The sequence below is a fragment of the Micromonospora humi genome (genome assembly GCF_900090105.1).
Classification (GTDB): Bacteria; Actinomycetota; Actinomycetes; order Mycobacteriales; family Micromonosporaceae; genus Micromonospora; species Micromonospora humi.
The window spans coordinates 56,532-112,798 of record NZ_FMDM01000009.1 but is presented as its reverse complement, the minus strand read 5'-3'; the positions used below and the strand labels follow the sequence as shown (position 1 = coordinate 112,798).

The following is a 56,267-nucleotide window of genomic DNA, read 5'->3' as shown; positions in this document are numbered from 1 at the left end:
CCACGGTGAGCCAGAACCCGGCGTCGGCGGTCAGGTAGAACCGGGCCTCGGGATCGCCGGGCGTGGCCCACTCCGGCGCGAGACCGGCCAGCGACCGGTGCTCGTCCCAGCCGCCGTCGGCGAGTTGACCGCTGGCCAGCCAGTCGAGCGCGTGCCGGGCGGCGGGGCGGCCCAGCGCGCCGAGGTCGTCCAGCTCGGACAGGCGGAAGCAGGTCGCGTCGACCGAGGCGACCTCGCCGCCGAGCACGGCGGGCCAGCCGCCGCCGAGGGTCTGGCCGGACTCCGCCGCGTCGAGCAGTTCCGGCGACGCCGGCGCGCCGGAGCGCAGCCGGGACAGGCGGGCGCGGTCCACCGCGTCCCCGTGTGCCACGACGAACCCGATCGCCGCTTCCAGATCGACCACGGCGGTGACGCTACCTGCGCCGACGTGGTTACGCCTCGGTAGCTCGGCCAGGGTTTGGCGCGGACCGCCGAGGACCGGGGACACAAGGCGCGAAAGCCCCATCACTCACGGGCATGAATGTCCACGCGAGTGACGGGGCCGCCGAGCGAGGGGTGGCTCAGTAGGAAGGCAGTGACGGGTCGACCTGCTTGACCCAGGAGAGCACCCCGCCCTGCACGTGCACCGAGTCCTTGAACCCGGCCGCCTTCAGCGCGGCGAGCGCCTCGGCGGACCGCACGCCGGACTTGCAGTGCAGCACGATCTGCCGGTCCTGCGGGAACTTGGCCAGCGCCTCGCCGGAGAGGATCTCGCCCTTGGGGATCAGCGTCGCGCCGGGGATCCGGACGATCTCGTACTCGGCGGGCTCGCGGACGTCGACCAGGAAGATGTCCTTGCCGGCGTCCTGCCACTCCTTGAGCTCCAGCGCGGTGATGGTGGAGTCGACCACCGCCTCCTGCGCCTCCTCGGAGACCGCGCCGCAGAAGTCCTCGTAGTCTTCCAGCAGGTCGGTCACCGTGGGGTTCTCGCCGCAGAGCGCGCAGTTCGGGTCCTTGCGCACCTTGATCTTGCGGTAGCTCATCTCGAGGGCGTCGTAGACCATCAGCCGGCCGACCAGCGGCTCGCCGATGCCGGTGAGCAGCTTGATCGCCTCGTTGACCTGGATCGACCCGATGGACGCGCAGAGCACGCCGAGCACGCCGCCCTCGGCGCAGGACGGCACCATGCCGGGCGGCGGCGGCTCCGGGTAGAGGCAGCGGTAGCAGGGGCCGTGCTCGGCCCAGAAGACCGAGGCCTGGCCGTCGAAGCGGTAGATCGAACCCCAGACGTACGGCTTGCCGAGCAGCACGGCAGCGTCGTTCACCATGTAGCGGGTGGCGAAGTTGTCGGTGCCGTCGACGATCAGGTCGTAGCGGGAGAAGATGTCCTTGACGTTCTCCCGGTCCAGCGCGGTGTTGTGGATCTCCACCTGCACCAGCGGGTTGATCTCGCGGATCGTGGCGGCGGCGGACTCGGCCTTGGACCGGCCGACGTCGGAGACGCCGTGGATGATCTGGCGCTGGAGGTTGGACTCGTCGACGGTGTCGAAGTCGATGATGCCGAGCGTGCCGACACCGGCGGCGGCGAGGTACATCAGGGCGGGCGAGCCGAGACCGCCGGCGCCGACGCAGAGCACCCGGGCGTTCTTCAGCCGCTTCTGCCCCTCCACCCCGACGTCCGGGATGATCAGGTGGCGCGAGTAGCGGCGGATCTCGTCAACGGTCAGCTCGGCGGCGGGCTCGACGAGCGGGGGCAACGACACGGTGGACTCCCCGGGATCGGCGGTGGGACCGCGCCATTGTCGCTCGCCGCACCGACGATCGGCCATGACGAGGGACACCCGGCCCGAACTGCGGGACCGGGAATAACTCAGACGCCGTCGGTCGGCTCCCCTTCGTACCGCACCCCGTCGAGGTACGGCCAGGCGTTCGGCACGCAGCCGTCCAGCCCGTACGTCTGCTGCTGCATCACCGGGGCGGGTGCGCCGGGGCGGGGGCAGGCCTGGTGCAGCTCGCCGAACTCGTGCCCGACCTCGTGGTTGATCACATAGGTCCGGTAGACGTCGAGCGGGGCACCGTAGTCGGGCACCGCCGTCATCCAGCGCGCCAGGTTGAGCACCACCCGGCCGGGCAGCCGGCAGGACGTGTACCGCTCGGTGTGCAGGCCTCCCTCGGCGCACATCCGTTCCGAGGTCACCGGCGTGGCCAGGTAGACGGTGAAGTCGGCGGCGGCCGCCTCGGGCACCCGCTGCACCCGGAGCCGGCCGGAGGCGATCCAGCTGCGCGGGTCCCCGAGCACCGTGTCGACGGTGGCGGCGAACGCGTTGACGTCCGGCCCGGCGCCCTGCTCGACCTCGACCCGGTAGCGGCGCAGCGGGCCGGCGTCACCGCGTACCGGTGACCGGCCCCCGGCCACCGCGAAGGTGCCGGGGCCGGCGGTGGGATAGGCGGTCGGGGGCGCCGCCGGTCCGGTGTCGGCGTCCGGCATCAGCGTCGGCTCGGCGGCGAGCGGCATCCGCGCGGGGCGCGGCGGCTCGCTCAGCCGGGTGATCCCCACCGCGCCACCGGCGGCCGCGACCAGCATGGCCAGCAGCAGGACGGCCCGTCGGCGGCGGCGGCGCATCCGGCGCAGCCCGGGACGTTCGGGCGGGTCGTAGGGGGACGACGACGTCATGCCACCAGCGTGACACGCAATTCGGGCATTTAGCTGCTTTTACCGCTTAAGCCGCGAACATCTTTCGCGATCGGTTCACCGCGACGGGCCGGTGTACCGCTTCCCGCCCAGGTACGGCCACGGGTTCGGCCGGCAACCGTCGAGGAACAGCGTCTGCTGCTGCATCACCGGTGCGGGCCGGCCCGCATTCGGGCACGCCTCGTGGTGGTGCCCGAGCTGGTGCCCGACCTCGTGGTTGACCACGTAGAGCCGGTAGGTGTCCAGCGGCATCCGCGCGGCCACCAGGTGCGGCGCCGAGGTGCGCCACCGATCCAGGTTGATCACGACCTTGCCGGGCACCCGACAGGACGTGTACGGCACGCCGCCCTTGCGGATGTCGATCCCGCCCGCCCCGCACAGCCGACCCGCGGTGTCCCGGGTGGCCAGGTAGATCGTGAAGTCGTACCGGGTGCCCGGCGCGACCCGCTGCAACCGCAGCCGACCGCCGTCCACCCAACTGCCCGGCCCGGCCAGGGCCCGCTGCACCGCGTCGCCGAAGGCACGTGCCTGCTCACCGGAGCCGTCCTCCACCGCCACCCGGAACCGGCGCAGCACCCCGGCCCGGCCCAGCACGCCGCCCGGCCGCTCGTCGTAGGAGAAACCGCCCCTGCCGTGCGCGGGCACCGGACCGGGCAGCGCCAACACCGGCGCCGCCGGCGAGCTGGGCGCGGCCGACGGCGGCGCGGCCGACGACGGCACGGTGGTCGGCGCCGGCGGCTGCGCGGCGAACCCGTCGGCGACCAGCTCCTTCGCGCCGGCCGGCGGCAGCCGCAACGCGACCCCGACGCCCACCCCGGCGGCGGCGAGGAACGCGCAGACCACCACGGCGGTGCGCCACCGGCGAGCCAGGGACGTGGACCGCGCGGCACGCGGACGGCGGGAGCTGGGCATCCGGCTCAGCCTGCCACGTCACGCCCGCTTTCGCTCTCCCCCGTTCCGGTGACCAGGGCCGTGGCCTGCGCTTTCCGCTCCGCCGGGCCCGGCGTGGCGGCGACGTCCGGCGACCCGGCCGGCACCGGGACCGGCACCGGCGCCGCCTCGTCGAGCAACCCCAGCACCGCCCGCGCCACGACCCGGGGCACCTCGAGCTGGGCCACGTGCCCGACGCCGTCGAGCATCAGCAGCCGGCTGTCCGGGATCACCCGGGCGGTCTGCGGGGCGACCCGCACGTCGACCAGGCGGTCCTGCCGCCCGCCCACCACCAGCGTGGGCACCCGCACCGAGGCGGCCTGCCGCCAGAGCGCGCCCTCCCCCGGCAGGTACGACCGCAGGAAGCTGCCCACCAGGCCCCGGAACGTGCGCACGTAGGCGGCGGCGTAGTGGGCCGCCTCGTACCGGATCCGGATCTCGTCGATCGCCTCCTGCCGGCGCTGCTCGCTGATCCGGGTCAGGTCCGCCACGCACGACTCCATCACCTGCTGCGCCATCACCTCCGGTGCGAGCTGCGCCAGCCGCCAGGCGGCCAGCCGCTCGCCCCGGGGGATCACCAGCACCGGCAGCATCCGCCCCTGCAACGAACGCCGGAAGTCCAGGAACGGCAGGGCCGGCGAGATCAACGTGAGCGTGCGGACCAGCTCCGGCCGCAACGCCGCCACCCGGACCGCGACCGCGCCGCCCAGCGAGTTGCCGAACAGGTGCACCGGCCCCCGGTCGCTGTGCTCGATCCAGCGGACCACCCGGTCGGCGAAGGCCGGGATCGTGTAGCGCCGCCCCGGCTCGCTGCGCCCGAAACCGGGCAGGTCGATCGCCTGGCCGTCGAGCCGGCCCGCGAGCAGGCCGGCCAGGTCGGTCCAGTTCTGCGCGGAGCCGCCGAGGCCGTGCACGTACAGCGCCGGCTCCGCGTCGGGCGTGGTGGCCGGGGTGTCCCGGACGTGGACGAGGGTGCCGTCGAGCGGCACGTGCCGGCCGGGCCAGGGCGGCGGGACGTGGTGCGCGGGGAGGAGATGATCCGGCCAGAGTGCGGCACGCTTCATGTCTCCAGTCTTCCCCGCGCCGGCCCCGACCGCACCATCGCTCAGGCGAGCAAGGCCTCCAGGCGGCGGTTCACCGCCGCCAGGGTGGCCCGGACCACGGCCTGCCGCGGATCGCCGGCCACCAGCGCCGAGCCGGCCAGCTGCTCCACCCATCCCTCGCAGACCAGCAGCACCACCACGGTCGCCACCTCGCAGTTGCCGAACGGCACCACCGCGGCGTGCTCGACGAAGCAGCGGCCCCGCTCACCGGCCGGCACGTCCCCACCGCCGAGCAGTTCGTCCACCGCGGCGGCCGCGGCCACCGCGCAGAGCCGCAGCACGTACCCGTCGACCGCCGGGCCGGTGGCGTGACCGTCGGCCGCGCGGTCCCCGGCCAACAGGCGAACCTCGGTGGTGGCGTCCAGCCCGAACGTGCTCACCAGGACGTGGTCGATCACCACCCGGGGCCCCGGCGCGCCGCCCGGGTCCAGCGGTCGCGACGGCGCGGTCTCCGTCGTGGTCATCTGCCCACCGGAGTACGAGGTGCCGAGCGTGACCGGACTGCCGGTGGACATGCCGGTCGGCGCGGCGGCCAACGACGTCTCGTCCACGGTGGCCCGGCCCCGGTGGGTGGACTGGCGACGTCGGCGCGGCGGCTCGACGCCCGGCTCGACGCCCTCGACGGGCGCGTCGGTGGATCGGCCGGTGCGCGACTCCACCCCGCCGAACCGGCCCTCACCGGAGCGGTTCTCGGCCGGCCGGTTCGCCGGACGCACCAGACCGGGCCGGGCGGGGGTGTCGTCACCGGCCGGGCCGGGCGGCACCGCGGTGCGCGCCGGGGCGTCCAGCTCGTCGTCGGCGCGCGACCGGGGCGTACCCGATCGGGGTTCGGTCGGAAGCTCGCCGATGCGGTCGCCGCGCGCCGCGGCGGACCGGCGGCGCACCGGTGGCGGCGGCACGGCCGGCGCGCCGGGCAGGTTCTGCGGCGCGGCGGCCAGGCCCATCCGCTCCTGGAGCAGGCGGGCCACCAGGCGGCTCACGTCGGCCGGATCGGCGCCGTCGGCCAGGTCCAGCCGGAGGCTGTGCGCGCCGGCCGGGGTGCGGCGGAGCGCGGCGTCGCGGACGCCGGCCACCTCCCGGACCGCGTCCAGGATGGCGTTCACGTCGAAGCCCTCCGGCCGTTCGCGCAGCGGCGCGGGTTCGTCGTCCCGGCGCAGGTGGGTGGCGATGCGGGCCAGCTCGGGAGTCTCGGCGGACGGTTCCACCGCCGGTGGCTCCGGCACGACCGGCACGTCCGGCTCGGCGGGGACGCGCTGCGGCAGCACCGGCGCCGGCTCCGCGGACCGGGAGTCGGCGGCCGGTTCGGCGGCGGCCGGCGGCGGCTCGGGGGCGGACCGGCGGGCCGCGTAGGGCGGGGCGCTCGTCGGCCGGGGCGCCCGGTAGCTGTCGAACGGCGCCGGGGCGGCGGAGACCGGCTCGGCGGACGGCTGGTCCGGCGCGCGCGAGGGCTCGTCGGCCGGCTCACCGGCGGCCCGGGCGGCCGGCGCGGGAGCGTACGCCGCCGGCGGCGGACCGGCCGGCGCCTCGCGCGGCGCCGGCGGGACGGCGGTCGGCTCGGGACGCGCGCCGAACGGGGTCACCGGCACCGGCGGGCCGGCCCAGGAGGGGCGCTGGGCGGCCGGCTCATGACCCGGACGCGGCTCGGGGTCCTCGCGGGGCAGCCGGAACGGCCGGGTGGGCTCCGGGTGCGGCGGCTCGTGCCCGGCACCCGACTCCGCCCGCACCGGCTCGTACGGCCGGACCGGCTCGGGCCGGGGTGGCTCGTACCCGGTGGGCGGCTCGACGCGGGCCGGCTCGTACGGCCGCACCGGCTCGGGCGCCCACTCGACGGCGCGGTTCTCCCGGGCGGCGCGGCGACCGGTCGGCTCGTCGTCGCGGGGCGCCCGGTCGACGGGCTCGTCGTCGCGGGCCGCCCGGCGGAGGGCGGGCCCGTCGTCGGGAACCGCCCGGCGCCCGGCCGGCTCGCCGTCGTGACCGGCCCGGCGGCCGGTCGGCTCGTCCGTGCGGGCCCACGGCGGGGCCCAGCCGTCGCCCCAGCTCGGACGGTTCCAGGACGGGCCGGACCAGTCCGGCTCGCCCGGGCCCGCGCCCGGGTCGTCCGCCCCGGCGCCTCGTGGGTCGGCGGCGCGGGCCTCGTCGGACGCGCGAGGGTCGACCGGGTGCGGCGCAGGCGGCTCGGGCGGGGGCTGTTCGGCGCGGGCGGCGGCGGGCTCGACCGGAACCCGGTCGGCCCAGCCACGCGAGAGCGACGGGGCGGAGGGGTCGACGGTCGGCGCGTGGAAACCCGGCGGCATCTCGAAGCCGGAGGCGGCGGCGCCGACCGGCGGCACCTGGAGCGCCGGGGGCGCGGAGGTCGGACCGGTCTCGGCCCAGCGGGGGAGCCGCCCGGCGGCGGTGTCGTCCGAGGCGTGGCGGGAGCCGGTCGCGTCGGGCTGCTGCTCGACCGCGGGCGCGGGTCGCGGGGCCGGCACGGCCAGCCGGTCGCCGTCGGTCTCCCGCGGCGGCTCGCCCACGGGCGGGGCACTCACCGGCGCCTGGCGGGTCACGGGCGACTCCTCCCCGGCGTGACGCACGCCGTTGACGTGGCGGCCGTTGGCGCGGGCCGGCGGCTCCTCGGCCGCGTGACCGGGCAGCGGGGCCGGCAGGTCGCCGTGCCGGGGCGAGGAGGCGGCCCAGCCACCGCCCAGGTCGCCGTAGGGCCAGCCACCGGGCGCCGGGGCGCCGCGGGACCAGCCGTTCGCCGGGGGCGCCCAACCGCCGCCGGTGCGGGCCGGGTCGTCCTGCTGACCCGTCCCGTCGCCGTGCTCTCCCGGGGTGGCGGCTCCGGGTTGCCCTGTTTCACTCACCGCGCGCTCCTTGGTCGCCCCCGCTGAGGCTACCGTGTGGTGACAGTGGCGATAAGTTACAGCGGCGGGCCAATTCCGCGACGGGTTCACGAACCCGGCCCGGTTCGGGCGATACGTGCCGGCTCGACGCAGATACTCGGAGGTTCCCATGACCGCAGTGGGGAACGGTGCTCAGACCGCCGGCCGGCCCACCCGCCTGCCCCGCTCGGCGCGCCGTAAGCAGCTGCTCGCCGCTGCCCAGGAGGTGTTCGTCGCGCACGGCTACCACGCCGCGGCGATGGACGACATCGCCGAGCGGGCCGGCGTCTCCAAGCCGGTTCTCTATCAGCACTTCCCCGGAAAGATGGAGCTCTACCTCGCGCTGCTCGACACGCACTGTGACGCCATCGTCGCGAAGGTGCACGACGCGATGCGCGGCACGCAGGACAACAAGGAACGGGTCGGCGCGGCGGTGCGGGCCTACTTCGACTTCGTCGACCACGAGAGCGAGGCGTTCCGGCTGGTCTTCGAGTCCGACCTGCGCAACGACCCGGCCGTGCGGCAGCGGGTGGAACGGGTCGAGCAGGGCTGCATCGCGGCGATCACCGACACCATCATCTCGGACACCGGGTCCAGCCGGGCGCACGCCGAACTGCTCGCGTCCGGGCTGGTCGGCGCCGCCGAGACGGCCGCCCAGTTCTGGCTGGCCGGCGGTCGGCAGGTGGCCAAGCCGGAGGCGGAGGCGCTGGTGGCGGCGCTGTCCTGGCGGGGCATCGCGAGCTTCCCGCTGCAAGGTGAGTCAGCCTGAACATCGCGCCGTCCGATCGGATAGCCTTCCCACGGTGGCTTTTTCGCCCCAGTTGAGGAGGCACAGTGGAGGTCAAGATCGGCGTGCAGTACGCGCCGCGGGAGCTGGTCCTGGAGAGCGCGCAGTCGCCGGCCGAGATCGAGCAGATCGTGACCGACGCCTTCGCCAGGAGCGAGGGCACGCTCTCCCTGACCGACGAGAAGGGCCGGCGGGTCATCGTGCCGGTCGGCAAGGTCGCCTACGTCGAGATCGCGGAGGCCTCGCCCCGCGCCGTCGGGTTCACCGTCCGCTGATCCGCGTCGCGCCGGTCGCCGTGGCGGGGGCACCCGCCGCGGCGACTCAGTCGTCCCGGCCGGCCCGGTCCTCCGGGCCGGCTCAGTCGTCCCGGCCGGCTCAGTCGTCCCGGCCGGCTCAGTCGTCCCGGCCGGCTCAGTCGTCCCGGCCGGCTCAGTCGTCCCGGCCGGCCCGGTCGTTCCGGCCGGCTCAGCTCAGTTGGTGAGGCCGGCGGCCGACATCCGCGCGGCGTGCGCCTCGGTCAGTTCGCGCAGCAGCGTCGGCACGTCCACGCCGGCCCGGCCGATCAACGCGACGAGCGCGCCCCGGTCGGCGGCGGCGACCCGGCCCGCCTGCGAGAGCGCCTCGCCGAGCAGCCGCCGCGCCCACATCGAGAGCCGGCCGGCCGCACCCGGGTCGGCCGCCAGCGCGGCCCGGATCTCGGCCGCGGCGAACTCGACGTACCGGGTGTCGTGCAGGACGTCGAGCAGCAGCGCGCGATCCGGCCCGGTCAGGCCGGCGGCGAGCCGGCGCAGGAAGTCGTCGGTGATCGCGTCGCCCAGGTACGCCTTGGTCACCGCTTCCGCCCAGTCCCGCGGCTCGGTCGAGTCGTGGTACGCCCGCAACGCGTCGACGTAGGGGGTCATCGCCTCCTCGGGGGCCACGCCCAGCGCGCCGAGACGGTCGGCGAGCCACCGGTAGTGGGCGATCTCGGCCGCGGCCATCTCGCTGAGCGCGGCCCGTCGGCGCAGGTCGGGAGCGAGCCGGGCGTCGGCGGCCAGCCGGTCGAAGGCGAGCAGCTCGCCGTACGCGACGAGGCCGAACAGGTCGACGGCGGCGGGGTCGGAGGCGGACACGAGCGCAGGCTACCGCCCCGGCGTCATGTGGCGCAGGTCACACGAGGCACCCCTGGATGCGCGGTCGCCACCCGGAATCGGGACGGCTGAGAGGCTGTTCAGGTAGGATGAGACAGTTGCCGTGGGCACCGACCAGGTCAGCTTCGCTGATCAGCACCGGTCCCCCGGAGCGCGTGCGGCCCGGTCCGGCTCGGCGAAACCGCCGCCGACCGCGTGGCCCGCGCCAAACCGTTCGCGCCCTGAGGACATGAGGGGCGCACCACGAGAGGGCACCCCCACATCCACATGAGTGAGCAGACTATCGGCCAGCCACTGGCCCCCACAGCTCCGGTCCCGCCGGAGGCACCCACGTTCGCCGCGCTCGGCGCCCGTCAGGAGACCGTCGAGGCGCTCGCCGCCGCAGGCATCACCCGCGCCTTCGCCATCCAGGAATACGCGCTGCCGATCGGCCTGCGCGGCGTCGACCTGATCGGCCAGGCCCCGACCGGCACCGGCAAGACGCTCGGCTTCGGCATCCCCCTGCTCGAGCGCGTCTTCGCCCCGTCCGAGGGGAGCGACGGCGTGCCCCAGGCGCTGGTCGTCGTCCCCACCCGTGAGCTCGGCATCCAGGTCGCCAAGGACCTCGACGCCGCGGGCCGCACCCGGGGCGTCCGGGTGCTGCCGATCTACGGCGGCGTGGCGTACGAGCCGCAGATCGAGGCGCTGCGCAAGGGCGTCGAGATCCTGGTCGGCACGCCCGGCCGCCTGCTCGACCTGCAGAAGCAGAAGCACCTGCGGCTCGACCGGGTGCGCGCGCTCGTCCTCGACGAGGCCGACCGGATGCTCGACCTGGGCTTCCTGGACGACGTCGAGAAGATCCTCGCGATGCTGCCGGAGGACCGGCAGACCATGCTCTTCTCGGCCACCATGCCGGACCCGATCGTCGCGCTGTCCCGACGCTTCCTGCGCCGGCCGGTGACGATCCACGCCGGGCACACGGCCGAGACGGGCCCGTCGCCGCAGACCCAGCAGCTCGCCTACCGCACCCACTCGATGAACAAGATCGAGATCGTGGCGCGGATCCTGCAGGCCGAGGGCCGCGGCTTGACGATGATCTTCACCCGCACCAAGCGGGCCGCCGACCGGGTTGCCGAGGATCTCGACTTCCGCGGCTTCGCGGTGGCGGCGGTGCACGGCGACCTGGGCCAGGGCGCCCGGGAGCGGGCCCTGCGGGCGTTCCGCGCCGGCAAGATCGACACCCTGGTGGCCACCGACGTGGCGGCCCGGGGCATCGACGTCACCGGCGTGACCCACGTGATCAACTACGACTGCCCCGAGGACCAGGACACCTACACCCACCGGATCGGCCGCACCGGCCGGGCCGGGGCGACCGGTGTCGCGGTGACGTTCGTCGACTGGGACGACGTGCCCCGCTGGCGGATCATCGACAAGACCCTCGGGCTAGACATGCCCGAGCCGCCGGAGACCTACCACACCTCCGCGCACCTCTACACCGACCTGGACATCTCCCCGGACATCAGCGGCACCCTGCCGACCGCCGAGCGCACCCGCGCCGGCCTGTCGGCCGAGGTCGAGGAGGACCTGGGCGGCGGCCGTTCGCGTCGTGGCGACAGCCGCGGTCGGGGCGGCGACAGCCGGGGCCGCGGTGGGGACCGCGGGCGCAGTCGCGGCGGCGCGGCCAGCGGCGCACCCGCCGTCGGGAGCGAGCCGACCGAGGCCGGGGCCGACGAGGGCACCCGTACCCCGCGTCGCCGGCGCCGCCGCCGGGCCGGCGAGACGGTGGCCGGCGAGCAGCCGACCAACGTGATCACCGCCGAGGGCGGCGCGGAGCCGACCGTGGCGGCCGCCGGCGAGGGCGAGACCGCCGCCAAGCCGCGCCGTCGCCGGCGTCGTCGTGGCGGCAGCTCCGGCGCGCCGGCCGAGGCCACCACCGACTGACCAGGACCAGACACACACCACGGCCCCCGGACCCACCAGTTCCGGGGGCCGCTCCCTGCCCCCACCCCGGGCACCGGCGACGATCATGACGTTGGCCGCGCCGGTCACCCTCATGGTCGGCCGCCCGGGTGCGGACGGGGACGGCAGGGAAGCGAGGAAAGGGGTACGGCATGGCGGAACCGTTGGACGCGGCACTACGGGAGGTACGGGAGCTGCTGCTCGGCCCGGGCCTGACCCGGGCCGTGGCCGCCGGTCGGCGGCGGGGTCAGCGGCCCTCGGTGGTCCGCGCGGAACTGCGCCCGGTCACCCTCAAGGCCGGCACCCGGCTGCAGATCGCCACCTCGGACGGTGCCCGGCCGCACACCCGCAACGTCGCCCCCGGCGCGGAGTCCGGCGCGGCCGTCGACGAGCTGCTCGCCGAGCCGTTCGGCAACTGGCACGTGGAGACCGCGGACACCACGCTCCAGCTCCGGGTGACCAAGTCCGGCGAGGCGCAGGTGCACCGCGCCACGGCCAGCCGCCCGACCGCCGAGCCGGCCGGGCACGACCGGGCCAAGGACTGGCTGCTCGACCCCGGCGACCCGCTGTTCGACGCGATCGGCGGGTCGGCCGCCAAACGTCGCCAGGTCGACGCGTTCCTCCGCGCGCTCGCCGCCACCCTGCCGGACGACCTCGCCGGTCCGCTGCGCGTGGTGGACCTGGGCTGCGGAAACGCGTACCTGACGTTTGCCGCCCACCGCTATCTGACGCAGCGCGGCCTGGACGTGACGCTGGTCGGCGTGGACGTCCGCGAGGACCAGCGGCGCCGCAACACCGAACTGGCCGAACGGCTGGGCTGGGCCGACCGGGTCAGCTTCGTGGCCGGCACCATCGCCGAGGCACCTGTCGAACCGGCCCCGGACCTGGTGCTGGCACTGCACGCCTGCGACACGGCGACCGACGAGGCGCTGGCCCGGGCGGTGCGCTGGGACGCCCGCTGGGTGCTCGCCGCCCCGTGCTGCCACCACGACCTGGCCGCGCAACTGCGGGCCCGCCCCGCGCCCGGGCCGGACGAGCTGCTCACCCGGCAGGGCATCCTGCGCGAGCGGTTCGCCGACGTGCTCACCGACGCGCTGCGCGCCGGGCTGCTCCGGCTGCACGGCTACCGCGCCGAGGTGGTGGAGTTCGTCGACTCCCGGCACACGCCGCGCAACCTGCTGATCCGTGCGCGGCGGACCGCGGGGCCGCCGACCGACGACAACCGATCCGACTATCGCGAGCTGGTGGACCGGTGGGGCGTCACGCCCCGGCTGGAGACGCTGCTCGCGGACGCGGGCCGGGCACCGCGCTAGCGGCGGCGCTCGCCCCGGTTGCGGTCCCCCCGGTCCAGCACCGAGATCCGCTCGCCCGGGCCACGGTTGGTGGACCGCTCGCTGTCCGGCGATGGGCTCGGGAACGGCACCACCTTCGCCGGCTGGTCGGAGTTGCCGGCGGCGGCGAACGCGTTCCAGGAGATGTCGACCAGGAGTCGCTTCAGCTCGGCGTGGCGGGCGGCGGCGTTGCGCTGGAGCGCCATCCGCGCACCCAGCACCACGCCGACCAGCGTGGTGCAGACCGCGCCGGTCGCGGCGATCAGATGCAGCCCCTCCGCCGGGTCCCCCTGCGCCGCGAGCACCAGCAGCCAGATCCAGAAGCCGAGCGCGAAGACGCCGGCCTTGGCCACGAAGAAGAGGCTCACCGCACCGGGGCGGTGCGGGACGGGACGGTCCGGCTCGGCCATGCTGCTCCTTACGAACTCGCTGCCGGGGGGAGGGTTTCGTCCAGCTTAGTTGACAGTTCGCAAGTGTTCACGCTGTGCCGGTCCCACCCATGGGACCTTCCGACCGATCAGTCAGTTGTTTCCTCGCGCGGGCGTACTAGGCTCGGGGCGCAGAGCCGGGCGCACCGGCGGAAGGGGACGATTCCGGAGGGATGGGCGCCACCGACGTTTCGCCGCAGATGGCCTTCGCACGCTTCGTGCGACGGGCCATCGACGACGCGCGTGAAGAGCGCGGCTGGACGGTGACCGACCTCGCGACCCACACCGGTGTCGGCCGTTCCACCGTGTTCCGCTGGCTGGCCGGCGACTGGCAGGACTATCCCGAACTCGCCAAGGTGCGCGGCTTCTGCGCCGCCCTCGACCTGCCGGTGGCCGCCGCGTTCCGGGCGCTGGGCCTGCCCGACGCCGGGTCGGTGCCCCGCCGCCGAGGCGCCGAGGACGGTCCGGTCGAGGCCGACGTGCGGGTGATCCTGGACCGGCTGGCCGACCCGAACGTCCCCGCCGAGGAGAAGCACCACATCCGCGACCTGCTCCGCTACCTGGCCCGCCGCCCGGTCCGTCGGGCCGGCTGACCGACCGTCCCCGGCCCGGGTCAGGCGACCGTGAGAGTGAACGCGGCGGTGCGCACCACGCCGGCAACCTGGAAGTCCAGGAACATCCGATAGCGACCCGGCCCGGGCGCGGTCAACCAGAACGTGACCGCGTCGCCGTCGCGCACCGGCTCCGGGTGCACGTGCAGGTAGCCGAGGTCACCCTCGCGCAACGCGACCAGGTGCCCGTACGCGCCCAGGTAGGGCTCCAACGGCGCGGCACCGCCGTCGGCGCCGGTCACCCGGAACCGCAGCGGGGCCGCGCGCCCCACCTCGGGCGTGCCGGTGTACGCGGCGGTGAACCCGTCGACCGTGGCCGTCGTGGCCGGGGCGGGCAGCGGGCGGGGCGCGTACCCGCCGGGCACCGCCAGATCGGCGCCGAGCACCGTGGCGACCTGCCGACCGTCGTCGGCGACCGCGGTGAAGTCCGCGTACATCCGCCAGGCGCCCGGGTCGGACGGCGGCAACGGCACCGACCAGGTCCCGTCGGCGGACATCGTCGGGTGCAGGTGCCGGTAGCCGGTGAGGTCGCGGCGCACCACGATCACGTGCATCGGCTTGTCGTGCACGACGGCGAACCGGGTGACCGCCCGGCGCGCGTCGTCGCGGATCTGGAACCGCAGCTCACCGACGCGGCCGGCGGTCGGCTCCGGGCCGGACGGGACGAGCGTGTAGCCGGCCGAACTGATCGACAGGCCGGTCGCGCCGTCGCCACCACCCTGGGTGATCGTGGCGCCGTCGTGGGAGTGCGCGCCGGCCCCCGGCGCGTGGGAGTGGTCGCCGGCGACGGCGGCGGAGGTCGCACCGCCCGGAGCGGCCCCGGCCGGGTTCGCGGGCGGGTTCAGCCGGCCCAGCCCGAAGCCGAGCAGCACGGCCAGCACCAGGCCACCGACCACCAGCGCCAGCCGCAGCGTCTCGCGGTCCACCGCGACCGGGCCGGTGGCACCGGGACCGGCCGCGCGGTCGGTCGAGCCGACCGCCGCACCACCGGCCGCCGGCACGGGACCGTCCGGCCGGGCGCGGTCGGCGGTCGCCGGACCGTCGACCGCGGAGGCAGTGGACTCAGGCAACGCCGCCGACCAGCTCGTAGCCCGCCTCGTCGACGGCGGCGCGGACGGACTCCACCGGCAGCGGGGCCGCGCTGGTGACCGTGGCCGTGCCCCCGGCCAGGTCGATCCGGACCTCGTCGACGCCCGGCAGCGCGGACAGCTCCTCGGTCACCGCACGGACGCAGTGTTCGCAGGTCATCCCGGTCACGGTGTACGTCTGGACGACGGGTCGCTGCTCGGTCATGGCCCCACGGTACCGCCGGCCGGGTGGCCCGCCGACGACGCCCGCGCGGACGGTGGCGCCGCTCGCACCTGCCGGGTGTGCCGCTCGCACCTGCCAGGTGTTAAGCGGGGCCCCTTCCTCTACCGAAAGCGTTAAAAGGGGGCCCCGCCTTACACCGTGGCGAGCGCGAGCGGCAGCACGTCCGGCGCGCCGGCGCGGCGCAGCAGACGCGCCACCATGCCCATCGTCCAGCCCGAGTCGACCAGGTCGTCGACGAGCAGCACCGGCCCGTCCAGGCCGGGCAGCGCGTCGGTCAGCTCCTCGGGCACGTGGAAGGCGTCGTGCAGCGCGCGTACCCGCTGGGCGCTGTTGCCGCGCGGCCCGCCGGCGCCGGCCGGACCGGTCGGGACGACCACGCCGAGCAACGGCAGCCGGCCGACCGCGGCGATCCGCTCGGCCAGCGAACCGACCAGCAGCGGCCGGGTCCGGGAGCCGACCGCGACCACGCCGGCCGGGCGGCGCGGCCAGGGGTCGTCGCCGTGCGCCCACGCCTTCAACACCTCGACCACGGCCGCGGCCACGTCGTCGGGCACCGGACCGTCCGGCGCCTCCGGCCCGACCAGGCCCCGCAGTCGCCCGCCCCACCCCAGGTCGGACAGCCGGCCCACGGCTCGCCCGGGCAGCGCCTGCTCCGCCGGCGCGATCCGGCCCTTCAGGGGTACGCCCACCGCGTCCAACCCGGTCGGCCAGAGCTTCTTCGGCGCGATCTGGACGCCGGGGCGGCCGAGGAAGGTCTGCGCGGCGGTGAGCGCCTCGGCGGACACCTCGGCGGCGAACAGCGGGCCCGCGCAGTTGTCGCACCGGCCGCAGTCCTGGGCACCGGCGTCGTCGAGCCCTTCCCGCAGGTAGCGCATCCGGCAGTCGGAGGTGGCCGCGTACTGGAGCATGGCCCGCTGCTCGGCGGTGCGCGCGTCGGCGACGCGCCGCAGGCGGGCCTCGTCGTAGACCCAGGGCTCGCCGGTGGCGAGCCAGCCGCCGCGGACCCGGCGGACCGCGCCGTCCACGTCGAGCACCTTGAGCATCAGCTCCAGGCGGGCCCGGCGCAGGTCGACGACCGGTTCGAGGGCCTGGGTGGAGATCGGGCGGGTGGTGTCCAGCGCGGCGAGCACGGCGCGGACCTGCTCCTCGGGCGGGAAGGCCAGCGAGGCGAAGTAGCGCCAGATCGCGGCGTCCTCGACGCCGGGCAGGAGCAGCACCTCGGCCTGGTCGACGGCGCGGCCGGCGCGGCCGACCTGCTGGTAGTAGGCGATCGGCGAGGGCGGCGCGCCGAGGTGCACCACGAAGCCGAGGTCGGGCTTGTCGAAGCCCATGCCGAGCGCGCTGGTCGCCACCAGCGCCTTGATCTTGTTGTCCAGCAGGTCCTGCTCGGCGGCGCGGCGGTCGGCGTCCTCGGCCTGCCCGGTGTAGGCCGCCACCGACCAGCCGCGGGCCCGGAGGAACTCGGTCGTCTCGGTGGCCGCGGCCACGGTCAGTGTGTAGACGATGCCGGAGCCGGGCAGCCGGTCCAGGTGGTCGGCCAACCAGGCCAGGCGGTGCGCCGGGCTGGGCAGGTCGAGGACGCCGAGCCGCAGCGACTCCCGGTCCAGCGTGCCGCGCAGCACCAGGGCGTCACCCAACTGCTCCGCCACGTCGCGGGTGACCCGGGCGTTGGCGGTCGCGGTGGTGGCCAGCACCGGCGTGCGCTCGGGCAGGTTGGCCAGGAACGTCCGCAGCCGCCGGTAGTCGGGGCGGAAGTCGTGCCCCCAGTCGGAGACGCAGTGCGCCTCGTCCACCACCAGCAGCCCGGTGGTGGCGGCGAGCTTCGGCAGCACACCGTCGCGGAAGTCCGGGTTGTTGAGGCGCTCCGGGCTGATCAGCAGCACGTCGACGGCCCCGGCGTTGATCTCGGCGGTGATCTCGTCCCACTCGTCGAGGTTGGCCGAGTTGATGGTGCGGGCCCGGATGCCGGCCCTTGCGGCGGAGTCGACCTGGTTGCGCATCAACGCCAGCAGCGGCGAGACGATCACGGTGGGCCCGTGCTCACCGTGCTCGCGCAGCAGCGCGGTGGCCACGAAGTAGACGGCCGACTTGCCCCAGCCGGTGCGCTGCACGCAGAGCACCCGCCGCCGGTCGACGACGAGCGCCTCGATGGCCCGCCACTGGTCCTCGCGCAGCCTCGCGTGGTCCCCGGCCAGCCGCCGCAGCACCGCCTCGGCCCGCTCCCGCACAGCCATCCGATCCTGACTCATCCGCCATGTCTACCAGGGGAGGCGGGCGCGACCGGCGGGCCGGGCGGCGGCTCGGGCGGCAGGAAGAGCAGCAGCTCCCGCAGCGGATCACTGATCGCCGGCGGCAGCAGGCACCGCGCCGCCAGTTCCTCCATCGAGGTGTACGGGCCGCGTACCCGTCGGTCCAGCACCAGGTGCTGGGCCTGGCTCGGGCTGAGGCCGGGCAGCTCGACGACCACGTGCTCCGGCACCGAGTTGATGTCGACCAGCCCTCCGTCGTCGTATCCCCGGGGCAGGTCGGGACGGCCGATCCGCAGCTCGCCGCGGGCCGTCGGATAGTGGTAGAGCAGGTAGCGGGCGTGCTCCCGACGCAGCCGGCCGGCCGGGGCCGGTCCGCGCCGCCGGTAGGTGCCGACCCAGGCGAGGAACCGGCCGTTGAGCAGCGTCACGTGCAGCACACCGGCCGCCCAGGTGATCAGCCAGAGGAAGATCAGCGCGCCCTCCGGGTCGCTCACCTCCTCCGTCTCGCTGGAGCCGATGATGATGACGAACGCCGCCCCGAGGGTCAGGTAGTAGACCGCCGCGAGGGCGTTGCCCCAGCTCCGCCGCCAGATCGCGTATCCGCCCACCACCAGCCAGGTGAGCAGGCCGAAGGAGAGCAGGGCGATCAACGCGCCCAGCGCGGTGGCACCCACGCTGAGCCAGCCCGGGATGCCGCGATGCCCGCGGGGGGTCGCCGGCAGCGGCATCGGCGGTCCTCCGGGCCGGTGCCAGGCTGGCGGGGCCGACGTCGGTCCCGCGGGGCTCGCCGGCGAAGGCTGGACCGGGCTCGCGGGATGCGCCGGGCTGACCGGGGCCGAGGGCTGGGCCGGTACGCCGGCCGGAACCGGGACGACCGGGGTCGAGGGCTGGGCCGAGATCGGGGGCTCCGCCGAGTTCGGGGGCTCCGCCGGGATCGTGAGCTCGACCGGCGCGGTGGGCTCGACCGGCGCGGTGGGCTCGACCGGCGCGGTGGGCTCGACCGGCGCGGTGGGCTCGACCGGCGCGGTGGGCTCGACCGGCGCGGTGGGCCGGATCGGCGGGGCCTGGTGGTTCGGCAGCGGCATGGGTGAGCGATTGCGCTCGTGGCCGGCGCCACCGTGCCCGTGCGCCGGCGCGTCGGAGGCGGCCGGTGCGCCCGAGGTCGGCCGGAGGCCCGGGTCGGAGCGGAGGATGCGCCGGTGCAGGGTCTGGAGCGGCTCACCGGGCTCGATGCCGTACTCGTCGCGCAGCAGGGTGGCGAAGTCCCGGTAGGCGGCCAGCGCCTCGGCCTGCCGGCCGCTGCGGTGCAGCGCCAGCATGAGCTGGAGACGCAGCCGCTCGCGGACCGGGAACTCGGCGATCAGCTCGACCAGCCGGCCGACCGCCTCGTCGTGCCGGCCGGCGGCCAGTTCCAGCTCGGTGCGTGTCTCCAGCGCGACCGCCCGCAGCTCGACCAGCCGGTGCCGGGCGGCGTCGAACCAGGGCCCGGTGAACCCGGTGAACGGCTCGCCCTGCCACAGCTCCAGCACGGCGTCCAGATCGGCCAGTGCCTCCGCCGTACGCCCGGCCGCCTGCGCCTGCCGGGCGCGCTGGACACCCCGCTCGAACCGGGTCGAGTCCACCGCCTCCGGCGCGACCCGCAGCACGTAGCCGGCGTCGGTCAGGGTGAGCACCCGGGCCGGGGTACGCGGTGACCGGTCCGGCTCCAGCACCCGGCGCAGGCCGGCCACGTGCTTCTGCACCACGTTGGCGCCGTTGACCGGCGTCTCCTCCGGCCACACCGCCTCGACGATCTGGCCGGTGTGGACCGGACGGCCGGCGGCGAGCAGCAGCACGGCCAGCACGGCCCGCTGTTTGGCCGGGCCCAGATCGAGCGGACGGTCGGCGTGCCAGGCCCGCTGTGGACCGAGGAGCTCGAAGCGCAGCGCCTCTGACATGCGAGTTTCCGCCCCCGTACCCCCGGCCGTCGTCCGCCGTGGCCGACGGCAGTCGGACGGCAGCATATCGGCAGCGGAGCGGCCGTGGCGGCCTGCGATGCTTCCCGGCGACAACCCGACCCGGGAAAGAGAGTCGAACAAGATGACGCAGCGAAACGGCACCGCCGCGACCGTCCGGCGGATCGTGCTCCGCACGGCCGCCGTGCTGGCCACCACCGCCCTGGCCGCCGGGTGCGGCACCGGGGACTCCTCGGAGGGCGCCGGTCCCGCGCCCTCCGCCTCGCCCGACCCGAAGGCCGCTCTGCTGGCCGCCGTGCCGAACGAGCAGGACCCGGGCTTCCGGTTCCTGCTCCAGGACGGCGCCGACAAGTACACCGGCGTGCTGGACCCGGCCACCGAGGCCATGGACCTCGCCCTCAAGCAGCAGAACGACGACCCGAAGTTCACCATGGCCATGACGTTCCGCTGGATCGACAAGGATCTGTGGATGCGGGTCAAGCTGACCGGCCTGCCCGGCCTGCACGAGATGCTCAAGCTGCCGAAGCGCTGGATGGCGATGGACCGGGACAAGCTCAAGGACGAGGCGAGCATCCCGGCCTACCAGGGCGCCGACCCGGGCAACACGGCCGCGGTCATCCGCACCGCGGACACGGTGACGGACAAGGGCAACGGTACGTACACCGGGCTGGCGGACCTGACCGACAACGCCGACGTGCAGTCCACGTTCGAGAACGTGGACCTGAAGGCGCTGGGCGAGGCGGGCCGGAAGGTGCCGTTCACCGCCGTCGTCGGCCCGGACGGCAACCTGACCTCGCTGACCCTGGACGTGCCGGCGGCCGGCAAGCAGAAGGCGATGAAGCTCGTCACGAAGTACTACGACTACGGCAAGGCGCCGAAGATCGCCGCGCCCACCGGTGACGACGTGCAGAACGCGCCGTCCTCGGCGTACGAGATGCTCAACGGCTGACCCACGACGTGCGCGGACGGGCGGCGGCCACACGGGGGGCCGCCGCCCGTCGCGGCGGGTCAGCGGCCGAGGACGGAGCCGCCGTTGACGCCGAGGACCTGCCCGGTGACGTAGCCGGCCGACGGGCCGACCAGGTAGCGCACCGCGGCGGCGATGTCGTCCGGCACCCCGGCCCGCCCGACCAGGGTGGCCGCCACCCGCTTGGCGTGCCCCTCCGGCGTCATCCGGTCGCCGAAGAACTCGGTCTCGGCGACGTATCCGGGGCTGACCACGTTGACCGTGATCCGGTCCGGGCCGAGCTGCCCGGCCAGGTCGTACGCCCAGCCGTGCAGCGCCGCCTTGGCCGCCGAGTAGGGCCCGCCCCCGCCGCGCTGGGCGGCGATGGAGCTGAGCAGGACCACCCGGCCGCCGGGGCGGCGCAGGGCGGGCAGCAGCGCCTCGGTGAGCAGCACCGCGGTGAGCACGTTGGCGTCGAGGTTGGCGCGCCACCAGGCGGCCACCTCGTCGAGGGTGCCGGTCGGCCCGCCGAGGTAGCCGCCGGCGTTGTTGACGATCGCGTCCACGGCCCGCTCGCCGACCGCGTCGACCACGGCCGGGATCTGCCCCGGATCGGTCAGGTCCGCGACCACCGGGACGACGGCACCCGCCCGTCCACACTCGGCGGAGATCTCCCGAGCCGCCGCGTCCAGCACGTCCCCCCGCCGCCCGACCACGAGCACGTCGAACCCGTCCGCCACGAGCCCCCGCGCCACCGCGGCCCCGATCCCGGTCCCACCCCCGCTGACCACCGCCAGCCGTCGTCCCTGCTCTCCCATGCCAACCCCTCCCCGACTCCCGAACCGCCCGACTCCCGAACCCGTCGATCATGAAGTTAGCGGCACCGTAGACGGCGTGTCGTGCCGATAACTTCATGATCGACGAGGCGGGGGCGGGGCGGGCGGGAGGCGGGCGGGGCGGGCGGGGTCAGCGGCGGGGGCGGAGGGCGGTGCGGAGGGGGGCCAGGCGGGTGCGGAGGCTGGCCAGGCCGCCGGGGAAGAAGTAGACGGCCAGGATGAAGACCGTGCCCAGGACGAACAGGGGCTGGCTCAGCGGGTGGCTCAGGAACGCGGGGAGGCTGTTGACCGCGTCGCTGCTGCCGAACGCGGTGAGCCGGTGGTCCAGGTACATGTAGAGGACGCCGCCCAGCACCGGGCCCCACCGGGTGCCCGGGCCGCCGAGCACCACCATGACCAGCAGCGACAGCGTCAGCTCGGACGACGTGATGTGCGGGCTGGCCCCGCCCACGATCAGCACGTAGACCACGCCGCCGGCGCTCGCCAGGCCGCCCGCCAGGGTGAACGTGACCAGCTTGAACCGGTACGGGTCGAGCCCGAGCACCCCGATCCGCCGCTCGTCGTCGCGCAGCCCGGCCAGCACCCGCCCGGTCGGCGAACCGCTGACCCGGTGCACCACCAGCACCACGAGCGCCAGGTAGGCCAGCGCCAGCCAGTAGAGGTTGACCGTGTTGGTGACGCCCACCAGCGCCGCCGGCAGCCCGGACACGTCCAGTGGCAGCCCCTCCTCCCCGCCGGTCAGCCCGCCGAAGTCCCGGGCCACCAGGATCGCCCCGACCTGCGCGAAGGCGAGCGTCACCATGGCGAACGCGATGCCCACGGTGCGCAGCGCGACCGCGCCGAGCAGCGCGGCCAGCGTGGTCCCACCGATGACGGTCAGCACCGCCGCCTGCCACAGCGGCAGCCCGGCCTTGGTGACCAGCACGTCGGTTCCGTACACGCCGGCGGCGAAGTAGAGCGCGTGCCCGAAGGAGAGCATTCCGGTGCGCCCGAACAGCAGGTCGTAGCCGGCCGCGAGACCGCCGAAGACCAGGCAGATGGCGAGCAGTTGCAGCGTGCCCGGCGAGTTCAGCGGCCCCTCGAAGATGCCGGGCAGGTTCAGCGTCGAGTACGGCAGCACGGCCGCCACCACCAACGCCACCAACGGCAGGTACGGGCGCAGGCCGTGCCAGCGGGAACGTCCGGGGGTCAGTTCGTCGGGCACCTGCGCCGGGGGCGCGTCGACCACCGAGTTGGTCATGCGTGAGCCACCTTTCCGGCCAGGCCCTGCGGACGCAGCAGCAGCACCACGGCGAGCAGCCCGACGACGCACAGGTCACCCAGGCCGGACGTGCCGTAGTAGTTGACGAACTGTTGCAGCAGCCCCACCGCGACCGCCGCGTACGCGGACCCGACCACCGAGCCCATCCCGCCGATCACCACCACGATGAAGGCGAAGATCAGCAGCGAGCCGCCCTGGCCGGGCGAGACGGTGCCGAAGTAGACGCCACCGAGCGCGCCGGCCAGCGCGGCGGCCGCCCCGCCGATCGCGAAGACGAGCGTGAACGCCTTGCGCACGTCGATGCCGAGGGCGGTGACCATCTCCCGGTTCTCCACCCCGGCCCGGATGATCAGGCCGTAGCGGGTCCAGCGCAGGAACGCCAGCAGCGCGCCGAGCACCACCACGGCGGCGACGATCAGCAGCAGCCCGGCGTTCGGCACCTGCGCGCCGAACACCGCTGTCACCTGCCGACTCCAGTCGGGGCGCGGGAACGTCCGCGGGTCCGCGCCCCAGGTGGCCTGGAGCAGCGCCACGCCGGCCAGCGACAGGCCGACGGTGACCAGCACCTGCTCGATGGTGCGGGAGTAGAGCGGCCGGATCAGCACCAGCTCGACCAGCACCGCGACCAGCGAGCCGGCCAGCACCCCGAAGAGCACCGCGACCACGAAGCCGAGGCCGTCCGGCCCGGCGCCGGGCAGGTTGCCCGCCGCCCACCAGGTCGCGTACGCGCCGACGCCGAGGAAGAGGCCGTGCGCGAAGTTGAGCACGTCGGCGAGGCCGAAGACCAGGGACAGGCCGGAGGCGACGAGGAAGTAGAGCGCCGCCAGGCCCAGCCCGGTCAGCGTCAGCAGGACCACAGTGTTCACGCGTGCACCTCCCCCGAACCCACACCCAGCAGCGACTTGGTCAGCGCGGTCTCCAGCAGCAGTTCGTGGGCGTCACCCGTCCAGGCGACCCGGCCGGCGGAGAGCACCACCGCGTCGGACGCCAGCCGCCGCACCACCGCCAGGTTCTGCTCGACGAGCAGCACCGGCACGGATTCCGCGACCCGTTCCAGCACCTCGGCCACCTCGGTCACCACCTTCGGCGCCAACCCCTTGGTCGGCTCGTCGACCAGCAGCAGCCGGTTGTCGTTGAGCAGCACCCGGCCGATGGCGAGCATCTGCTGCTGCCCGCCGGAGAGCGAGCCGGCCCGTTGCCGTCCGCGCCGGTCCAGCTCCGGGAAGAGCGCGAAGACCTTGTCGTACGCCGGGGTGGTGCCCCGTCGTTCGGCGAGCCGCAGGTTCTCCGCGACGGTGAGCCCGGCGAAGACGTCCCGGTCCTCCGGCACGTAGCCGAGGCCGCCGCGGACCAACCGGTGGGTGGGGCGGGCCAGCAGGCTCTGCGCGCCCATCCGCACCGTGCCACGCACCTCGCCGCCCCGCGGGGTGAGCCCGACGATCGCCCGCAACGTGGTGGTCTTGCCGACGCCGTTGCGCCCGAGCAGCACGGTGACGCCGGTCGGCGCCACCTCGAACGACACGCCCTGGAGGATGTGCAGCCCGGCGATCCGCACGGACAGGTCCTCCACCGACAGGACAGGCTCACTCATAGGGACTCCCCCAGGTACGCCTCCTGCACGGTGGCGTTGGCCATCACCGTGTCCGGGGTGTCGCAGGCCAGCAGCGCGCCGTGGTGCATCACGGCGATCCGGTCGGCCAGCTCCAGGATCACGTCCATGTGGTGCTCCACCATGAGCACCGCCCGCCCGCTGTCCCCGGTCAGCGACCTGATCACGCTGACCAGCTCGGGCACGTCCTCGGCGCTCACCCCGGCCATCGGCTCGTCCAGCAGCATCACCCGGGGTTCCCCGGCGAGCAGCAGGGCGATCTCCAGCTTGCGCTTCTCGCCGTGGGCGAGCGTGCCGGCCAGCGCCGTACCCCGGTGGTGCAGGCCGACCCGGTCGAGCGCCGCGTCGGCGGCGGCGGCCACCTCCCGGTCGGCCGCCGCCCGCCGCCACAGCTTCATCGAGCCACCCCGGTGCGCCTGTACGGCGAGCCGGACGTTCTCCCGCACCGTCAGCGAGCCGAAGACCGAGGACGCCTGGAAGGTACGCCCCAGGCCGAGCCGGGCCCGCCGGTGCACCGGGAGCATGGTGACGTCCGCCCCGTCCAGCACGACCCTGCCCTCGGTGGGCCGGCGCAGGCCGGTGATCAGGTTGAACAGTGAGGTCTTGCCGGCGCCGTTGGGCCCGATCACGCCGAGGAACTCCCCCGGCTTAAGGTCGAGGTAGACGGAGTCGACGATGGCGACCTCACCGATCCGCCAGGTCAGACCGCGGGTGGCGAGCACCTCTCAGCCCTTCATCTGCGCGACCGGCGGCGCGCTCTCGTCACCGGTCAGGGTCTTCTGCGCGGTCGCCGTGAACGCGGTGCCGCTGCCGGTCAGCTTGGCCTGGTACATCGGCTGGAGCAGCGCGTGGTCCTCGGCGCGGATCTTCATGGTGCCCTTGACGCCTTCGAACTCCCAGCCCTCCAGCGCCGTGACCATCTTGTCCACGTCGTCGCCGCCCTCCTGCACGGCCCGCACGACCATCTGCGCGGCGGCGAACCCGTCCGGGTGGAACAGGTCCAGCGTGCCGCCGGCGATCTTCGCCTTGGCGGCCTTGGCCGCCTCGGTGTCGCTGGCCCCGTCGAAGTAGTGCGACAGGAAGGAGATCTTGCTGCCGGCCGCGCCGAACGTCGGCCAGGAGGCGCGGATGTCCAGGCCGGTGACGACCGTGGTGGCGGCGAGTACGCCCTGCTGGTCGAGCGTCTGCCACATGGCGCCGGCCGTGGTGCCGGCCCAGGCGACGAAGAGCAGGTCCGGCTTGGCGGCCTTGATCTGGCTGGCGAACGGGGTGAACTCGGTGGCGCTGGCCGGCGCGCGGACGCTACTCACGGTCGCGCCGGCGCCGCCGATGACGGCCTTCACGGCGGCCTCGTTGGCGTCGCCGAACGCGCCGTCCTGGGCGAAGACCACGACCTTCTTGCCGGCCGCGTCGCCGATGAACGACTTGGCGGTCACCACGTCCTGCCAGGACTGCCGGCCGGAGCGGAAGGTGTACTTGTTCGCGCCGGTCACCGCGTCGGTGGCGGCCGGGCCGGAGATGAACAGCACCTTGTTCTGCGCGGCGATCGGGGCCACCTGGAGCGCCACTCCGGAGGAGGTCGACCCGGCGATGATCTTCGTGCCCTTGCCGATCAGGTCCTTGGCGGCGGACACCGCCTTGGCCGGGTCGCCGGCGTCGTCGGCCTCGGTCACCTCGATCGTCCGGTCACCGACCTTGCCGGTGCCCTTGGTGGCGAAGTCGAGGCCGGCCTTGAACCCCTCGATGTACTGCTTGCCGTAGCTGGCCAGCGGCCCGGACTGGGAGTAGACCAGGCCGACCTTGACCGGCGCGGCGTCGCCGCCGCCGGAGGCGGTGTCCTGCGGGCTGCCACAGGCCGTGGCGGCCAGCGCGGCCGCCATCATCGTGGCGGCGGAAAGGAACACCCGTCGCGTGTGCCGGATCGTCATTGCGACTCCAGGTGAGGACAGGGGAATGTCAGTTGTCGGCTCACGCTAGAAGTGACGTCACCCACGGGCTATGTGGTCGGCGCACACAAGTCTCCGGAGCGGGATGGCCGCACGTTACAACGCCGGACATCGCCTGGTAACCCCGCCGACCCGGGATGGCCCGACCCACCACGCGGGACCCGGCCGCAATGTCGGACCGGCCCATCGCGGACGGGCACGCGCGACGGCCCGGCGGGAAAGATCTCCCGCCGGGCCGTCGCCCCGGTCAGCCGTTCACCGGCCGACCCTGGTCGGTCACATCGTCCGGCGTCGGCGCCAGCCCAGGACGGTCAGCACCACGCCGCCGGTCATCGCCAGCGCGCCGCCACCGATCAGTCCGGTCAGCTTCATGCCGGTGACCGGCAGGTGCTTGCCGGGATGGAACGGCGGGAAGGGCTTCTCCGCCATCCGGTTGGTGAAGGTGCAGGTGATGTCCTGCCCCCGCTCCGGGGTGACCACCCCGTCCGCCACCGGAACCGGGGTGTCGGTGCCGGTCAGCACGCACTCCGGCGGTCCGACCTGCTGGTAGCCCTTCGGCCCGCCCGACTCGCCGAGCCGGTAGCCGACCCCGACCTGCACCGGCACCGCCGTCACCTCGGGACTGCCGGACGGCCCGCTGATCGGCGTCGCCGCGTTGTCCGGCGCCGCGGTCAGCGTCCAGTCGGTCGGCGCGGCCTTGCCCCACACCTTCTTGACCAGGGTCAGGTGCGCCCCGTTCGGGTCGAGCTGCCCGTTGCGCCAGGTGCAGGTGTACGCCCGGCCCGCGGCCGGGGTGAGCACGTTGCCCGGGGTGGGCGCCGGCTCACCGGTGTCGTTGAAGACGCAGCGCAGCTCCGTCAGCTCGTACCCGGCCGGACCGCCGCTCTCGCTCAGGCCGTACGGGACACCGGCGGTCACCTCGGCGTCGGTCACCGCGGGCTCACCGCTGCGCCCGCTGACCGGGGTCGCCCCGGAGCCCGGCGGCGGGGTGGCGCTCAGCACCCAGTCGGTCGGCTTGGCGGTGCCGCCGTAGGTGTTCGCCACCTCCTTGACCAGCGTGACCGTGCCGGTGCCCGGCGGCTGCGGCACGTCGGCGTTGACGAACGTGCAGGTGATGTCCTGCCCGAACGTCGGCGTCAGCACGTTGTCCGGCGTCTGGACCGGCGTGGAGGTGCCGGTGAGCACACAGGTGGGCGGGCCGACCTGCTCGTACCCGGCCGGGCCGTCGCTCTCGGCGAGCGTGTAGGCCAGGTTCGGGTTCACCGTCGCCTTCGTCACCGCGGGCTGGCCGCTGCGGCCGGTGACCGGCGTGGCGGAGCCGGCCGGCGGGGTGGCGCCGAGCACCCAGTCGGTCGGCACGGCGGTGCCGCCGTGGGTGTTGCGCACCTCCTTGACCAGGGTCAGCAACGCCGGCTGGGCCTGGTTGACCGCGATGCAGACCACGGTCTGACCGATCTGCACGGCCACCTGGCCGTTCTCGCCGCCGAAGTCGGGGTTGACCCCCGGCCCGGCGCGGTCCCGGACCCCGCAGCTCCAGCTACCGGTGGCCGGCGGCTCGATCACCGCGCCCGGCACCACGGTCTGGGTGAAGCCGGGCACGGTGCTCTCGCCGAGCGAGTAGACGGCGCCGTCGACGACCGGGTGGGCGGGGTCGCCGCTCTTCACGGTGAACCCGTTCGGCCCGTGGGCGGTCAGGTCCCAGGCCGTCGCCGGCGGCTCGGGCACGCCGTACGGGTTCTGCACCGACTTGGCCAGGATCAGCTGCGTCTCGCAGGTCACCGTGTTGGTGATCTGGTAGGTGTTGGCGCCGGCGGCGAGCGTCTGCTCACCGAGGTCACCGGAGGCCGTGTTGCTGCACCCGGGCGGCAGCGCGGTGATCTTCTCGTCGACGACGATCGACTGCCCCGCCTGGAAGGTGCCGTACTCCACCCCCCAGGAGGGCTGGTCGAGGCCGGGTAGCAGCAGTTCGGCCTGGATGGAGACGTCCTGCTGCGGGTCCGGGAAGGTTTCCCCGTTGACCACCCAGGTCTTGTTCACCACCACCGTCGCCGGCTCGGGTTCGGCCTGGTTGATCATCACGCACGTCACCGCGTCGTTGGCGAGCGCGTCCACGTTGAAGCCGGCGTCGCCGTTGTTGGTCACCAGCACGGGCTGGCCGCCGGCCGTGCAGGTGGCGTTGAGACCGTCCTGCTGCACCAGGGCGTACCCGGACTGCGGCGTCTCCGCGATCGCCACCGCCCGACTGGGCTGGGTGCCGAGGTCGACGGCGAGGCTGACCGCGCCGGTGGCGGTGTCGGTGACGGCGCTCGGCGGGGTCACGCCGGTGCTGCTGGACGAGATCGTCCAACCACCGGTCGGCTGCGGGTCACCGCCGCCCTGCGGGATCACCATCTTGACCACGCTGACCGTACCCCGGCAGTTCTCCAGGGCGAGTTCCCGGAATACGGCGGCGAGCCGGTCGTAGTCGGTCTGGTAGTAGTCGGAGTTGGCGGCCGGCCCGGAGATGGCGACCAGGTTGTCCGGCGCGCCGGAGACACCGGCGCCGACGCCGACCGCGACCACCCGCGTGCCCTGCGCCTTCACCGCGTTGGCGGAGAAGATGCCGTTCTCCACCTCCACGAAGCGGGTGAAGCTGCCGGATCCCTGGGCGGGCGGCGGGCCGTACACGGTGGGGTTGCCGTCGGTCAGGACGATCACGGCGTCGTAGTCGTAGGGCGCGTTGGCGATCTGCCACAGGCCCTGGTCCCAGTTGGTGGTGCCGCCGGAGGTGAGACCGTTGATCGCGTTCTTGACCGTGTTCGCGCCGGTCTGGTCGGAGACCGGGATCGGGTTGAGCACCGCGTTGGCGTTGGTCGCGAACGTGTAGAGCCCGATCTCCGACGGGGTGCCGGTCAGGGCGTCGACGAACCCGTTCGCCGCGTTCTTCACCACCGGCAGGTCGGGCGTGATGGACCCGGACACGTCGATCAGCAGCGCGACACGCAGACCGCACGAGGCGGGCAACGCCGGGTTGTCGCGCTCGTCGGCCCAGACCGCGCCGCGCGCGGTCCGGTTGGTGTTCCCGGTGGTCACCGCCGGGAAGGTGTACGTCCGGTTGTTGGCCACCGCACCGGTGAACACGCCGTTGTACGGCGTGGACTGGTAGGGCGCGTTGCCGCCGTTGCCGGTGACCAGGCTGTCGACGATGCGCCAACCGCTCGGCGCGCTGCGCTCGACGATCCAGTAGCCCTGGTTCGTGCCGGTCCGCCCGGGCACGTCGACCGCGCACCTGCCGCTGGCGTCGGTGGTGCAGGACGCGTCCGGCGTGGCGCCCGGGCCGGGCCGTGTCCCGCTGACGCCCGCGTAGAAGTCGAAGGTGGCGCCGGCCAGCGGCCCCACGGTCTGCTCGCCGGTGCGGTCGCCGCCCTTGTTGACGACGAGCGTCGCGTGGGTGGCGTCGGCGGCGCGGGCCGGCGTCGCCGCCTGTGGCCCGATCAGCGGCAGCAGGCCGCCCACCAGGGTGAGGGCGGCGGCCGCGCACCACCGGCGCCGCGCGCGTGTCATCGTAGGAATGGACATTCACAACCCCCGTACAGCGCCTGCCCTTGTTGCAGGACAACCAGGCCAGTATTGGGTGAAATGTCCGTTTCCGTGGAGGCTTTGCCAATCGTGAATGCTCGTCACGCCGCCGGACCGCTCACGCCCAGACCTGCCGACAGGTCACCGAGGCACCCCAACCGAGACGCGTTACTGCGGCCCTCCAAGACACCCATAGCGTTCCACCCACCAGCCGGCGGGGCCGTCACTGGAACGCTATGGGCGTCTCCGGCCCTCCGAGACACCCATAGCGTTCCACCCACCGGCTGGACGGGCCGTGACTGGAACGCCATGGGTGTGTGCGGGCCGATGGGGGCCACGTCGTTCTTCGACTTCGAGCTGATCCGCGCCCGGTTGCTCAGTCGGCCCGGTTGGCCGCCCACCGAGGTGTTGTTGCACTTCGGCGTCGCCGGGCGTGCTCGCCGACGACAAGGAGCAGTGGGGGTCAGCGGCCCGCGCGGGCCGCGACGGCGGTGTCCGGCTGGTCGGCGAACACGCCGTCCAGGCCCAGCCCGAGGAAGAGCTCGTACTCGGACGTGATGTCGCCGCGCGCGTTCGGGTCGGCGCCGAGGCGGAAGTCGAGTGGCAGGAACTGGTTCTCGGCGCGGAACGTCCAGGCGTGCACCACCAGGCCGAGCCGGTGCGCGTCCCGGATCACCGAGGTCGGCGCGAGCAGCCGACCGGCGGCGTCGCGGGGCACGATCAGGTTCTTGTTCAGGCCGACGCCGTCGGCGTACCGGGAGACCCAGGCGAGGCCGGCGGCGGTGGCCAGGTCGGCGTAGGTCCGGTGGTCGCCGGCCGCGGTGAGGTCGTAGGGCGCGCCGGTCGCGTCCATCAGCTGGACCAGCCGCACGTCGATCATCGTGTCGAGTTTGCGCAGGTTGGCGGTCTCGAAGCTCTGCACGAAGACCGGGTCGTCGCGGTGGGTCAGCCGGTTCCGGCGGAGCACCGCGACCAGCGGCTCCTCCAGTGCGCGACCGATCGACGCGAAGTAGGTCGGGTGCTTCGTCTCCGGGTAGACGCCGATGGTCCGACCGCGGGCCTTGGACTCGGTCCGGGCCAGGTCGATGACCTCCTGGAAGGTGGGGATCTCGAACCGCCCGTCGAACACGGTGTTGGTCACCCGCACCTGCGGCAGCCGCTCCTCGGCCCGTAGCGTCTTCAGCTCGGCCAGGGTGAAGTCCTCGGTGAACCACCCGGTCACCGAGACCCCGTCGATGGTCTTCGTGGCCTTGCGGGCGGCGAACTCGGGGTGCGCGGCCACGTCGGTCGTACCCGAGATCTCGTTCTCGTGCCGGGCGACCAGGATGCCGTCCTTCGTCGAGACCAGGTCCGGCTCGATGAAGTCGGCGCCCTGTCGGATGGCCAGCCGGTAGGACTCCAGGGTGTGTTCCGGGCGGTAGCCGCTCGCCCCGCGATGGCCGATCACGAGCGGTCGCAGGGCCGCGCGGGGCCGCTCGGCGCGGGCGTCCGGGCCGGCCTGGGCGGCCACCGCCGGCACCACCACGGCCGCCGCCGCGAGCAGTGCGCCGGCCACGCCGAGGGCGGAAAGGGTACGTCGCAACGCAGTCTCCTGTCGTCGATGGGTACGCACAGCAGACCCGGCGTGGTTGACGTCCAGTTGGTCGGTTCCTGACCTGCCGGTGAATCTCCGGACGGAAGATGACGGGATGCGCCGCCTGCTCCGGAAGCCGGTCCGGCTGGTGCCGCTCGGGTTCCTGGCGGTGATCCTGGTCGGCACCGGGCTGCTCATGCTGCCCTGGGCCACCAGCCAGCAGCGTTGGACGCCGTTCCTGACCGCGCTGTTCACCTCCACCTCGGCGGTCTCGGTGACCGGTATGGCGGTCACCGACACGCCGAACTACTGGAACGACTTCGGGCTCGTGATGATCACCGTGCTGACCCAGCTCGGCGGGCTCGGCATCCTGACCGGCGCGTCCCTGGTGATCCTGGCGGTCTCCCGACAGCTCGGCCTGCGCAACCGGCTGCTCGTGCAGGCCGAGACCGCCGAGTTCGGTCTCGGCGACGTACGCCGGCTGCTGCTGCGCATCGCGGCCACCGTCTTCGTCACCGAGGCGCTGATGACCGTCGTGATCAGCGGACGCTTCTGGCTGGTCTACGACTACCCGCCCGGGCGGGCGCTCTGGTCGGCGGTGTTCCACTCGGTCCAGGCGTTCAACAACGGTGGTTTCGCGCTCTACACCGACGGGCTGGTCGCGTTCTCCCGGGACCCGTGGGTGGCGTTGCCGCTCAGCGTCGGCGCGATCATCGGCGGGCTCGGCTTCCCGGCGCTGTTCGAGGCGGTACGCGAGTGGCGGCAGCCCCGCCGGTGGGCGGTCGCCACCAAGCTCACGGTCTGGGGCAGCGTGGTGCTCACCGCCGTCGGTTTCGGCTACCTGCTGCTGGCCGAGTGGCGGAACCCGTACACGCTCGGCACGTTCGACGTGCCGGGCAAGGTGCTCGCCGCGTTCACCCAGATCGCGTTGAGCCGCACCGGCGGCTTCGACGTGATCCACGTCGGACGGCTCACCGAGGAGAGCTACCCGATGCTGATCGGGCTGATGTTCATCGGAGGTGGCAGTGCCAGCACCGCCGGCGGCATCAAGGTCTCCACGTTCTTCCTGCTCGGTTTCGCCATCTGGGCGGAGCTGCGCGGCGAGCCGGACACCACCGTCGGCCGCCGCCGGGTGTCCTCGAACAGCCAACGGCAGGCGCTGACGGTCGCGCTGCTCAGCGTGGCGCTGGTGGCCGGTGGCACGGTCGTGCTGATCGCGATGACCGACGAGGTGCGTTACTACGCCGCGCTGTTCGAGATCACCTCCGCGTTCAGCACCACGGGCCTCACCGTCGGCCTCGCGCAACGACTGCCGGAGCCTGGCCAGTATCTGCTGGTGGCGCTCATGTACATCGGCCGGATCGGACCGCTCACCCTCGGGTCGGCGATCGCGTTGAACACCCGGCGACGCCTGTACCGCTATCCGGAGGAGCAACCCATTGTCGGCTAGACACTCGGACGACGCCGGCGTCGTCGTGATCGGCCTGGGCCGGTTCGGCTACCACCTGGCCGGCGCGCTGGCGCGACTCGACCACGAGGTGCTCGCCATCGACCGGGACCCGGCGCGGGTCCAGCGGTGGTCCGCCGAACTGGACCGGGTGGTGCAGGCCGACGCCACCGAGGAGGTGGCGCTGCGCCAGCTCGGCGTGGCCGACTTCGCCCGGGTGGTGGTCGCCATCGGCGCGTCGGTCGAGGCCAGCGTGCTCACCGTGCTGGCCCTCACCGAGCTGGGCATCCCGCAGATCTGGGCGCGGGCCACCTCGGAGAAGCACGCCAAGATCCTGCACTCGGTCGGCGCGCACCACGTGGTGTTCCCCGAGGCGGAGACCGGCGAGCGGGTGGCGCACCTGATCGTCAGCCGGATGCTCGACTTCATCGAGTTCGGCGACGACTTCGCGATCGCCAAGGTCCGGGTGCCGGCCCCGCTGGTCGGCCGCGCGCTGCGGGAGGTGGCCCCGCGCGACAGGTACGGGGTGATGGTGGTCGGCGCGAAGCTGCCCGGCGAGCCGTTCCGCTACGCCGGGCCGGACACCGTGCTGGCGCCGGAGAGCGTACTCATCGTGGAGGGCAGCATCACCCAGGTGCAGCGCTTCGCGGCGCTGACCTGACCGTCAGCCCTTCGGGCCCTTGCCCTTCTTCCCCTCGGGCTTGCCCGGCCCACCCCCCTTCGGCTGCTCGCCTACCCTTTTCCCTTGCCACCCTCCTTGCCCTTCTTGCCGGGCTTCGGGGGTTCCGCCTTGGGTTTCGGCGCCGGCTTCGCCTTCGCCGGCCCGCTCTTGGCGGCGCTCTTCGTGGTCTTCGCGGGCGGCTTCGCCGGCGCCTTGGTCTTCGGCGCCGTGGTGATCGGCACCGACCCGGCGATGCCCGACACCTGCACCCCGCACGCCCTACCGCCGACCTCGAACTCCACCGGCAGCGTGTTGCTCCCGGTGTAGCGCCCGGCCAGCGTGAGTTTCGTCGACGCGCCCGGCGCCAGCGCCGGGGTGGCCGCCGGGGCCGTCACCGACACGGTCCGCCCCTCCTGACGTGCCGGCGGCTTGGCCGTGGTGACCGCCTGCTTACCGGGGAAGCTGAAGCTCATCGTCCAGTCGCGCAGTTCCCGGGTGCCGGTGTTGGTGAGCGTCAGCTCGGCGGAGAAGTCCCTACCGGTGTCGCGGCGCAGCGAGTAGTCGACCGCGCAGGGCGCCGGCTCGGGCAACCCCATGCTGGCCTCCGTCGGCTCGACCCCGCCGCTGGCCGGACTCCGCGACGTCACCCCCCACATGGCGGCGGTGACCGCGATCAGCCCCGCGGCGGCCACCCCGGCCTCCACCCTGCGCCGCCGCGCCGCCGACCCCCGGGTCCGGGTGCGGATCGCCGAGTACGGCAGCGCGTCGGTCGCCGCCGACCAGGGCAGGATCGTGGTGTCGGCGTTCTCGGTCAGCGCCGGGTCGACGCCACCGAACGCCGGCGACACCGGCACGATCGACGCGATCCCGGCGGCCTCGGCGAGCGTCCGCGCCACCTCCGGGGTGGGCGGGCGGTCCTCCGGACGCTTGGCCAGGCAACGCTGGACCAGGTCGCCGACCTGCCCGGGGAGCCCCGGCACCGGCGGCATCGGGTCCGGGTCCTGGTACATGTGCGCGCGCAGCATCTGGGTGGTGGTGCTGGCCTGCCACGGCAGCCGGCCGGTGAGCATCCGATAGAGCAGCAGGCCGACCGCGTAGACGTCGGTGGCCGGCGAGACGTGACCGTTGTCCAGCCGCTCCGGGGCGAGGTAGGCGGGCGTGCCGAGCAGCGCCCCGTCCGGGCCCTTGTCGCTCTCCCCCACCAGCGCCGAGATGCCGAAGTCGACGACCTTCACGCCGGTCGGGGTGAGCATGACGTTGCCGGGGGTCACGTCCCGGTGCACCACGCCGCGGGCGTGCGCGGTGGCCAGCGCCGAGGCGACCTCCGCGCCGATGGTCAGCGCCTCCCGCCAGGGCAGTTGCCCGTCGCGGCCGAGCCGGCCGCTGAGCGGGCCGCCGTCGACCAGCTCCATGACCACGTACGGCACGGTCAGCCCGACCTGGACCGACTCGCCGTAGTCGTACACGTTGGTGATGTTGGGGTGGCAGAGCCGCGCGGCGGCCTGCGCCTCGACGCGGATCCGGTGTCGGAACGCCTTGTCGGTGGCGAGCCGGGAGGCGAGCACCTTGACCGCCACCTGCCGGCCGAGCACCTCGTCGTAGCCGCGCCACACCACCGACATGCCGCCCGCGCCCAACTGCTCGACCAGGCGGTAGCGCTCACCCAGCAGCTGCACGCCGTTCCTGACCGCTGCACCCATGGTCGGTGCAGTTGCCCGAAGTGGCCCCCGGTACACCTGTCCGGTCGGAATCGGTCAGGAAAGTCACCCGATCAGGCGGTCGCGAGGAGTTGGTCCACCGGGGCGAAGTCGTCGGTGAGCACCCGCGCGTCCCCGACCCAGGCGGCCGTCCTCGCCTCGTCGAGCAGCTCGGCCGGCTCGGCGAAACGCTTCAGGCCGGCGGGGATCCCGGCCAGCGGCAGCGGCACGTCCGAGGCGACGATCACGAAGTTCGCCCCGTGCTCGCCGGCGATCGCGCCCGGTGGCGCGATCAGCGCGACGTGGTCGAACACGGCCGAGACGGTGGCCAGCTCGGCCCGGATGAACCGGTCCGGCGGGTAGTCGATCACGTTCTGCACGTAGATCCCGTCCGGGCGGAGCACCCGCCGGATGTCCGCGGCCATCTCCCGGGTGGCCAGGTGCCAGGGCACCACCAGGTGGCCGAACGCGTCACCGACGACGAAGTCCCGGCTGTCGGTCGGCTCGCCGCCGAGCAGCACCCGCGCGTCGCCGACCTCGGCGCGCAGCTTCGGCCCGGTGCGCAGACCCATCTCCCGCTTGTCCAGCTCGACCAGGCCGCCGTCGACCTCGAAGACCAGATTGTCGGTGCCGGGCCGGGTCGCGGCCAGGTAGCCGGGCACGGTGAAGCCGCCGCCACCCAGGTGCAGCGCCTCCATCGGCTGCCCGGTCGGCCGCGCCAGGTCCGCGACCAGGCCGACCCACTGGGCGTACGAGTACTTCAGGTGGGTCGGATCGGTCAGGTCGACGTAGGAGTGCTCGGCCGAGTTGAGGAAGAGCGTGCGCCCGTCCGGCGCGTCCGCGTCCACCTCCACGCGGGCGCAGTGGTAGGCGGTCTCCACGTCGCACGGGTTCGGCGCGGCAGCGGTCAGCCCGGCGGCGGAGAGGCCGAGCAACGCCAGCGCCGCCTTGGCCCGGCCCGGCGTCGACAGCCCGGAGCCGTCCCGCCGCCGGAGCCAGAACCCGAGCGCCAGCCCGGTCACGCCGAGCACCGCGGCCAGCGCCAGCACGATCACCGAGCTGGGCAGCGCGGCCACCAGGATGAAACCGGTGCCCAGCGTGGCGGTGATCCCGCCGAGCGTGCCGATGCTGGAGAGTTTGCCCACCACCTGGCCGGTGCGGCGCAGGTCGGCGAGCTGGAGCTTCACCACGAGCGGGGTGATGCCGGCCAGCAGCGCCGCGGGCAGCAGCACGGTCAACGCGGTCAGCAGGAGCACCGCGCTGGCCGCGCCGCCGCGCAACGCCTCACCGGCGTACCGGACGATGGGCAGGGTGACCGCGGTGGCGATGCCGGCCAGCACCAGGGCCGGGGCGAGCAGGGCGCGCGGGTCCCGCCGGTCGGCGAGCCACCCGCCCATCCACGCCCCGTACGCGATGGCGGCCAGCGCCATGCCGATGACCGAACTGGTCACCTGGAGGGTCACCCCGACGTACGGGCCGACCAGGCGCAGGGAGACGGTCTCCAGCACCAGCACCGCCCCGCTGGAGAGGAAGACCAGGAAGGCGGCGAGCCCGTTCGGCAGGGCGCGCGGCGCGGCCGGCGCGTCGGTCGCCGGCTCGATGACGATGTCGGACGATGTGCTGCTCACCGTCGCGAGGGTACGCGGCGTTCCTGGTGGTTCGGGTCAGTACATCGAGATGTGAACATGGTTTGTGTGGTCGGCGGCCGGGCTGCCGCCACCGCTGTACGCCCGCCAGCCGGTGTTCGGCATCCAGATCTGCCGATACCAGATCACGTACATGATGCCGAGCCGGTTCGCGTTGCTCTTCGCCCAGCTGGCGAGGCGGTCGCCGTACGACTTGTCGCCGCCGGTCGCGGTGCGGTCCTCGAAGCCGCCGCTGGCGGCGGAGAAGTCGCAGGCCCGGCCCTTGGGGTGTTCCCCGCCGCCGCCGCTGCGGTGGCAGGAGGCGTAACGCGTGAAGCTCGCCGCCTTGGCCTGCTGGAGCATGTGCAGGGTGCGCGGCGTGATGCAGCCGCTGGCCGGCGTCGGGTCGTTCACCGAGCAGGACTCCGACGGCCAGGAGCCGTCCGAGTTGCGGGGGGCGGGCTTGGCCGACGAGGAGCCGCCGCTGAAACCGGAGCCCGAGCCCGAGCTGACCTTCGCCAGCGCCACCTCGGCGTCCTTCTTCTTCCGGGCCAGCACGGCGACCTGCCTGGCCTGCTCCCGCACCTCGGCGTCGAGGGCCAGCTTGGACTCGGCGAGCTGGGCCTTCGCGGCGGCCAGGGCACCGAGGCGCTGACTGTCGCGCTGCGCCATCATGTCCAGCTCGGCGGCCCGGTGCAGGAAGTCGTCCGGCCCGGAGCTGGCCAGCAGCATCGACACCGCTGTCAGCCGGCCCTGCCGGTAGGACTGCACCGCCACCTCACCGGCCTGAGCGGTCAACCCGACCAGCCGCGCCTCGGTGTCCTTGAGCTGGACGGCCAGCTGGGCCTGGCGGCGCTTGGAGTTGTCCAGCTTGTTCTGGGCGTCGATGTGACCCTTCGCCGCGGCCTCCAGCGCCGCCCGGAGCTGCTTGCTGTCGCCCTCGTCGGGGGCGTTCGGGCTGGGCGCGGCGGCGGCCGGGCCGGCCGTGGCGAGGCCGGCGCCGAGCAGCACGGCCGTCGCGGCGAGCAGCGCGAGCAGCGACCGGCGGACCCGCCGGCCGGTGAGCCTGGTCCTGGGCACGTGATGGTCCTTCCGTCAACCGCGGTCACGATACCGGACCAGGCGCGCCGCGCCAGATCCGTGACCGCCGACGAGGCGGATCGTCGACGCAGCGTGTCGCCGGCGTCGCGGAGCGCTGCTCAGCGCGCCAGCAGCGCCGCGTACACGTCGTCCCAGATCTCCGGGCTGGCCGCGACCAGCAGTCCCCGACCCTCGTCGGCCGGGTGGTAGTCGGTGCCGTCGAAGCGGCGGGCCACCCCGCCGGCCTCCCGGACCAGCAGCGTGCCGGGGGTGTGGTCCCACGGCAGCGTGCGCCAGAACAGCACGAACTGCTGCGCGCCGGTGAGCACGTCCAGGTATTCCCGGCCGGCGCAGTGTTGGCCGGGCAGCAGCTCGCCGATCCGGCGCCCGCCGGCCTCGACATCCCGGCGGACGTCGCCGGGCAGGAACTTCGTCATCGCGGTGCCGCGCAACGCGCCCGCCGCCGGCATCGGCCGGTCGGTCCGCACCGGTGCGCCGGCCAGCGTGGTGCCCCCGTCGAGCCGACCGGCGGCCATCGTGCCGTCCAGCGGGTCGTACACCCAGGACGCCACCGGGACGCCGTCGGTGAGCAACGCCGCCATCAGCGCGAACGGTCGCTTGCCGGCGGCGAAGTTGGAGGTGCCGTCGACCGGGTCGACCAGCCAGACGTCACCGCTGCCGCGCAGGTGCCGCAGCAGGTCCGGATCCTCGGCGACGGCTTCCTCGCCGACCACCACCGAGCCGGGGCGCAGCCGCCGCAGACCTTCGGAGATCAGCTTCTCGGCCTCGCGGTCGGCGACGGTGACCACCTCGCCGGGTGCCTTCTCGGAGATGTCGGACGGGTCGAGCCGGCGGAACATCGGCACGACGACGTCGGCCGCCGCCTCCCGTAGCAGCGCGGCGACGTCGTCCAGCAGCGGGTCAGCCACGCGGCGGCAGCTTGACCACGCTGACGAAGAACTCGTCGATCTGGCGGACCACCGAGATGAAGCGCTCGAAGTCCACCGGCTTGGTCACGTAGGCGTTGGCGTGCAACTGGTAGCTGCGCAGGATGTCCTCGTCGGCCTGCGACGTGGTGAGCACCACGACCGGGATCCGGCGCAGGTGCTCGTCGTTCTTGATCTCCTCCAGCACCTCCCGGCCGTCCCGGCGGGGCAGATTCAGGTCGAGGAGGATCAGGTCCGGCGTGACCGCGTCCGCGTACGGGCCCTCGCGGCGCAGGTAGGCCAGCGCCTCGGCGCCGTCGGAGACGACCGTCAGGCGGTTGCGGAGCTTGTGCTCCTCGAACGCCTCCTGGGTCATCAGCACGTCGCCCGGATCGTCCTCGACGAGCAGGACCTCGATCGGGCTCTTGCCGTCCGCCGGCGCGGTCATCCCACCGTCTCCTTCATGCCACCGTTTGTATCCTGTCGGTCCGCCTCCGCGGGCGGCTCTTCCCGTGCCACGCCGTCCGGCTGCGCCGCGTCGTCCGCCGGCGCGTCCTCGGCGGTCGGCTCCGCCTCCTCCGCGTCCCCGGCCGCCTTCGCCGCCTCGACGTCGGCCTCCAGCGCCGGCAGAGTGAACCGGATCGTGGTGCCCTCCTCGGCCTCGGTGTCCACCCAGACCCGGCCGCCGTGGTATTCCACGATCTTCTTGACGATGGCGAGCCCGATGCCGGTGCCCGGGTACGCGTCCTTGGAGTGCAGCCGCTGGAAGATCACGAAGATCTTGTCGGCGAACTCCGGCTCGATCCCGATGCCGTTGTCCCGGCAGCTGATCTCCCACTCGCCGTCGACCAGCCGGGCCGAGACGTGCACCTTCGACGGCACGTCGGGGCGGCGGAACTTCACCGAGTTGCTGACCAGGTTGACCAGCAGGTTGGTCAGCAGCGGCTCCTCGCCGCGGATGGTGGGCATCTCGTCCCAGGTCAGCTCCGCGTCGGCGTACTGCCGGGCCGCCTCGGTCTGCCCGGCCACGTCGCCCATCACCCGGTTCAGGTCGACCTCGGTGAACCCGGTGGTGAGCCGGCCGATCCGGGAGAACGCCAGCAGGTCGTTGATGAGCCGCTGCATCCGCTGCGCGCCGTCCACCGCGAACGCGATGTACTGGTCGGCCCGCTCGTCGAGCTGGCCGGCGTAGCGGCGCTGGAGGAGCTGGCAGAAGCTGGCCACCTTGCGCAGCGGCTCCTGCAGGTCGTGCGAGGCCACGTAGGCGAACTGCTCCAGGTCACGGTTGGAGCGGGTCAGCTCCTCGGCCTGCTTCTGGAGCTGGTCGTTGACCCACTCGATCCGCTCCCGGGCCTGGCGTACCTCGTCCAGCTCCTGGGCGATCTTCTGCCGCATCTGGTCGATGTCGTCGGCGAGCCGGCGGAACTCCGGCGGACCGGACCCGGCGATGCGGTGCTGGTAGTCGCCGTCGGCGACCTCCCGCACCTGGCCGACCAGGCCGGCCAGCGGGCGGATCAGGATCCGGTCGAGCGAGAGCAGCATGACCGCGCCGGCCACCGCCACCACCAGCGCCGCGATGATCAACAGCACGACCAGCGCGTTGCTCGTCGAGTTGACCCGGTCGGCGGTCTCCTGCCGCACGGTGAGGACCTCGTCCTGGAGTGCGGTGATCGAACCCCTTATCCCGTCGAACTGCTGCCGGGTCTGGTCGGTGATCAGCGCCTGCCCGGCCGTCGGACCGCCGCGGTCGGTGGCCGCGATCACCGGCTCGGCCACCTGGGACCGCCACTGCGTGGTCTGCTGCTCGACCCGGGTCAGCTCCCGACGCACGTCGGGGTAGTCGGCGGACAGCCCGCGGATCGAGGCGATCAACGCCTGCTCGCGCCGCACGCCCTCCTGGTAGGGGCCCAGGTCGTTGCGGTCGCCGTTCACCGCGTAGCCACGCACCGCGGTCTCCTGGTCCAGCAGGACGCTCATCAGCTCCTGCGCCTGGACCCGCAGCGGACCGGTCTTGAGCAGCACCGCGTCGATGTTCTGCCGGTTCTTCGCGGCGACCGCCGCCTCCGCGGCGGCCAGCCCGAGCAGCAGCGCCAGGACCACACCGAGCAGCGCGACCACCCGCCGCCGCAGCGTCCACCCCTGCCGATACGCCTTCATCGGCCGCCTCCCCGGGTCACCAGCAACATCGCCACGTCGTCGGCGAGCGGGCCACCGTTGATCTGCTCGGCGCGGCCGACCAGCCAGGCGGGCAGTTCGGACAGCGGCACCGCGCGGTTGGCCGGTTCGGCGAGCAGCCCGGTCAGCCCGGGCACGTCGAGCCGTTCGTCGCCGCCGTCGACCCGACCCTCGATGAGGCCGTCGGTGTACATCAGCAGGGACCAGTCATCGGTGTCGAACTCCAGATCGAAGGCAACGGGGCGGCGGGGCCGGACGCCGAGCAGCAGCCCGCCCTTGGCCGGCACCGGGGCGACCTTACCGCCGCTGAGCAGCAGCGGCGGCGGGTGACCGGCGAGCCGTACGGTGGCCCGGGCGGACGCAAGGTCGAGTCGGGCGGTGGCCACCGTCGCGAAGATCTCCTGGAGCCGGCGCTCGCTCATCAGCACCTGCTCCAGCGCGGGCAGCACCTCGTCGTCGGGCACCCCGGCCAGCACCAGCGCCCGCCAGGCGACACGCAGCTCGACGCCGAGCGCGGCCTCGTCCACGCCGTGACCGCAGACGTCGCCGACGATCAGGTCGATCCGGTCCGGCCGGGTCTGCACCACGTCGTAGAAGTCGCCACCGATCAGCGCGGCGTGCCGGCCGGGCCGGTAGAACGTGTGCACCGACACCTCGTCGGTGGTCATCAGCGGCTGCGGCAGCAGACCGCGTTCCAGGCGGGCCGACTCGGCCTGGCGCAGCTCCACCTCGCGCAGCCGGCGGGCGTTCTCGTCGGCCCGTTTGCGTTCCACCGCGTAGCGCAGCGCCCGGGTCAGCAGGACGCCGTCGACCTGGCCCTTGACCAGGTAGTCCTGCGCGCCCTCGGCGACCGCCACGATGCCGAGGTGCTCGTCGGAGCGGCCGGTGAGCACGCAGACCGCGGCGCCGCTGGCCATCTCCAGCACCCGGCGCAGCCCGTCCAGGCCCTGTGCGTCGGGCAGGCCCAGGTCGAGCAGGACGCAGTCGACTCCCATCACCCGCTGGCGGGCCTCGCTGAGGCTGGTCGCGACCAGCAGGTCGATCATCGAGTTGGTCTCGGCGAGCAGCTCGCCGACCAGGAAGGCGTCGCCTTCGTCGTCCTCGACCAGCAGCACCCGCAGCCGTTCGCCGGGCGGCAGGCCGCCGTGCAGCCCCGAGCCGGCCCTGGGCACGACGGGGGCGCCCGGTGTGTCGGTCCCCCGGTGCGGCCGGGCCACCGCCGCGAGTCGCGGGAGTTCGCTGGTGATGGCGGGCTCCTTCCGAGTGCCCTTGCTGATCCTGGCGGAGACAACGGTCGCACACAACACGAACCCCGCCGTGGGCGCGGGTTGACGACCTCGTCCACCCGGACAGCGACGCGGCCGACCCACGATGTTACGCGGGAGCGCTGCCAGCCCGGCAACGCACCGATGCCGGGAGTGCCGCCGCGCCCGGCGGGGGTGCAGGATGATGCCCACCCCGTTGATCCACCCCGAGGAGTTCCCGTGGGCGCACCCCCCACCCGCCCCGCCGACCGGGCGTTCGCCAAGCCCCGCCGCCGGCTGCTCGCCTCCGTCGCCGCGCTCGTCGCGCTGCTCGCCGTCGGGGCGGGCGTCCTGGTCGGTCTGGCCACCCCGGCGCCGCGCCCGGCGGACGCGCCGGCCGGCGAGTTCAGCGCCGGCCGGGCGTACCGGAACGTCGAGGTGATCGCGGCCCGGCCGCACGTGGCCGGCAGCGAAGCCAACGACCGGGTACGCGAGCACCTGGTCGGCACGCTGCGCGGGCTGGGCCTTCAGACCGAGGTTCAGGACGCGGTGGCGCCCGAGGCCGGTCAGCTGTCCGGCGCGGCCGGCGGGGCGACGCTGGCCCGGGTGCGCAACGTGGTGGCCCGGCTCCCCGGCACCGATCCGACCGGCAAGGTCTTCCTGGTCTCGCACTACGACTCGGTGCAGACCGGGCCGGGCGGCAACGACGACGCGGCGGGCACCGCCACCATCCTGGAGGTGGCCCGGGCGCTGAGCACCGGCCCGCGGCCCCGCAACGACGTGGTCTTCGTGCTCACCGACGCGGAGGAGGCGTGCCTGTGCGGCGCGGCCGGCTTCGCCGCCGACCACCCGTTGGCCGCCGACGGCGGGGTGGTGCTCAACCTGGAGGCGCGCGGCTCGACCGGCCCGGTGATCATGTTCGAGACGTCGCGGAACAACGCGAAGCTGGTGGACGTGTTCGGCCGCGCCGCGCCGCACCCGGTGGGCACCTCGTTCGCGGTGGAGATCTACCGGGCGCTGCCCAACGACACCGACTTCACCGCGTTTCTCGACCAGAAGTTCGTCGGCCTCAACTCGGCCTACATCGACGGCGGCGCGATCTACCACACTCCGCTGGACGTGCCGGCCCGGATGGACCGGGGCAGCCTCCAGATGCACGGCGACAACGCACTCGGCCTGGCCCGCGAGTTCGGCCGCACCGACCTCGGCGACCTGCGCTCCGGCCACGACGACACCTACTTCCCGGTGCTCGGCGGGCTGGTCCGCTATCCCGGGTGGCTGACCCTGCCGCTGGCGGTCGCCGCGCTGCTCGCCGTCGGCGCGCTGGGCTGGCTGCTGCGCCGCCGGGGCCGGGCGTCCGTCGGCACGCTCGCCGCCGGCTTCGGCCTGGCCCTGGCGCCGGTCGTGGTGGCACCGCTGGGCGCGTGGCTGCTCTGGGCCGCGATCACCACGATCCGACCCGGGTACGCCGAGCTGCTCGACCCGTACCGTCCGGTCTGGTACCGCCTCGCCGTGGTGGCGCTCGCCGCCACGGTGCTGCTCTGCTGGTACGCCCTGCTCCGCCGCCGGGTCGGCCCGGCCGCGCTGGCGTTCGGCGGCCTGCTCTGGCTGGCCCTGTTCGGCGTGCTGCTCGCGGTGCTGGTGCCCGGCGGCGCGTACCTCACCACCCTGCCGGCGCTGGTCGGCGCCGCCGCCGGCCTCGCGGCGCTGTCCACCCGGCTGGACGGCCCGTGGCCGGTGGTCGCGGTGACGCTGGCCGGCGCGGTGGCCGTGGTGGTCCTGCTGCCCCCGGTGGTGCTGCTCTTCCCGGCGCTCGGCATGGGCATGGGCGCGGTGGCCGCGCTGGTCGCGGTGCTGCTCGGGCTGGCCCTGCTGCCGGTGGTGGACCTGCTGCACCCGCGCGCCGGCGGCCAGCGCGGCCTGCTGGCGCTGCGCGCCCGCCGCCTCGGCGCGCTGCCGGCCGGCGCGGCGTTCGTCGCGGCGGCGGTGCTCGCCGGGGTCGGCCTCGCCGTCGACCGTTTCGACGCCGACCACCCCGTGCCCACCCACCTGATGTACGCGCTGGACGCCGGCACGAAGAAGGCTGCCTGGCTCAGTCACGAGGAGCGGCCGCAGCCCTGGACCGACCGCTACGTCGACCGGACCATCTCGGTGGCCGACGACTTCCCCGGGATCGGCGACGGCGAGCTGCGGGCCGGCCCCGCGCCGGCGGCGACGCTGCCCGCGCCGAAGCTGGAGACGCTCGACGACTCCCGCGACGGCGACCAGCGGGTGCTGCGGTTGCGGGTCACCCCGCAGCGGCAGGTGCGGCTGCTCACGCTGCACGTGGACACCGGCACCGCCACCGTGCGGGCCGCCTCGGTGGCCGGGCGGAGCGTGCCGGTGAAGGCGCGCACGGGCCGGTGGGGTTTCGGCATCGTGTTCCACGCCCCGCCGCCGGAGGGCGTCGAGGTGACGCTGACGCTGGTGCCGTCCTCCGACTCGGTGCGCCTGCGGGCGATGGACGCCAGCGACGGGCTGGACGCGCTGCCCGGCTTCCGGCCCCGGCCGGCGACCGTGGGCGTGGTCGGCTCGCACAGCTCGGAGATGCTGGCGGTGGCCCAGACGTACTCGCTCTGACCACTGCTTGATCGATACCAGCTCGCCGAAGTGGCGGTATCCCGCGGCGGGATACCGCCACTTCGGCGTACTGGCGCAGGTCTCAAGCCGTCCCGGGGGCGGGCACCGCGTGCTCGGCGGCGCGGCTGACCTGTTCCCAGCTCGCCCAGGTCTCCATCCGCCGGCGGGAGATGTCGAACGCCAGGTCGTAGACCATGCTGCCGAGCAGCAGCCGCAGCGGCGGGTCGTCGCTGTCGACGAGTCGCAGCAGGGCCTCGGCGGCCAGCCGGGGCTCGCTGTCGACCGAGTCGTCCGCCCACTGACGCTCCAACTCGGCGCGGAGCGGCGCGTACGCGTCGGTCGGGGTGGTGGCGCTGATGCTGCGATAGAGGTCGGTCCAGTAGCCGCCGGGCTGCACGATGCTGACCTTGACGTCGAAGGCCGCCGCCTCCGCCGCCAGGGCCTCGCTCATGCCCTCCAGGGCGAACTTGCTCGCGCTGTACATGCCGGTGCTCGGGAAGCCGCCGAGCGCGGCGATGCTGGAGATCTGCACCAGGTGGCCGGACCGTTGGGCGCGCAGGTGCGGCAGCACCGCCTGGCTGACCCACAGCGCGCCGAAGAGGTTGACCTCGAACTGGGCGCGCGCCTCGGCCTCGGTGAACTCCTCGATCATGCCCATCGACAGGGTGCCGGCGTTGTTGACGACGATGTCGAGCCGGCCGAAGTGCTCGACGGCGGTGGCCACGGCGGCGAGGACGGCCGCCCGGTCGGTGACGTCCAAGGGCAGGGCCAGCAGCCGGTCGCCGTGCCGCGCGTCGAAGTCGTCACTGGTGACGGTCCGGGCCGCGGCGACCACCCGGTCACCCCGGTCGAGCGCGGCCTCGGCGAACGCGCGGCCCAGGCCGCGGCTGGCGCCGGTGATGAACCAGGTGCGCATGATCGTGTTCCCCTTCGGTCGACGAGACGAGACGGTCCGTCTCGACTCTGCTCCCTCATTCCCCTTTCGTCAAGACGAGACGGTTCGTCTCGCTGATATGGTGCTCGCATGACGCCGCCGAACACGGCCCGCCGGCGCGAGACCTCCCGCCGCGCCATCCTCACCGCCACCTTCGACCTGCTCCAGGAGGTCGAGTACGCGAAGATCAGCATCGAGGGCATCGCCAGCCGCGCCGGCGTCGGCAAGCAGACCATCTACCGCTGGTGGCCGTCCAAGGGCGCGGTCGTCTTCGACGCGTTCCTCATGCTCAGCGAAGGCGCCGAGGGTGGGCCGGTGCGCCTGCCGGACAGCGGCGACCTGGCCGCCGACCTGACCATGGTGCTCCGCGCCACGGTCGAGGAGCTGACCGATCCCCGGTACGAGCAACCAATGCGCGCGCTGGCCACCGAGATCGCCCACGACAGCGAGCTGGCCGCCGCCTATGCCGAACGACTCGACGGGCCGCTGCGCGAGGCGAAACGCGAACGCCTGCGCAGCGCCCAGCGGGCCGGACAGCTCGCCGACGACCTCGACCTCGACGTCGCGGTGGACCTGATCTGGGGCCCGCTGTTCCAGCGCTGGCTGCACCGAGGCGGACCGCTCACCACCGACTGGACCGACCGCCTCGTCGCCACCGCCCTCGACGGGCTGCGACCCCGCCGCTGAACTTCTTCCGGCGGGGATGTCGAGGACGGGCCGGTCGGCTTCTACCCCCGGGTGAAGGCTGGTTCACGCGACCCGAGGAGCACACGATGAGCAAGGTGACCACCGGCGCGACCATGTCCCTTGACGGGTACATCGCGGACCCGAAGCACGGCGGATTCGAGCACCTCTTCCAGTGGTACGGCAACGGTGACGTCGAGGTGCCGACCGCCCACCCGGACATGACGTTCCGGACGTCGGCGGCCAGCGCCGCGCACATCCGGGCGCTTGTCGAGCGCACCGGGGCGCTGGTGGTCGGCCGCACGCTGTTCGACCTGACCAACGGCTGGGGCGGGCGGCACCCGCTGGACAAGCCGGTGGTCGTGGTGACCCACCGGGTGCCGGAGGGCTGGGACGCCGAGGGCGAGTCGTTCGTCTTCGTCACCGACGGCATCGAGCGGGCGATCGAGCGCGCCCACTCCCTCGCCGGCGGCAAGGAGGTCGGGGTGAACGGCGGGACGATCGCGCGGCAGGTGCTGGAGGCCGGGCTGCTCGACGAGGTGCACGTGGACCTGGTGCCGGTGCTGCTCGGCGACGGGATCCCGTTCTTCTCGGGGCTGGGGATCGCGCCGATGCGGCTGGAGGGGCCGTTCCGGGTGGTCGAGGGTGTCGGCGTCACCCACCTGGCCTACCGGGTGCCGCGCCACCCATGATCCGACCTCTCTGTCGCCCCGGCTTCCCGATCATGGGAGCCGGGGCGATCCGGCCCCGCACGTACTCAGATCGAGCGGCGCGCGATGCGCGGCGGTCGCCTCGGCGGCCGGAGATGCTGCTCCTTGTGCTGCCGGACCATCTCCTCCCACACACCCTGAGGAAACTCAGGGTCTGGCGGTACCCATCTGTGCGAGTTGTCGGAGTAGTGGAACTTCTCGTCACCAGGGTTGATCGTGCTCACGGCAGCCACCCGAGGAATCGCCGATGGAGTGCGCCGGCCGGAGCCCAACTCAGGTCGTGCGTGGCGGACACCAGATGTGCGGCCAGATAGATCGCCAGGGACACCCGCGCCTGGTCGTACTCGGTCAACAACTCCTGGCGACGCGTCGGACAGGGCCAGGGCGAGGCACACCCGGAGCATGTCCAGACAGGCAGAACGGGTCCGTGGTCCGTCATCACCACATCGCATCACAGGCAGTTGCCTACATACAACCCCCAAGGATATTGTCTCACCCCATCCCCCTTCTTGCACTACCCTGGGGCCATACCGTCGGGGCGTGGAATTGCTCGGGCTGGATGAGATCCGCGATCTGCTGGGTGGGGTCAGCAAGCAGCGCGCCACGATCATCGTCGGTCGCAAGGGATTCCCTGATCCGCTCGTCACCTTGAAGATGGGCCGCGTCTGGGACGGCAAGACCGTGCGAGCCTGGATCACCAAGAACCGCCCCGGCCCGGCCGACGAGGACTGACGGCGACAGACGGGCGAGAATGTCGGAGGCATGGCCCGTGAGCCTGGCCGCCTGATGGGCTCGTGCGAGATCGCAGCGATCATGCGCGGCAGGGGCGGACCTCCACGCTGTGCCGCGCGGTCAGGACGCGCCGAGTTCCACCCGCCGTCCCTGGCCGACCTCGTCCGCCTCGTCGTCGGTGACCACGGCGTACGCGCCTCGCGGCACCCGGTCGAGCGCGGCCACCCGGGACGCGGCAGCCAGCAGGACCGCCTCATCGGCACCGCCGACCGCGAAGACGTAGACGTCGCCGCACTCCTCGCCCTCGTCGAGCACGTCGATCGTCTCCTCCAGCTCGGCGAGGAACGCCTCGACGTCGTCGATCCAGGGGAAGGGGTAGGCGTCGGCGGCAAGGCCGGTCGCCGGCACCAACGGGACGTGGATCTCCACGATCAATTCAGCCACCCGCGCATGATCACCCCTGGCGAGGCTTCCGTGGTCGCCGGCTCCCCATCCGCTCGCCAGCTGACGCGGTTCGGCAAGGAGGTCGCCACCCAGCCTCACTCGGTCAACAGGGTGGCCTCCGCTCGCTACGGTCGCCTGCGTGATAGACGCGATCTCGGCCGCCGTGGTTCGGCATCGACGTCCCGTCCTGATGGCGGGTGTGCTGGTGGCGACCGGGAACGCCGCCGCGATGGGGTACGCGCCAAACGTGGCACGGGCGTTGTTCCTCCCGCTTCTCCTCCTCACCCTGGCCGCCCTCGTCCTGTCGGTCATCAGCCTGGGGAGCCGGCCCGCCGCCCTGGTGGTGCTGCCGCAGACTCCGGGCTTCGCCACGCCGGTCCCGGCGCGGCTGCCCCTTCTCACCCTGGGTCTCCTCGGGTCGGCCTCCGCGACCGTCGGCGCATACCTGCGTTCCACCGAGGCGGGCATCGGGACCACGTTCGACGCCGTCGTCGGCGCGCTCTGGGTCGGGGTGATCGCGCTGCTGGTCGCGGCGGCGTGGCGCGGACACGACGTGCTGCTGAGCCCGACCGGCGTGCGCACGATCGGGCTCCTCGGGTCGCGCAGGGTGCCGTGGGAGGCCGGGCCGGGCCTCGTGGTGCCCCGCGACGTCGAGCGGGCGCCGCGTCTCCGCCTGACGATCGCGACGCCCGCACTGGCGCGGCGGCGTGGCCTGGTCGGGCGCGCCACCGTGCCCGTGAACAGCGTCGACCCCCGGTTCCTCGCCGCCGCGGTCGGCCACTACGTCACCCACCCGCAGCACCGGGCCGCCATCGGCACCGCGGACGAGTACCGCCGCCTGCTCACCGAACTGCGCGGCGCGACCGGTTGAACCGAGCGGCCCGGGGTCATGGTGGATGGATGTGGCACCCGCCCGAAGCCGAATGCTGGCTCCACCCCGACGTCGAGGTCCGCCCGTCCGGGATCGCGGGTGAGGGCCTGTTCGCCCGCGCTCCCATCCCGGCCGGGACGGCGGTGTCCCGGCTCGGCGGCCGACTCGTCACCGACGCGGAACTGCGCGAGCTGCTCGCCCGACGGGACCGCCCCTACGTCGACACCATCACCGTGACGGACGATCTGCACCTCGTGCTGCCGCCCGGGCGGCCCAACGGCAAGGGCAATCACGGTTGCGACCCGAACCTGTGGTGGGGCGGCCCGTTCACCCTGGTCACCCGCCGGGACGTCGCGGCCGGCGAGGAGTTGACGAACGACTACGCCACCAGCACCGGAACAGCCGACTTCGCGATGGCGTGCGAATGCGGCTCGGCGCGCTGCCGCCGGGTCGTCACCGGCGCGGACTGGCGGCTGCCGGACCTCCAGCACCGCTACGGCGACCACTGGGTCCCCGCCCTCCTGACCCGGATCAGGACCGGAGATACCCGTTCGCCCAGCCCCTGACCGCTCGCTACGCTGCGCCGCATGCGGCTGGAGAAGGTCACCCCGGACAACTACGAGGCGGCACTCGGCCTGTCGGTACGCCCCGATCAGGACGACCTGGTGGCGCCGGTGGTCAAGTCGCTGGCCGAGGCGTACGTCTTCCCGGAGCACGCCTGGCCGCGGCTGATCTACGACGGGGACCGGCTGGTCGGCTTCCTCATGGCGTTCTTCGACATCCCGTGGAACGACGACCCGGACGACGTGCGGGCCGGCCTCTGGCGGCTGAACATCGCCGCCGACGCGCAGGGCCACGGCTACGGCCGGTTCGCCGTCGAGGCGGTGTGCGCGGAGATCCGGGCCCGGGGCGGCGACCGGGCGTACGTCACCTGGGAGCCCCGGCCGGGCGGCCCGGCGGAGTTCTACCTGAAGCTGGGCTTCCGGCCGACAGGTGAGCTGAGCGGCGGCCAGACGGTCGCCGTCCGGGAGCTGTAGACCTGTCCCCGGTGTCGGCCCCGGCTGGCATGATCCGCGCCGTGGGCATCCTCTGTGACTACTTCTCGGCCCCCACCGACGAGGCGGCGGCCACGGCCGCCGACGTCCCGGGTGGGCCGCGCGCCGCGTCCGATCCCGGTTTCGAGGTCGTCGAGCTGAAGGGGATCGAACCCGTCGTGCAGCTCGGCACGCTGGAGGCGCTCCTGACCGGCGTCGACTACGACGTGGTGGCGGAGAATCCGAGGCAGGGCCATGCCGTCGCGGTCCGCCACGACGGCGAGGTGCTGGTCATCTCGCTGACCGACGAGCTGCACGCCGCCCTGGCCGGTGCCTCGGAGAGCCGGCTCCGCGAGGTGGCGACGCCCTGGTCCGAGACCGAGGAGTTCTGGGGTCAGGGCGAACCGTCAGTCCTGGCCGAGGTCCTGATCGAGCTGGCCGGTCTGGCCCGGCGCGCCGCAGCCCGCGGCGAACGCCTCTACTGCTGGGTCTGCGTCTGACCCGACGAGCGGGCGCTACTTCCAGCGGAAGTGCACGAACAGCCGGCCGAAGTTCTTCGAGTCCTTCTCGACCCGGTGGTAGAGCTGCTTGACGTCCTTCTGGTCGAGGAAGCGCAGCACCTTCTTCTTCAGCGCGCCGGAGCCCTTGCCCGGGATGATCTCCACGAGCGTGGCCTTCTTCGCCACCGCCTCGTCCATGATCCCGCGCAGCGCGCGGTCGATGTCGTGGCCCTTGTTGTAGATGTCGTGGAGGTCGAGCTTGAGCTTCACGAGTCCATCCTAGGTATGCCGAGGGGCAGCCCACCCGGGCTGCCCCTCGACGGAACTACCGACCGACCCGCCCCTCGACCCGCTTCAGGGCCGTGGCGTAGTCGGTGTTGGTGGAGTGCATGGCCGCCGCGATGCGCAGGTGCCGCAGCGCGTCCGCCGGCCGGTTCATCCGCTCCAGCGTGCGACCGAGCACGTGGTGCGCGTAGTGGTCGCTCGGGTCCCGGTCGACCAGCTCACGCAGGTGCTCCTCGGCCCGGTTGAGCTGGGCCGACTGGAAGTAGGCCCGGGCCAGCAGCTGCCGCACCGAGGAGTTGTCGGGCTCCGCCTCGATGATCGGCTCGAGCAGCCGGGCCGCCCCGGTCGGGTCCCCCGAGTCGAAGAACATGGTTGCCCGCCGGTACTCCGCCAGAAGGTCCACTCGACCCACCTCCTCGTGTCGCGTCAGCCCTTTGTCCGACGCTGGCACAACACCGGAGGAACCGCGAGTGTTCCACGGGTAGAGATCAGGGCGTGGGGTCGTACCTGTCGCCCACCAGCTCCCACGCCCGGACACCACCCACGATTCCGGCCGTGTTCGGGACGACCACGACATCGTCCCCCATCCGGGCCACCTGCTCGGAGCGGATCAGGCGCGAGTTGCCGCCGCCGAGGTAGAGCCGGTCCCAGCGGAACACCGGCCGCAGCCCGTCCACCACCTGCCGGATCCGCCGGGACCAGAACGCGTCGCCGAGGCGCCGCCGTTCCGGCTCCCCGACGTACGTGTCGTAGGTGGTGTTCCACCGCACCGGCGCGTGCGACAGCTCCAGGTGCGGGGCGATCGTCCCGCCGTCGAAGAGCGCGCTGCCCAGCCCGGTGCCGAGCGTCAGCACCAGCTCACATCCCGTCCCGGCGACCACGCCGGCACCGTGCACCTCGGCGTCGTTGAGCACCAGCGCGGGCACGCCGAACGCCTCGGCCAGCGCACCGCGCGCGTCGTACCCGGACCACTCCGCGACCAGGTCCGGGTCCACCCGGCTGCGCGGCCCGGCGCGGGTGACGTAGTGCGGGGTGGCCACCACCACGCCGTGCCGGATCATGCCGGGCATGCCGACGGTGAGCCGGTCCGCGGCGGGCAGCCGGGCGCCGAGATCGCGCAGCGTCTCGACGAACAGGGCCGGGGGCAAGGGGTACGGGGTGGGCACGCGCAGCGGACGGGCCCGCATGGTGCCGGCGGCGTCCAGCACGGAGGCCTTGATCCCGCCGCCCCCGCAGTCGATCGCCAGTGTGGTCACCACGGCTGTGAGTCTCCCTCACGGGTGCGCCTGCCCGAGCGCGGGTCACGGTAATCCGGATGCGCGCGCCGGTAGGCTCGGTGACCTGATGAGCGCCACGTTGATCGCCAAGGATCTCACCGCCGGCCACGGTGACCGCCTCCTCTTCGAAGACCTCAGCCTGGTCGTCGCGCCCGGCGACGTGATCGGCCTGGTCGGGGTGAACGGCGCCGGCAAGTCCACGCTGCTGCGGACGCTCGCCGGCCTCCAGCCCCGGGAGCAGGGCACGGTGGCGTTGAACCCGCCCAGTGCCACGGTCGGCTACCTGCCGCAGGAGCCGGAACGCCGGCCGGGCGAGGCGGTCCGCGACTTCCTGGCCCGGCGCACCGGCGTCACCGCCGCGCAGGCCGCGCTGGACGCCGCCACCGAGGCGCTGACCGCCGGGGCGGCCGGCGCCGACGACGCGTACGCCATCGCTCTGGAACGGTGGTTGGACCTGGGCGGCGCGGACCTGGACGAGCGGGCCGAGCAGGTCGCCGCGGAGCTGGGCCTCGACGTGGGCCTGGACCACCCGACGGTCGGGCTGTCCGGTGGGCAGGCGGCCCGCGCCGGGCTGGCCTCGCTGCTGCTCAGCCGCTACGACATCTTCCTGCTCGACGAACCCACCAACGACCTGGACCTGGCCGGGCTGGACCGGCTGGAACGCTTCGTCACCGGGCTGCGCGCCGGCACCGTGCTGGTCAGCCACGACCGCGAGTTCCTCACCCGCACGGTCAACCGGATCGTCGAACTGGACCTGCACCAGCGGCAGGTCAACCACTACGGCGGCGGCTACGCGGCCTACCTGGAAGAGCGCGCCGTGGCGCGCCGGCACGCCCGCGAGGAGTTCGAGGAGTACGCCGACACGAAGGCCGGCCTGGAGGCGCGCGCCCGCACCCAGCGGGCCTGGATGGAGAAGGGCGTGAAGAACGCCCGCCGCAAGGCCACCGACAACGACAAGATCGGCCGCAAGTTCCGGGCCGAGTCGACCGAGAAGCAGGCCGCGAAGGCCAAGCAGACCGCCCGGCTGATCGAGCGGCTGGAGGTGGTCGAGGAGCCGCGCAAGGAGTGGGAGCTGCGGATGGAGATCGCCGCCGCGCCCCGCGCCGGCGCCGTCGTGGCCTCGCTCCGAGGAGCAGTGGTACGCCGGGGCGACTTCACCCTCGGCCCGGTGGACCTCCAGGTCGACTGGGCCGACCGGGTGGCGATCACCGGGGCGAACGGCTCCGGCAAGAGCACCCTGCTGGCCGCGCTGCTGGGCCGGCTGCCGCTGGACGAGGGGCACGCCGCGCTCGGCCCGGGCGTGGTGGTCGGCGAGGTGGACCAGGCCCGCGGGCTGTTCCTCGGCGACCAGCCGCTGCTCGACGCGTTCGCCGCCGCCGTACCCGAACTCAACCCGGCGGACGTGCGGACGCTGCTGGCCAAGTTCGGCCTGCGCGCCGACCACGTGCTGCGCCCGGCGGCGACGCTGTCCCCCGGCGAGCGGACCCGGGCCGCGCTGGCCCTGCTCCAGGGCCGCGGCGTCAACCTGCTGGTGCTCGACGAGCCGACCAACCACCTCGACCTGGCCGCGATCGAGCAGTTGGAGTCGGCGCTGGCGACCTACCCCGGCACGCTGCTGCTGGTGACCCACGACCGGCGGATGCTCGACGCGGTGAGCGTGAACCGGCGGCTGCGGGTGACGGACGGAGGGATCGCCGAGGACTGATCCGTGCCGGCGCGCTCCCCCGGGGTGACAATGACCCCATGCTCAAGTGGGAGTACGCGCTGCTGGTCCGCCGCCGCCAGCCGGCCACCAACGACGCCGGGTGGGAGATCGTCTTCAGCTGGTACGGCCCGGACGGCTCCATGGTCGACGTCACGCCCTACGGCGACACCGCCCTGGCCCACCTGAACCGGGCCGGCGACCAGGGCTGGGAGCTGGTCGCGATGAGCGAGGACCCGTCCCTGGCCGGCAACAACGAGCTGCACCGCTACCACCTCAAGCGCCCGAAGCCGGCCGCTCCGCAGCCCCGCCAGCGCATGCGCCCCTCCCGCCGAACCCTCTCCACCTGACCCCCTCCTTCCCCCTCCCACCTCCACCCCCACCCGCCGCCCCGCCCTGCTCGCGTCGATCATGAAGTTGACGGCAGCGCGTGCCCGATTTGTCGCCGCCAACTTCATGATCGACACCCCCTCGGGCAGGTCGGCCGGCGGCTCCGACCCGTTCGGAGTTGACCAAGGAGTTCGCGTCGGGCATCGACGCGCCCGGCGACACAAGCTCCTTGGTCATCTCGCCGGGCCCGCCACGGCCGCACCAGCCCGAAGCACCGCTGAGGGGGTCAGTCAGATGATCTACGGCCTGGTGAGGGCTCGGGCACACAGGAGCTTGCAGGGGTATACCTCAGGGGCATTTTTATGCCTCTGAGGCATGACGCTCTGGAGTGGCGCCTCTTGGGGGCGGCGACACGCCCGGGGGCCACCGGTCCAGGCGGGCGCGACGCGAGGGCGGGCGCGACGCGAGGGCGGGCGCGACGCGAGGGCGCGGGGCAGGGTGGGCCGGGCGTGTATCGGGGCGGAATGGGGGTAACGCGCGGCCGGAGGTGGCGCATGGTGGCGATGGGGCAGGCCGCGCTCTCGGGTGAGCGGCTCCGGCAGGCCGACGGTTTCCTCGCCGAGGCGTGGGCCGATCTGGCGCGGCACGACGAGCGGCTGCGCGGCACGACCGTGGAGGTGCGCTTCGACCGGGGCGTGGCCCACCTGACCGGGGAGGTCGCCGACCCGGCCGAGCTGCGGCTGGTGCGGGAGCTGATCGGCCGGTTGGACGGGGTGCTCGGGGTGTGGTGCCGGGTCGGGGTGGCCGGCCGGCCACCGGTGGTGGTGGACCTGGGCTGCGGGGCGACCAAGCAGTGGCCGGGCAACCTGGGGCTGGACATCTATCCGGCGCCGGGGGTGGACGCGGTCGCCAACCTCTCCGGTTCGCTGCCGCTGCGGGACGACTCGGTGGACGTGTTCTTCGCCGTGCACATCGTCGAGCACCTGATCGACTTTCTGCCGCTGTTCGACGAGTGCCACCGGGTGTTGCGGCCGGGCGGGGTGCTGCACGTGATGAGTCCCTGGTGGCGGCACGTCAACGCGGTGGCCGACCCGACCCACGTCCGCCTGCTCGACGTACAGACCTTCAAGGGCATCTGCGGTCAACGCCCACCGGGCGCCCCGCGCTGGTATCCGCTGCACGTGGGCTGCGACGGCGCGTCCATCTTCGCCGACCTCACCCCGCTCCCCGCCGACGCCCCCGCCCCACCCCCGTCCCACCTGGCCCGCTTCTTCGACTGACCCGCCGCCCACCTCGCTGATCTTGCACTTTGTGCCCCTCAGGCGAGGCATTCGCCCCGAATGCCGGGGCACCAACTGCAAGATCGCGGAGGAGGAGGGGTCAGGGGCGGGGGGCGGATTCGCGGAGGGAGAGGCGGTACGGGGCGACCAGTTCGCGAGGTGGGGCGTCGCGGTCGGCGGTGAGGCGGCCCGCCAGCAACTCGACCGCCAAGCGGGCGATGCGCTCCTTGTCGGGGGCGACCGTGCTCAGGGTGGGGATCGAGAAGCGGCCGTCCTCGATGTCGTCGAAGCCGGCGACCGCGACGTCATCCGGCACGCGCAGGCCGGCCTCGTGCAGGGCACGCAGCGCGCCCAGGGCAAGCGTGTCGTTGAAACAGAAGACGGCGTCGGGGCGTACCCCGGAGGTGAGCAGGTGCCGCATGGCGGCCGCGCCGTCCGCGCGGTGCCAGGCCGACGCGGGCGCCACCAGGCTGTCGTCGTACCCGATGCCGGCCTCGGCCAGCGCGGCGGCGTAGCCCTCCAGGCGGAGCCGGGCGCTGGCGCCCTCGGGGGTGCGCTGCGAGCCGATGGCGGCGATCCGGCGGCGGCCGAGCCCGACCAGGTGGGCGGTGATCTCCCGGGCGGCGGCCACGTTGTCGATCATGACGTGGTCGGCGGGGCCGTGGTCGACCCGCTCGCCGAGCAGCACCATGGGCAGGCCGTCGAGGCCGGCGAGGTCGTCGGCGGTGAGCGCCAGCGGGCTGAGGATCAGGCCGTCGATCATGTGGTCGCCGATCCCGCTGGCGGCCTTGCGTTCCTGCTCCGGGCCGCCGCTGGTCTGGTCGATCAGCACCGTCCAGCCGTGTTCGGCGGCGGCGGCGACGACGTGGCGGGCCAGCTCGGCGAAGTAGGGGATGTCGAGTTCGGGGACGGCCAGCGCGATCACGCCGGTGCGTCCCTTGCGCAGGTTGCGGGCCGAAAGGTTGGGCCGGTA

Annotated in this window: 51 protein-coding genes and 1 pseudogene (2 of these 52 cut by a window edge); 19 read left to right on the top strand and 33 right to left on the bottom strand. The window is 73.7% G+C overall.

The genetic code is table 11. From position 1 onward, the window contains the following. The 6 genes and pseudogenes from GA0070213_RS18345 to GA0070213_RS32765 form a co-directional block, all read right to left on the bottom strand. Nucleotides 1–454, bottom strand: a pseudogene (locus GA0070213_RS18345) (prenyltransferase/squalene oxidase repeat-containing protein); its annotated part reaches 416 nt to the left of the window's first position; the annotation flags it as partial. A 106-nt stretch (nt 455–560) separates the two neighbouring features. Continuing rightward, a complete protein-coding gene (gene moeZ / locus GA0070213_RS18340) occupies nt 561–1,808 on the bottom strand; it encodes an adenylyltransferase/sulfurtransferase MoeZ (protein ID WP_175441394.1) in 1,248 nt (415 codons plus the stop codon). 41 nt (nt 1,809–1,849) lie between these two features. Continuing rightward, nucleotides 1,850–2,653 (bottom strand): DUF3152 domain-containing protein, encoded by an 804-nt coding sequence (locus GA0070213_RS18335; RefSeq protein ID WP_091065626.1) that lies wholly within the window; start codon nt 2,651–2,653, stop codon nt 1,850–1,852. Nucleotides 2,654–2,728: 75 nt separating this feature from the next. After that, on the bottom strand, nt 2,729–3,583 hold the full coding sequence (locus tag GA0070213_RS18330; protein ID WP_091065623.1) for a DUF3152 domain-containing protein: 855 nt from the start codon (nt 3,581–3,583) through the stop codon (nt 2,729–2,731). A gap of 5 nt (nt 3,584–3,588) precedes the next feature. Then, the gene (locus tag GA0070213_RS18325) at nt 3,589–4,665 is read right to left on the bottom strand and encodes an alpha/beta fold hydrolase (RefSeq protein WP_245716450.1); all 1,077 of its coding nucleotides are present in this window, start codon (nt 4,663–4,665) and stop codon (nt 3,589–3,591) included. Nucleotides 4,666–4,706: 41 nt separating this feature from the next. Continuing rightward, the gene (locus GA0070213_RS32765; protein ID WP_425412846.1) at nt 4,707–6,512 is read right to left on the bottom strand and encodes a hypothetical protein; all 1,806 of its coding nucleotides are present in this window, start codon (nt 6,510–6,512) and stop codon (nt 4,707–4,709) included. Between the two features lie 1,186 nt (nt 6,513–7,698). On the opposite strand from GA0070213_RS32765, the gene GA0070213_RS18315 reads away from it, so the two are divergent. Together GA0070213_RS18315 and GA0070213_RS18310 are read left to right on the top strand one after the other, a co-directional pair. Continuing rightward, nucleotides 7,699–8,337: a TetR/AcrR family transcriptional regulator gene (locus tag GA0070213_RS18315; protein ID WP_091065616.1), complete on the top strand. Its 639-nt coding sequence runs from the start codon at nt 7,699–7,701 to the stop codon at nt 8,335–8,337. A gap of 65 nt (nt 8,338–8,402) precedes the next feature. Then, a complete protein-coding gene (locus GA0070213_RS18310) occupies nt 8,403–8,630 on the top strand; it encodes a DUF3107 domain-containing protein (protein WP_030502928.1) in 228 nt (75 codons plus the stop codon). Nucleotides 8,631–8,825: 195 nt separating this feature from the next. Here the strand turns inward: GA0070213_RS18310 and GA0070213_RS18305 are convergent, their stop codons facing one another. Further along, nucleotides 8,826–9,467: a ferritin-like fold-containing protein gene (locus GA0070213_RS18305; protein WP_091065612.1), complete on the bottom strand. Its 642-nt coding sequence runs from the start codon at nt 9,465–9,467 to the stop codon at nt 8,826–8,828. A gap of 285 nt (nt 9,468–9,752) precedes the next feature. On the opposite strand from GA0070213_RS18305, the gene GA0070213_RS18300 reads away from it, so the two are divergent. Continuing rightward, the gene (locus tag GA0070213_RS18300) at nt 9,753–11,405 is read left to right on the top strand and encodes a DEAD/DEAH box helicase (protein WP_091065610.1); all 1,653 of its coding nucleotides are present in this window, start codon (nt 9,753–9,755) and stop codon (nt 11,403–11,405) included. 170 nt (nt 11,406–11,575) lie between these two features. Further along, nucleotides 11,576–12,736: a class I SAM-dependent methyltransferase gene (locus GA0070213_RS18295; RefSeq protein WP_091065607.1), complete on the top strand. Its 1,161-nt coding sequence runs from the start codon at nt 11,576–11,578 to the stop codon at nt 12,734–12,736. Here GA0070213_RS18295 and GA0070213_RS18290 read toward each other — a convergent pair. Next, nucleotides 12,733–13,164 (bottom strand): hypothetical protein, encoded by a 432-nt coding sequence (locus GA0070213_RS18290; RefSeq protein ID WP_091065603.1) that lies wholly within the window; start codon nt 13,162–13,164, stop codon nt 12,733–12,735. The genes GA0070213_RS18295 and GA0070213_RS18290 overlap by 4 nt on opposite strands. 191 nt (nt 13,165–13,355) lie before the next feature. Between GA0070213_RS18290 and GA0070213_RS18285 the strand changes: the two genes are divergently transcribed. After that, nucleotides 13,356–13,775 carry a helix-turn-helix domain-containing protein gene (locus GA0070213_RS18285; RefSeq protein ID WP_091065599.1) on the top strand — a complete coding sequence of 140 codons (420 nt, stop codon included), beginning with the start codon at nt 13,356–13,358 and terminating at the stop codon, nt 13,773–13,775. A gap of 20 nt (nt 13,776–13,795) precedes the next feature. On the opposite strand, the gene GA0070213_RS18280 is transcribed toward GA0070213_RS18285, so the two are convergent. The 4 genes from GA0070213_RS18280 to GA0070213_RS18265 all read right to left on the bottom strand — a co-directional run bounded on the left by GA0070213_RS18280 (nt 13,796) and on the right by GA0070213_RS18265 (nt 19,290). Next, nucleotides 13,796–14,794 (bottom strand): hypothetical protein, encoded by a 999-nt coding sequence (locus tag GA0070213_RS18280; protein ID WP_425412845.1) that lies wholly within the window; start codon nt 14,792–14,794, stop codon nt 13,796–13,798. Nucleotides 14,795–14,855: 61 nt separating this feature from the next. Beyond that, on the bottom strand, nt 14,856–15,086 hold the full coding sequence (locus GA0070213_RS18275; protein WP_091065596.1) for a heavy-metal-associated domain-containing protein: 231 nt from the start codon (nt 15,084–15,086) through the stop codon (nt 14,856–14,858). A gap of 149 nt (nt 15,087–15,235) precedes the next feature. Further along, nucleotides 15,236–17,353, bottom strand: coding sequence for a RecQ family ATP-dependent DNA helicase (locus tag GA0070213_RS18270; RefSeq protein ID WP_091065592.1), 2,118 nt, complete (start codon nt 17,351–17,353; stop codon nt 15,236–15,238). Further along, nucleotides 17,350–19,290 carry an AfsR/SARP family transcriptional regulator gene (locus GA0070213_RS18265; protein WP_091065589.1) on the bottom strand — a complete coding sequence of 647 codons (1,941 nt, stop codon included), beginning with the start codon at nt 19,288–19,290 and terminating at the stop codon, nt 17,350–17,352. Before GA0070213_RS18265 ends, GA0070213_RS18270 begins: the two co-directional genes overlap by 4 nt. A gap of 142 nt (nt 19,291–19,432) precedes the next feature. Between GA0070213_RS18265 and GA0070213_RS18260 the strand changes: the two genes are divergently transcribed. Then, a complete protein-coding gene (locus tag GA0070213_RS18260) occupies nt 19,433–20,257 on the top strand; it encodes a hypothetical protein (protein WP_091065586.1) in 825 nt (274 codons plus the stop codon). Nucleotides 20,258–20,316: 59 nt separating this feature from the next. Here the strand turns inward: GA0070213_RS18260 and GA0070213_RS18255 are convergent, their stop codons facing one another. The 8 genes from GA0070213_RS18255 to GA0070213_RS18215 all read right to left on the bottom strand — a co-directional run bounded on the left by GA0070213_RS18255 (nt 20,317) and on the right by GA0070213_RS18215 (nt 31,046). After that, on the bottom strand, nt 20,317–21,072 hold the full coding sequence (locus GA0070213_RS18255; RefSeq protein WP_091065582.1) for an SDR family NAD(P)-dependent oxidoreductase: 756 nt from the start codon (nt 21,070–21,072) through the stop codon (nt 20,317–20,319). Nucleotides 21,073–21,220: 148 nt separating this feature from the next. Further along, a complete protein-coding gene (locus GA0070213_RS18250) occupies nt 21,221–22,330 on the bottom strand; it encodes a branched-chain amino acid ABC transporter permease (protein WP_091065579.1) in 1,110 nt (369 codons plus the stop codon). Beyond that, nucleotides 22,327–23,217, bottom strand: a complete 891-nt coding sequence (locus tag GA0070213_RS18245) for a branched-chain amino acid ABC transporter permease (RefSeq protein WP_091065576.1) — start codon at nt 23,215–23,217, stop codon at nt 22,327–22,329. Before GA0070213_RS18245 ends, GA0070213_RS18250 begins: the two co-directional genes overlap by 4 nt. Beyond that, nucleotides 23,214–23,942: an ABC transporter ATP-binding protein gene (locus GA0070213_RS18240; RefSeq protein WP_091065572.1), complete on the bottom strand. Its 729-nt coding sequence runs from the start codon at nt 23,940–23,942 to the stop codon at nt 23,214–23,216. Before GA0070213_RS18240 ends, GA0070213_RS18245 begins: the two co-directional genes overlap by 4 nt. Next, a complete protein-coding gene (locus tag GA0070213_RS18235) occupies nt 23,939–24,682 on the bottom strand; it encodes an ABC transporter ATP-binding protein (RefSeq protein WP_091065569.1) in 744 nt (247 codons plus the stop codon). Before GA0070213_RS18235 ends, GA0070213_RS18240 begins: the two co-directional genes overlap by 4 nt. A 3-nt stretch (nt 24,683–24,685) precedes the next feature. After that, nucleotides 24,686–25,888 (bottom strand): substrate-binding domain-containing protein, encoded by a 1,203-nt coding sequence (locus tag GA0070213_RS18230; RefSeq protein WP_091065565.1) that lies wholly within the window; start codon nt 25,886–25,888, stop codon nt 24,686–24,688. 294 nt (nt 25,889–26,182) lie between these two features. Beyond that, nucleotides 26,183–29,449: a VWA domain-containing protein gene (locus GA0070213_RS18225; protein WP_091065562.1), complete on the bottom strand. Its 3,267-nt coding sequence runs from the start codon at nt 29,447–29,449 to the stop codon at nt 26,183–26,185. A gap of 478 nt (nt 29,450–29,927) precedes the next feature. Beyond that, the gene (locus GA0070213_RS18215) at nt 29,928–31,046 is read right to left on the bottom strand and encodes a glycerophosphodiester phosphodiesterase (RefSeq protein ID WP_091065557.1); all 1,119 of its coding nucleotides are present in this window, start codon (nt 31,044–31,046) and stop codon (nt 29,928–29,930) included. 106 nt (nt 31,047–31,152) lie between these two features. Here GA0070213_RS18215 and GA0070213_RS18210 point away from each other — a divergent pair, with 106 nt between their 5' ends. Both GA0070213_RS18210 and GA0070213_RS18205 read left to right on the top strand, forming a co-directional pair. Further along, nucleotides 31,153–32,487 (top strand): TrkH family potassium uptake protein, encoded by a 1,335-nt coding sequence (locus GA0070213_RS18210; RefSeq protein ID WP_091065554.1) that lies wholly within the window; start codon nt 31,153–31,155, stop codon nt 32,485–32,487. Continuing rightward, nucleotides 32,477–33,145 (top strand): potassium channel family protein, encoded by a 669-nt coding sequence (locus GA0070213_RS18205; RefSeq protein ID WP_091065551.1) that lies wholly within the window; start codon nt 32,477–32,479, stop codon nt 33,143–33,145. The genes GA0070213_RS18210 and GA0070213_RS18205 overlap by 11 nt, the downstream gene beginning before the upstream one ends. A 71-nt stretch (nt 33,146–33,216) precedes the next feature. Here GA0070213_RS18205 and GA0070213_RS18200 read toward each other — a convergent pair whose 3' ends face one another. The 7 genes from GA0070213_RS18200 to GA0070213_RS18170 form a co-directional block, all read right to left on the bottom strand. Next, a complete protein-coding gene (locus tag GA0070213_RS18200; protein WP_091065548.1) occupies nt 33,217–34,845 on the bottom strand; it encodes a serine/threonine-protein kinase in 1,629 nt (542 codons plus the stop codon). Nucleotides 34,846–34,916: 71 nt separating this feature from the next. After that, complete coding sequence (locus GA0070213_RS18195; protein ID WP_091065546.1) at nt 34,917–36,470, bottom strand: fused MFS/spermidine synthase; 1,554 nt, start codon at nt 36,468–36,470, stop codon at nt 34,917–34,919. Nucleotides 36,471–36,506: 36 nt separating this feature from the next. Next, entirely contained in the window at nt 36,507–37,547 is a 1,041-nt protein-coding gene (locus GA0070213_RS18190) for a coiled-coil domain-containing protein (RefSeq protein ID WP_091065543.1), read from the bottom strand. A 119-nt stretch (nt 37,548–37,666) separates the two neighbouring features. Then, a complete protein-coding gene (locus tag GA0070213_RS18185) occupies nt 37,667–38,476 on the bottom strand; it encodes an inositol monophosphatase family protein (protein WP_091065540.1) in 810 nt (269 codons plus the stop codon). Further along, nucleotides 38,469–38,921: a response regulator gene (locus GA0070213_RS18180; RefSeq protein ID WP_091065535.1), complete on the bottom strand. Its 453-nt coding sequence runs from the start codon at nt 38,919–38,921 to the stop codon at nt 38,469–38,471. Before GA0070213_RS18180 ends, GA0070213_RS18185 begins: the two co-directional genes overlap by 8 nt. Then, on the bottom strand, nt 38,918–40,630 hold the full coding sequence (locus GA0070213_RS18175) for a sensor histidine kinase (RefSeq protein ID WP_091065530.1): 1,713 nt from the start codon (nt 40,628–40,630) through the stop codon (nt 38,918–38,920). Before GA0070213_RS18175 ends, GA0070213_RS18180 begins: the two co-directional genes overlap by 4 nt. Continuing rightward, nucleotides 40,627–41,820, bottom strand: coding sequence for a PP2C family protein-serine/threonine phosphatase (locus GA0070213_RS18170; RefSeq protein ID WP_091065527.1), 1,194 nt, complete (start codon nt 41,818–41,820; stop codon nt 40,627–40,629). The genes GA0070213_RS18175 and GA0070213_RS18170 overlap by 4 nt, the downstream gene beginning before the upstream one ends. Before the next feature lie 312 nt (nt 41,821–42,132). Here GA0070213_RS18170 and GA0070213_RS18165 point away from each other — a divergent pair, with 312 nt between their 5' ends. Then, nucleotides 42,133–44,511 (top strand): M28 family peptidase, encoded by a 2,379-nt coding sequence (locus tag GA0070213_RS18165; protein WP_091065525.1) that lies wholly within the window; start codon nt 42,133–42,135, stop codon nt 44,509–44,511. An 82-nt stretch (nt 44,512–44,593) separates the two neighbouring features. Here the strand turns inward: GA0070213_RS18165 and GA0070213_RS18160 are convergent, their stop codons facing one another. After that, the gene (locus tag GA0070213_RS18160; RefSeq protein ID WP_091065522.1) at nt 44,594–45,427 is read right to left on the bottom strand and encodes an SDR family oxidoreductase; all 834 of its coding nucleotides are present in this window, start codon (nt 45,425–45,427) and stop codon (nt 44,594–44,596) included. A 108-nt stretch (nt 45,428–45,535) separates the two neighbouring features. Here GA0070213_RS18160 and GA0070213_RS18155 point away from each other — a divergent pair, with 108 nt between their 5' ends. The 3 genes from GA0070213_RS18155 (at nt 45,536) to GA0070213_RS18135 (ending at nt 47,571) form a co-directional block, all read left to right on the top strand. Then, on the top strand, nt 45,536–46,132 hold the full coding sequence (locus GA0070213_RS18155; RefSeq protein WP_091065517.1) for a TetR/AcrR family transcriptional regulator: 597 nt from the start codon (nt 45,536–45,538) through the stop codon (nt 46,130–46,132). Nucleotides 46,133–46,218: 86 nt separating this feature from the next. Continuing rightward, complete coding sequence (locus GA0070213_RS18150) at nt 46,219–46,821, top strand: dihydrofolate reductase family protein (protein ID WP_091065513.1); 603 nt, start codon at nt 46,219–46,221, stop codon at nt 46,819–46,821. Nucleotides 46,822–47,379: 558 nt separating this feature from the next. Then, on the top strand, nt 47,380–47,571 hold the full coding sequence (locus GA0070213_RS18135) for a hypothetical protein (RefSeq protein ID WP_091065506.1): 192 nt from the start codon (nt 47,380–47,382) through the stop codon (nt 47,569–47,571). A 120-nt stretch (nt 47,572–47,691) separates the two neighbouring features. Here GA0070213_RS18135 and GA0070213_RS18130 read toward each other — a convergent pair whose 3' ends face one another. Further along, a complete protein-coding gene (locus GA0070213_RS18130) occupies nt 47,692–48,015 on the bottom strand; it encodes a hypothetical protein (RefSeq protein ID WP_091065503.1) in 324 nt (107 codons plus the stop codon). A 139-nt stretch (nt 48,016–48,154) separates the two neighbouring features. Here GA0070213_RS18130 and GA0070213_RS18125 point away from each other — a divergent pair, with 139 nt between their 5' ends. Genes GA0070213_RS18125 through GA0070213_RS18110 form a run of 4 tightly spaced genes read left to right on the top strand, consistent with a single transcriptional unit; the run spans nt 48,155 to nt 50,420 of the window. Continuing rightward, on the top strand, nt 48,155–48,886 hold the full coding sequence (locus tag GA0070213_RS18125) for a hypothetical protein (RefSeq protein ID WP_139128694.1): 732 nt from the start codon (nt 48,155–48,157) through the stop codon (nt 48,884–48,886). Between the two features lie 29 nt (nt 48,887–48,915). Next, nucleotides 48,916–49,452, top strand: coding sequence for an SET domain-containing protein (locus GA0070213_RS18120; RefSeq protein ID WP_091065495.1), 537 nt, complete (start codon nt 48,916–48,918; stop codon nt 49,450–49,452). A gap of 21 nt (nt 49,453–49,473) precedes the next feature. Then, a complete protein-coding gene (locus GA0070213_RS18115) occupies nt 49,474–49,923 on the top strand; it encodes a GNAT family N-acetyltransferase (RefSeq protein ID WP_091065492.1) in 450 nt (149 codons plus the stop codon). A 41-nt stretch (nt 49,924–49,964) separates the two neighbouring features. After that, nucleotides 49,965–50,420, top strand: a complete 456-nt coding sequence (locus GA0070213_RS18110; protein ID WP_139128693.1) for a hypothetical protein — start codon at nt 49,965–49,967, stop codon at nt 50,418–50,420. A 15-nt stretch (nt 50,421–50,435) separates the two neighbouring features. Here GA0070213_RS18110 and GA0070213_RS18105 read toward each other — a convergent pair whose 3' ends face one another. From GA0070213_RS18105 to GA0070213_RS18095, 3 genes are all read right to left on the bottom strand, one after another. Continuing rightward, nucleotides 50,436–50,690, bottom strand: a complete 255-nt coding sequence (locus GA0070213_RS18105; RefSeq protein WP_013288724.1) for a Smr/MutS family protein — start codon at nt 50,688–50,690, stop codon at nt 50,436–50,438. Nucleotides 50,691–50,745: 55 nt separating this feature from the next. After that, a complete protein-coding gene (locus GA0070213_RS18100) occupies nt 50,746–51,108 on the bottom strand; it encodes a tetratricopeptide repeat protein (RefSeq protein ID WP_091065485.1) in 363 nt (120 codons plus the stop codon). A gap of 85 nt (nt 51,109–51,193) precedes the next feature. Next, the gene (locus GA0070213_RS18095) at nt 51,194–51,964 is read right to left on the bottom strand and encodes an ROK family protein (protein WP_091065482.1); all 771 of its coding nucleotides are present in this window, start codon (nt 51,962–51,964) and stop codon (nt 51,194–51,196) included. Between the two features lie 85 nt (nt 51,965–52,049). Here GA0070213_RS18095 and GA0070213_RS18090 point away from each other — a divergent pair, with 85 nt between their 5' ends. From GA0070213_RS18090 to GA0070213_RS18080, 3 genes are all read left to right on the top strand, one after another. Further along, nucleotides 52,050–53,687, top strand: a complete 1,638-nt coding sequence (locus GA0070213_RS18090; protein WP_091065478.1) for an ABC-F family ATP-binding cassette domain-containing protein — start codon at nt 52,050–52,052, stop codon at nt 53,685–53,687. A 38-nt stretch (nt 53,688–53,725) separates the two neighbouring features. Continuing rightward, a complete protein-coding gene (locus GA0070213_RS18085) occupies nt 53,726–54,034 on the top strand; it encodes a hypothetical protein (protein ID WP_091065475.1) in 309 nt (102 codons plus the stop codon). A gap of 534 nt (nt 54,035–54,568) precedes the next feature. Further along, a complete protein-coding gene (locus GA0070213_RS18080; RefSeq protein WP_091065471.1) occupies nt 54,569–55,294 on the top strand; it encodes a methyltransferase domain-containing protein in 726 nt (241 codons plus the stop codon). Between the two features lie 100 nt (nt 55,295–55,394). Here the strand turns inward: GA0070213_RS18080 and GA0070213_RS18075 are convergent, their stop codons facing one another. Continuing rightward, nucleotides 55,395–56,267 carry the 3' portion of a LacI family DNA-binding transcriptional regulator gene (locus GA0070213_RS18075; RefSeq protein WP_091065468.1) on the bottom strand. It continues 135 nt past the right edge of the window, so only the last 873 of its 1,008 coding nucleotides appear in the window; its start codon lies off the right edge, out of view; it ends in the stop codon at nt 55,395–55,397.

What these genes read in the sequence shown, in the direction of transcription:
- GA0070213_RS18175 (WP_091065530.1), bottom strand. Translation starts at nt 40,630, where the DNA reads ATGAAGGCGTATCGGCAGGGGTGGACGCTGCGGCGGCGGGTGGTCGCG.
- GA0070213_RS18260 (WP_091065586.1), top strand. Translation starts at nt 19,433, where the DNA reads ATGACGCAGCGAAACGGCACCGCCGCGACCGTCCGGCGGATCGTGCTC.
- GA0070213_RS18255 (WP_091065582.1), bottom strand. Translation starts at nt 21,072, where the DNA reads ATGGGAGAGCAGGGACGACGGCTGGCGGTGGTCAGCGGGGGTGGGACC.
- GA0070213_RS18210 (WP_091065554.1), top strand. Translation starts at nt 31,153, where the DNA reads ATGCGCCGCCTGCTCCGGAAGCCGGTCCGGCTGGTGCCGCTCGGGTTC.
- GA0070213_RS18325 (WP_245716450.1), bottom strand. Translation starts at nt 4,665, where the DNA reads ATGAAGCGTGCCGCACTCTGGCCGGATCATCTCCTCCCCGCGCACCAC.
- GA0070213_RS18275 (WP_091065596.1), bottom strand. Translation starts at nt 15,086, where the DNA reads ATGACCGAGCAGCGACCCGTCGTCCAGACGTACACCGTGACCGGGATG.
- GA0070213_RS18290 (WP_091065603.1), bottom strand. Translation starts at nt 13,164, where the DNA reads ATGGCCGAGCCGGACCGTCCCGTCCCGCACCGCCCCGGTGCGGTGAGC.
- GA0070213_RS18300 (WP_091065610.1), top strand. Translation starts at nt 9,753, where the DNA reads ATGAGTGAGCAGACTATCGGCCAGCCACTGGCCCCCACAGCTCCGGTC.
- GA0070213_RS18090 (WP_091065478.1), top strand. Translation starts at nt 52,050, where the DNA reads ATGAGCGCCACGTTGATCGCCAAGGATCTCACCGCCGGCCACGGTGAC.
- GA0070213_RS18200 (WP_091065548.1), bottom strand. Translation starts at nt 34,845, where the DNA reads ATGGGTGCAGCGGTCAGGAACGGCGTGCAGCTGCTGGGTGAGCGCTAC.
- GA0070213_RS18160 (WP_091065522.1), bottom strand. Translation starts at nt 45,427, where the DNA reads ATGCGCACCTGGTTCATCACCGGCGCCAGCCGCGGCCTGGGCCGCGCG.
- GA0070213_RS18155 (WP_091065517.1), top strand. Translation starts at nt 45,536, where the DNA reads ATGACGCCGCCGAACACGGCCCGCCGGCGCGAGACCTCCCGCCGCGCC.
- GA0070213_RS18335 (WP_091065626.1), bottom strand. Translation starts at nt 2,653, where the DNA reads ATGACGTCGTCGTCCCCCTACGACCCGCCCGAACGTCCCGGGCTGCGC.
- GA0070213_RS18250 (WP_091065579.1), bottom strand. Translation starts at nt 22,330, where the DNA reads ATGACCAACTCGGTGGTCGACGCGCCCCCGGCGCAGGTGCCCGACGAA.
- GA0070213_RS18285 (WP_091065599.1), top strand. Translation starts at nt 13,356, where the DNA reads ATGGGCGCCACCGACGTTTCGCCGCAGATGGCCTTCGCACGCTTCGTG.
- GA0070213_RS18225 (WP_091065562.1), bottom strand. Translation starts at nt 29,449, where the DNA reads ATGACACGCGCGCGGCGCCGGTGGTGCGCGGCCGCCGCCCTCACCCTG.
- GA0070213_RS18270 (WP_091065592.1), bottom strand. Translation starts at nt 17,353, where the DNA reads ATGAGTCAGGATCGGATGGCTGTGCGGGAGCGGGCCGAGGCGGTGCTG.
- GA0070213_RS18180 (WP_091065535.1), bottom strand. Translation starts at nt 38,921, where the DNA reads ATGACCGCGCCGGCGGACGGCAAGAGCCCGATCGAGGTCCTGCTCGTC.
- GA0070213_RS18265 (WP_091065589.1), bottom strand. Translation starts at nt 19,290, where the DNA reads ATGTCAGAGGCGCTGCGCTTCGAGCTCCTCGGTCCACAGCGGGCCTGG.
- GA0070213_RS18085 (WP_091065475.1), top strand. Translation starts at nt 53,726, where the DNA reads ATGCTCAAGTGGGAGTACGCGCTGCTGGTCCGCCGCCGCCAGCCGGCC.
- GA0070213_RS18120 (WP_091065495.1), top strand. Translation starts at nt 48,916, where the DNA reads ATGTGGCACCCGCCCGAAGCCGAATGCTGGCTCCACCCCGACGTCGAG.
- GA0070213_RS18150 (WP_091065513.1), top strand. Translation starts at nt 46,219, where the DNA reads ATGAGCAAGGTGACCACCGGCGCGACCATGTCCCTTGACGGGTACATC.
- moeZ (WP_175441394.1), bottom strand. Translation starts at nt 1,808, where the DNA reads ATGGCCGATCGTCGGTGCGGCGAGCGACAATGGCGCGGTCCCACCGCC.
- GA0070213_RS18115 (WP_091065492.1), top strand. Translation starts at nt 49,474, where the DNA reads ATGCGGCTGGAGAAGGTCACCCCGGACAACTACGAGGCGGCACTCGGC.
- GA0070213_RS18230 (WP_091065565.1), bottom strand. Translation starts at nt 25,888, where the DNA reads ATGACGATCCGGCACACGCGACGGGTGTTCCTTTCCGCCGCCACGATG.
- GA0070213_RS18240 (WP_091065572.1), bottom strand. Translation starts at nt 23,942, where the DNA reads ATGAGTGAGCCTGTCCTGTCGGTGGAGGACCTGTCCGTGCGGATCGCC.
- GA0070213_RS18330 (WP_091065623.1), bottom strand. Translation starts at nt 3,583, where the DNA reads ATGCCCAGCTCCCGCCGTCCGCGTGCCGCGCGGTCCACGTCCCTGGCT.
- GA0070213_RS18295 (WP_091065607.1), top strand. Translation starts at nt 11,576, where the DNA reads ATGGCGGAACCGTTGGACGCGGCACTACGGGAGGTACGGGAGCTGCTG.
- GA0070213_RS18080 (WP_091065471.1), top strand. Translation starts at nt 54,569, where the DNA reads ATGGTGGCGATGGGGCAGGCCGCGCTCTCGGGTGAGCGGCTCCGGCAG.
- GA0070213_RS18315 (WP_091065616.1), top strand. Translation starts at nt 7,699, where the DNA reads ATGACCGCAGTGGGGAACGGTGCTCAGACCGCCGGCCGGCCCACCCGC.